Source organism: Limnoraphis robusta CS-951 (assembly GCF_000972705.2).
In genome coordinates this window covers 1-41,544 of the sequence record NZ_LATL02000204.1, presented here as the reverse complement: position 1 = coordinate 41,544, position 41,544 = coordinate 1, and the positions used below count along the sequence as shown (strand labels likewise).

The 41,544-nt window shown below is 40.1% G+C and carries 37 protein-coding genes and 1 pseudogene; 16 read left to right on the top strand and 22 right to left on the bottom strand.

Going from position 1 to position 41,544, the window contains the following annotated elements:
• Both WN50_RS32370 and WN50_RS17560 read left to right on the top strand, forming a co-directional pair.
• Positions 1-123, top strand: a 123-nt coding sequence (locus WN50_RS32370) for a transposase (RefSeq protein WP_200906305.1), incomplete at its 5' end; no start/stop codon positions are given.
• 482 nt (positions 124-605) lie between these two features.
• Positions 606-2,072: pseudogene (locus WN50_RS17560) on the top strand (DUF3987 domain-containing protein).
• 91 nt (positions 2,073-2,163) lie between these two features.
• Here WN50_RS17560 and WN50_RS17555 read toward each other — a convergent pair.
• A complete protein-coding gene (locus WN50_RS17555; protein WP_046277697.1) occupies positions 2,164-2,658 on the bottom strand; it encodes a DUF427 domain-containing protein in 495 nt (164 codons plus the stop codon).
• A gap of 226 nt (positions 2,659-2,884) precedes the next feature.
• Between WN50_RS17555 and WN50_RS17550 the strand changes: the two genes are divergently transcribed.
• The 4 genes from WN50_RS17550 to WN50_RS17530 all read left to right on the top strand — a co-directional run bounded on the left by WN50_RS17550 (position 2,885) and on the right by WN50_RS17530 (position 9,256).
• Positions 2,885-3,949, top strand: coding sequence for a branched-chain amino acid aminotransferase (locus WN50_RS17550; RefSeq protein ID WP_046277696.1), 1,065 nt, complete (start codon positions 2,885-2,887; stop codon positions 3,947-3,949).
• A gap of 19 nt (positions 3,950-3,968) precedes the next feature.
• Entirely contained in the window at positions 3,969-4,856 is an 888-nt protein-coding gene (locus tag WN50_RS17545) for an EI24 domain-containing protein (protein WP_046277695.1), read from the top strand.
• A gap of 507 nt (positions 4,857-5,363) precedes the next feature.
• Positions 5,364-7,466, top strand: a complete 2,103-nt coding sequence (locus WN50_RS17540) for a hypothetical protein (protein ID WP_046277694.1) — start codon at positions 5,364-5,366, stop codon at positions 7,464-7,466.
• A gap of 212 nt (positions 7,467-7,678) precedes the next feature.
• The gene (locus tag WN50_RS17530; protein ID WP_046277692.1) at positions 7,679-9,256 is read left to right on the top strand and encodes a VanZ family protein; all 1,578 of its coding nucleotides are present in this window, start codon (positions 7,679-7,681) and stop codon (positions 9,254-9,256) included.
• On the opposite strand, the gene WN50_RS17525 is transcribed toward WN50_RS17530, so the two are convergent.
• From WN50_RS17525 to WN50_RS17505, 5 genes are read right to left on the bottom strand one after another with little or no spacing between them, the layout of a single operon-like run.
• A complete protein-coding gene (locus WN50_RS17525; RefSeq protein WP_046277691.1) occupies positions 9,243-9,866 on the bottom strand; it encodes a Uma2 family endonuclease in 624 nt (207 codons plus the stop codon). The two genes, WN50_RS17530 and WN50_RS17525, sit on opposite strands and share 14 nt — an antisense overlap.
• Before the next feature lie 52 nt (positions 9,867-9,918).
• Positions 9,919-10,956 carry a 4-hydroxythreonine-4-phosphate dehydrogenase PdxA gene (gene pdxA / locus WN50_RS17520; protein ID WP_046277690.1) on the bottom strand — a complete coding sequence of 346 codons (1,038 nt, stop codon included), beginning with the start codon at positions 10,954-10,956 and terminating at the stop codon, positions 9,919-9,921.
• The gene (locus WN50_RS17515) at positions 10,946-12,826 is read right to left on the bottom strand and encodes a DUF3370 family protein (protein ID WP_053221538.1); all 1,881 of its coding nucleotides are present in this window, start codon (positions 12,824-12,826) and stop codon (positions 10,946-10,948) included. The genes pdxA and WN50_RS17515 overlap by 11 nt, the downstream gene beginning before the upstream one ends.
• A gap of 16 nt (positions 12,827-12,842) precedes the next feature.
• Positions 12,843-14,492, bottom strand: coding sequence for a WG repeat-containing protein (locus WN50_RS17510; protein WP_049560029.1), 1,650 nt, complete (start codon positions 14,490-14,492; stop codon positions 12,843-12,845).
• Positions 14,493-14,526: 34 nt separating this feature from the next.
• Positions 14,527-14,847 (bottom strand): nucleoside triphosphate pyrophosphohydrolase, encoded by a 321-nt coding sequence (locus WN50_RS17505; RefSeq protein ID WP_046277688.1) that lies wholly within the window; start codon positions 14,845-14,847, stop codon positions 14,527-14,529.
• A 58-nt stretch (positions 14,848-14,905) separates the two neighbouring features.
• On the opposite strand from WN50_RS17505, the gene WN50_RS17500 reads away from it, so the two are divergent.
• From WN50_RS17500 to WN50_RS17480, 5 genes are all read left to right on the top strand, one after another.
• A complete protein-coding gene (locus tag WN50_RS17500) occupies positions 14,906-15,673 on the top strand; it encodes a class I SAM-dependent methyltransferase (RefSeq protein WP_046277687.1) in 768 nt (255 codons plus the stop codon).
• 70 nt (positions 15,674-15,743) lie between these two features.
• Entirely contained in the window at positions 15,744-16,655 is a 912-nt protein-coding gene (locus WN50_RS17495; protein WP_200906304.1) for a putative selenate ABC transporter substrate-binding protein, read from the top strand.
• Between the two features lie 301 nt (positions 16,656-16,956).
• The gene (locus WN50_RS34140; RefSeq protein ID WP_152964850.1) at positions 16,957-17,157 is read left to right on the top strand and encodes a hypothetical protein; all 201 of its coding nucleotides are present in this window, start codon (positions 16,957-16,959) and stop codon (positions 17,155-17,157) included.
• A gap of 18 nt (positions 17,158-17,175) precedes the next feature.
• The gene (locus tag WN50_RS17485; protein ID WP_046277685.1) at positions 17,176-17,931 is read left to right on the top strand and encodes a phosphonate ABC transporter ATP-binding protein; all 756 of its coding nucleotides are present in this window, start codon (positions 17,176-17,178) and stop codon (positions 17,929-17,931) included.
• Between the two features lie 50 nt (positions 17,932-17,981).
• Positions 17,982-19,700 (top strand): PhnE/PtxC family ABC transporter permease, encoded by a 1,719-nt coding sequence (locus WN50_RS17480; RefSeq protein WP_046277684.1) that lies wholly within the window; start codon positions 17,982-17,984, stop codon positions 19,698-19,700.
• A gap of 29 nt (positions 19,701-19,729) precedes the next feature.
• Here the strand turns inward: WN50_RS17480 and WN50_RS17475 are convergent, their stop codons facing one another.
• The 5 genes from WN50_RS17475 to WN50_RS17455 all read right to left on the bottom strand — a co-directional run bounded on the left by WN50_RS17475 (position 19,730) and on the right by WN50_RS17455 (position 25,114).
• The gene (locus WN50_RS17475; RefSeq protein ID WP_046277683.1) at positions 19,730-20,803 is read right to left on the bottom strand and encodes an ABC transporter ATP-binding protein; all 1,074 of its coding nucleotides are present in this window, start codon (positions 20,801-20,803) and stop codon (positions 19,730-19,732) included.
• A gap of 36 nt (positions 20,804-20,839) precedes the next feature.
• A complete protein-coding gene (locus WN50_RS17470) occupies positions 20,840-21,712 on the bottom strand; it encodes a carbohydrate ABC transporter permease (RefSeq protein ID WP_046277682.1) in 873 nt (290 codons plus the stop codon).
• Between the two features lie 3 nt (positions 21,713-21,715).
• Positions 21,716-22,624 carry a carbohydrate ABC transporter permease gene (locus WN50_RS17465; RefSeq protein WP_046277681.1) on the bottom strand — a complete coding sequence of 303 codons (909 nt, stop codon included), beginning with the start codon at positions 22,622-22,624 and terminating at the stop codon, positions 21,716-21,718.
• A gap of 32 nt (positions 22,625-22,656) precedes the next feature.
• Positions 22,657-23,994, bottom strand: a complete 1,338-nt coding sequence (locus WN50_RS17460) for an ABC transporter substrate-binding protein (RefSeq protein ID WP_046277680.1) — start codon at positions 23,992-23,994, stop codon at positions 22,657-22,659.
• A gap of 151 nt (positions 23,995-24,145) precedes the next feature.
• Positions 24,146-25,114, bottom strand: coding sequence for a glutathione S-transferase family protein (locus tag WN50_RS17455; RefSeq protein ID WP_046277679.1), 969 nt, complete (start codon positions 25,112-25,114; stop codon positions 24,146-24,148).
• A gap of 272 nt (positions 25,115-25,386) precedes the next feature.
• Here WN50_RS17455 and WN50_RS32365 point away from each other — a divergent pair, with 272 nt between their 5' ends.
• Both WN50_RS32365 and WN50_RS17445 read left to right on the top strand, forming a co-directional pair.
• Positions 25,387-25,632 carry a hypothetical protein gene (locus WN50_RS32365; RefSeq protein ID WP_200906303.1) on the top strand — a complete coding sequence of 82 codons (246 nt, stop codon included), beginning with the start codon at positions 25,387-25,389 and terminating at the stop codon, positions 25,630-25,632.
• Between the two features lie 233 nt (positions 25,633-25,865).
• Positions 25,866-26,819: an Hpt domain-containing protein gene (locus WN50_RS17445; protein WP_235441007.1), complete on the top strand. Its 954-nt coding sequence runs from the start codon at positions 25,866-25,868 to the stop codon at positions 26,817-26,819.
• A 3-nt stretch (positions 26,820-26,822) separates the two neighbouring features.
• On the opposite strand, the gene WN50_RS17440 is transcribed toward WN50_RS17445, so the two are convergent.
• The 3 genes from WN50_RS17440 to WN50_RS17430 form a co-directional block, all read right to left on the bottom strand.
• The gene (locus WN50_RS17440) at positions 26,823-28,835 is read right to left on the bottom strand and encodes a DICT sensory domain-containing protein (RefSeq protein ID WP_049560022.1); all 2,013 of its coding nucleotides are present in this window, start codon (positions 28,833-28,835) and stop codon (positions 26,823-26,825) included.
• 251 nt (positions 28,836-29,086) lie between these two features.
• Positions 29,087-31,603 (bottom strand): alpha/beta hydrolase, encoded by a 2,517-nt coding sequence (locus WN50_RS17435; protein ID WP_049560019.1) that lies wholly within the window; start codon positions 31,601-31,603, stop codon positions 29,087-29,089.
• 67 nt (positions 31,604-31,670) lie between these two features.
• Complete coding sequence (locus WN50_RS17430) at positions 31,671-33,329, bottom strand: alpha/beta hydrolase (RefSeq protein WP_046280402.1); 1,659 nt, start codon at positions 33,327-33,329, stop codon at positions 31,671-31,673.
• Positions 33,330-33,580: 251 nt separating this feature from the next.
• Between WN50_RS17430 and WN50_RS17425 the strand changes: the two genes are divergently transcribed.
• Complete coding sequence (locus WN50_RS17425) at positions 33,581-34,078, top strand: ATP-dependent zinc protease family protein (protein ID WP_046280403.1); 498 nt, start codon at positions 33,581-33,583, stop codon at positions 34,076-34,078.
• Positions 34,079-34,102: 24 nt separating this feature from the next.
• Positions 34,103-34,741, top strand: a complete 639-nt coding sequence (locus WN50_RS17420) for a Uma2 family endonuclease (protein WP_046280404.1) — start codon at positions 34,103-34,105, stop codon at positions 34,739-34,741.
• On the opposite strand, the gene WN50_RS17415 is transcribed toward WN50_RS17420, so the two are convergent.
• The 5 genes from WN50_RS17415 to WN50_RS17395 all read right to left on the bottom strand — a co-directional run bounded on the left by WN50_RS17415 (position 34,738) and on the right by WN50_RS17395 (position 38,296).
• Positions 34,738-35,196 (bottom strand): hydrogenase maturation protease, encoded by a 459-nt coding sequence (locus WN50_RS17415; RefSeq protein ID WP_235441005.1) that lies wholly within the window; start codon positions 35,194-35,196, stop codon positions 34,738-34,740. The two genes, WN50_RS17420 and WN50_RS17415, sit on opposite strands and share 4 nt — an antisense overlap.
• 129 nt (positions 35,197-35,325) lie before the next feature.
• Positions 35,326-36,387 carry a PDDEXK family nuclease gene (locus WN50_RS17410; protein ID WP_049560016.1) on the bottom strand — a complete coding sequence of 354 codons (1,062 nt, stop codon included), beginning with the start codon at positions 36,385-36,387 and terminating at the stop codon, positions 35,326-35,328.
• A gap of 212 nt (positions 36,388-36,599) precedes the next feature.
• Positions 36,600-37,247: a hypothetical protein gene (locus WN50_RS17405; protein WP_049560013.1), complete on the bottom strand. Its 648-nt coding sequence runs from the start codon at positions 37,245-37,247 to the stop codon at positions 36,600-36,602.
• A gap of 297 nt (positions 37,248-37,544) precedes the next feature.
• The gene (locus WN50_RS17400) at positions 37,545-37,892 is read right to left on the bottom strand and encodes a XisI protein (protein ID WP_046278544.1); all 348 of its coding nucleotides are present in this window, start codon (positions 37,890-37,892) and stop codon (positions 37,545-37,547) included.
• Positions 37,868-38,296 (bottom strand): XisH family protein, encoded by a 429-nt coding sequence (locus WN50_RS17395; RefSeq protein ID WP_046278545.1) that lies wholly within the window; start codon positions 38,294-38,296, stop codon positions 37,868-37,870. Before WN50_RS17395 ends, WN50_RS17400 begins: the two co-directional genes overlap by 25 nt.
• A 67-nt stretch (positions 38,297-38,363) precedes the next feature.
• Here WN50_RS17395 and WN50_RS17390 point away from each other — a divergent pair, with 67 nt between their 5' ends.
• Positions 38,364-38,687, top strand: a complete 324-nt coding sequence (locus tag WN50_RS17390) for a DUF2834 domain-containing protein (protein WP_046278546.1) — start codon at positions 38,364-38,366, stop codon at positions 38,685-38,687.
• A gap of 87 nt (positions 38,688-38,774) precedes the next feature.
• Here WN50_RS17390 and WN50_RS17385 read toward each other — a convergent pair whose 3' ends face one another.
• The 3 genes from WN50_RS17385 to hoxU are packed head-to-tail and all read right to left on the bottom strand — an operon-like array spanning position 38,775 to position 41,475.
• On the bottom strand, positions 38,775-40,205 hold the full coding sequence (locus WN50_RS17385; RefSeq protein WP_046278547.1) for a Ni/Fe hydrogenase subunit alpha: 1,431 nt from the start codon (positions 40,203-40,205) through the stop codon (positions 38,775-38,777).
• Positions 40,206-40,222: 17 nt separating this feature from the next.
• The gene (locus WN50_RS17380) at positions 40,223-40,771 is read right to left on the bottom strand and encodes an NADH-quinone oxidoreductase subunit B family protein (RefSeq protein ID WP_046278548.1); all 549 of its coding nucleotides are present in this window, start codon (positions 40,769-40,771) and stop codon (positions 40,223-40,225) included.
• Positions 40,759-41,475: a bidirectional hydrogenase complex protein HoxU gene (gene hoxU, locus WN50_RS17375; RefSeq protein ID WP_046278549.1), complete on the bottom strand. Its 717-nt coding sequence runs from the start codon at positions 41,473-41,475 to the stop codon at positions 40,759-40,761. The genes WN50_RS17380 and hoxU overlap by 13 nt, the downstream gene beginning before the upstream one ends.
• Positions 41,476-41,544 lie beyond the last annotated feature (69 nt).

The following is a 41,544-nucleotide window of genomic DNA, read 5'->3' as shown; positions in this document are numbered from 1 at the left end:
GGGTTGAAAAAACCATATGGTAAAACAGCTTTGTGGAGTCCTAGTTATTTTGCTATCTCCGTTGGCGGCGCACCTATTGACGTACTGATTCAATACATTAAGAATCAAAAAAAGCCGTCCTAGAAGGACGGGGCTTGTATCCCATTATTTTCGGTCAAATTTGGAAATCAGCAGAGAAAGATAACCCAACTGCAACATTGTCAGATGATGCCTTAGAAAATTGTGTTAAAGCGTTTCACAATCAATCAAAAACGCCGAAAGCAAGCGCAAAATCAGATGTTAAAAACCCGTCTCAGAGCCAATCTCAACTGAGCCAAAAATCTACTATCCGTGAAGACTTAAAACGATTAATTGACTCCAATCTATCTGAGTCAGAACAAGAAGAACGCTTACAGGAGATAGCCAAGCAATATGACAAGACAGACGGGCAAGTTAATCGACTCTATAAACACATCCTCAAAGAATCAGAGAGTAATGAACAACTAGATCAACATAAAGCTGAGTTAGAACAGTTGTTAAAGATTGACAGTCAAACGATTAGATTGTCAGAGTTCCTACATCCTCATCTTGCTAAACCTCTAGCTCAAATCTCTCAATGGTTGGGGATGCCAGAGTCAGCAATGTTAACTGTTTTACTCCCTGTTGCTGCATCTTTAATGCCCATTGATACCCGATTAGAACTGGCTAAACCAACTGGGTTCTATGCTCATCCTATTTTGTACACGGGGTTAGTTGGAGAATCAGGAATTGGAAAGACACCCGTGCTTAAGAAGATTATTAGTCCTCTCTACTCTATGCAGAGTGAGGCACTTACAGAACACAATCAAGCGATGGAAGATTGGGAGCAAGCGTGCAGCCTTGCTGAGAAGAATAACGAACCTGAACCCCCTCAACCAAAACTGCATAATTACTTCACCTCAGATGCAACAACTGAGGCAATTGGTAAAATTCAAAACGACCAACCGACTAGAGGATTCGTAGGTTATTTTGATGAGTTAGAAGGATTGTTCAAAGGGGCTAATCAGTATCATAATTCAGGCAAAGGAAACGACATTTAAAAAATGTTATCCGGCAGAGATGGTACGGGTTTTAAAGTTGACCGCGCTAACGGAAAACAGCTTTTCGTAAAACAGTCTGGTTACAGCATTACGGGAGGAATTAAACCTGATGTTTTGAGGAAACGAAACGGAGACTTGAGTGATTCTAACGGACAATGGGCTAGGTTTATTTGGGATTATTTAGGTAAAGTTAAATCTACTCGTTACCCAAAATCAGATATCTGTTATGACTCTGATGAACTACTCAGGGAAATTTATCAGAGACTAGAGCGACAAAGTGCAATCACTCATATCCTTTCACCAGAAGCCAAGCAACAATACAAACAATGGTTCAACCATCTTGCAGATTTAGTTGATCAGGAAACAAGACAGGGAATGCGTTCTGTTTTGGCAAAAATGAAGGGGGTAACAGGCGAACTGGCTCTGATTCTGCACCGACTCAATGCAGCGATCGCCGATCAACCCCCCTCGGTTGAGGTTGACGGTTCAACCATGAGTCAGGCGATCGCACTGGCTCAATATTATCTCTATCAGGTCAAGCTCGTTCATGCTGACGCTGAAGGTGAAACTGTTAACGGCAATCTAGAGGAGTTACAAATCAAAGCCATAGAGCTTCTGGCTGAAGATTCCCAAAATGAGCAATTGATTGAACAGCTTTCACAAATTGAGGTTGTTTCTTCCAATCTCTCGCTAGTCAATCTCTACGAGCTGTTTATGGAGTATCAAAAACCCATCAGGAAGGAAAGCACTTACACCTACTATAAAAGGGTAATTTTGCCTTTGATTAAAGAATGCGGTATTTACTCTCCTTATCAGGCTTTAGCCGCTAGAGAATGGTTGATTACCAATAAAACAGAGAGCTTGACCAAGCGAGTTTTGCAAGCAATTAAAAAGGCATTTGACTGGGGGATTACACATGGTTTAGTCAACGGAAAGAACCCTTACATGGGCATGGCAAAAGAGTTTAAACACAACTATGAATCTAGCGATCCTCAACCCATCGTTTCTCAGTGATCACGAGATCGATAGTTTGACGCACCCTACAGCTCTTTCAGTTTTCCAGAAAATGAGTCAAATTCGGGTAAGATACTGGGGTAAAATCAACTTACCAACCCATTGTTCCCGGCTCTCCTTTAAACGGGCCTACAATATTTTTGGTGATCCAACCGCCATAGAAGTCACCTGCTTGGGGTTTAACTAATTCATCACCGACATAGCAAGCATCCATGACATTCGCATAGAAGCTATAGGAGTCTTTGATAGAAACAAAATTAGGGGTCGGATCAAAGTAACGCCAAGCGACCTGACTTGCGTGTTTATCGCCTAATTTAATATCGTAATAAACACAGCGGCCTTTCCATTCACACCAGGTTATACGAGGTGTTTCAATCAAATACTCTAGCTTAATGTCTTCTGCGGGTATATAGTAAGCAGGCGGATGACTGGTTTCTAAAACTCGTTTGGCTTGTTTAGTTTCGGCGATGACTTCTCCATTAAAGATGATTTTAATGGGTTGACTGACATCTTGCCAAATTGCCGGACGGGGATAATCCCAAACAGACTCTTGACCTGGTTGAGGAGGAATCGGTTGTGGTCTCATTTTAACGTGCTTTGATTGTAGGTTGTCTTGATGGTTATCTGAGTTAAATTATAACTTAAATACCCGATAAATGCAAGTTAAAACGCTCAAACTTATTCAGGCTAATATTCTCTAACATCACCTAAGTTTCCCCGGTAAAATAGAGTACAAAGAAGTCATTTTTGTATCTGATCGCATTTCCTGATAGAATAGATCACATTAAGCTTACTCAAGGATAGAACCCTTTATGTCAACATTCGCTCCTGATCTTTCGGTTGAAAAAGTTACCCATTCCCGCCTCAACGAACTCAACGGTGACAAGATTCCCTTTGGTAAGGTATTTAGTGATCATATGTTTGTCGCTTCCTATGATGAGGGAAATTGGCAGGAGGCAAAAATTGTTCCCTACGGACCCGTAGAAATGGCACCTTCTCTGTCTGCTTTACATTATGGTCAAGCGGTTTTTGAAGGAATGAAAGCCTATAAAAGTCCGGCGGGAGAACCGTTACTGTTTCGACCAGAAGCGAATTTTGAACGGATTAATTTATCAGCTCAACGATTATGTATGCCGGCAATTTCTAAGGATGTTTTTCTAGCGGGCTTAACTGAATTAATTCGACTTGATTCAAATTGGATTCCTGCGGGAGAAGGAAGTTTATATATCCGACCGATTTATTTTGCGACGGATGAGTTAATTGGTTTGAAACCGTCTGAAAGTTACAAATTTTTTATTATTACTTGTCCAGTGGGTGCCTATTATTCTCAACCCGTTAAATTGATAGTTACAGAGCAATATGTTCGCGCTTGTGAAGGGGGAACAGGTGCGGCGAAAGTTGCCGGGAATTATGCCGCGAGTTTATTAGCCGATAAAGAGGCGAAAGCTCAAGGTTATGATAATGTGATTTGGTTGGATGCGATTCATCGAAAATACATTGAAGAATGCGGTACGATGAATTTGGCGTTTGTAATCGATAACGTTGTTGTTACTCCAAAACTAACGGGAACGATTTTAAATGGAATTACCCGTAATACTGTGTTAACTTTGTTTAGAGATATGGGAGTTGCTGTTGAAGAACGACTGGTTTCTATTGATGAAATTGTCGAAGCTTATGATGGCGGTGTTTTGATGGAAGCCTTTGGAATGGGTACGGCGGCGACGATAGCTCCGATTTCAACGATTAACTATCAAGGAAGAGATTTGACTTTGCCTCCGGTTTCTGAATATAAGTATAGTCATGCTGTGGGTCAGAAATTGGAAGACATTAAAACAGCTAAATGTGAAGATCCTTACGGCTGGGTTGTCCGAGTTTAATTTTGATTTTTAATCCTGCATGAAACCTCTACAAATTAAACAACCTCCCTCGTTGATTCATGCCCCTTTGGGATTAATTTTGGGCTTCACTTACCCCTTTAGAGCCTTGGGTTTGTTTATCCGAACGCCTAATCTTTGGGGGTATGTGATTGTTCCCATTATCGTTAATATTATTGTCGGTATTCTCCTGTATGTGGGGTTACTGTTTCCGGGCTTGAATGGGATTGAGGTTCTCGTTTCTAACTTAGATCATCAGATTGATACTTGGGTGGCAAATTTACCAACCTGGTTGAGGTATTTAGATGTATCTGCGGTGATTTTGGGTTGGTTACTGCGAATGGTGTTAGTTGGGGCTTTACTGTTTGTGATTGGGTTTCTATTGCTGCAATTTGGGGGAATTTTGGGTGCGCCTTGGTATGGTCAACTTTCGGAAAAACTGGAAGAATTAAGAACAGGTAAACCAGCAGTTCTCCCCCCCAATAGTTTAACGAGTATTTTCCAAGATATCGGACGAGCGCTTTTATTTGAACTGAAAAAAATCGCCCTCCAATTGGGAATCGGAATACCGTTATTACTGCTCAATTTTTTACCCGTTTATGGATCTATTTTATTCACAATCGGCGGATTTTCACTGGCGGCGACGGTGACTTTTTTAGACTTTGTAGATGCTCCTTTAGAACGACGACGGTTAAAGTTTAGAGAGAAGTTGAAAATGTTCCGTTTAGCGTTACCCGCAAGTGGGAGTTTTGCTTTCGTTTGTTTGGGATTAATTATGATTCCGTTTGTGAATTTACTGGCTATTCCAGTCTGTGTCGGTTCAGGAACATTATTCTTTTGCGATCGCCTTTGGCCCTATTATTTTGCTTCCCAAGAACAGACGACTTCCGCAGAAGTTCCTCCAGTTTAGTTATTTGAGAGGAAGTTGATTCAGGCTATTTCTCTAACTGAAAAAGGTCTAGACCTATTGAAGCCTGAACTTTACATAACACCTGTCTTTGTAAAGTGAGTAGAAGATTAACCCCCTCTATTGTAAAGATTTGCTCAAGTTAGGATTGAATGATTGTCTTTTAAGAGGGGTTATATTAGGGTAAATATTAAGAGGTGTTCATGCAAGAGAAACTCATGCAAAAGGCACCCATAGAAAAGGCACCCATGCACTCATGCAAAAACGGTTAACTGGTAGGGGTAATTTATGAATTCCCCCTACGCTCTTGGTGACTGATAACTGTCTCTCTATCACCCCATCGATTATCTGTAGCAACCATTTAAGTATTTCATATAAGTTGAGGGTCGGTTCATCGCGGAGATAAAAAAGAGAATAGGGTTGATTTGAGAAATCGTAATTTTGCCAGCCATCAACAAAACAAAACCACAAAATCGAGCAATCTCGGAGTATAAAACATTGAATTCAACAATGAAAAATGTAGACCCACTGATAGCCGTTCAAAAGCTAACAACGGACTCCTACTCCGATGAACGTTTACCCGGTCAAACCCTTGGAACTCTCTCTGGGAGTGGCCTGCTGCGTCAGGGAAGCGACAGAGAAGGAGTGATCGCCATTGATAACGACGCTTTGCGTCTACCTTATTTGCTCAAACCGGGTTGGGGACGTCAGGGAATAGCCTATGGGCCTTATCGTCGCAGAAACGGCTTAACTTTGGCGGTGTTCATGCTGAATGGTCACAACACCTCACACAGAGCGGATCTTCAGCAGTCAATCCTGGGGCGATCGCTGCGTTGGGTCGCCGGGAGTGGTTCACGCGCCCCCCTACAGCAGTTCTTGGGTTTGGTCGCAAGTCCCTACAAACAGCGAATGTGGCGGCGATGGCAATTTTGGGCGAATAACACCCCGCAAGGGTTTCAGGAGTCGCGTCTGGATAAAAACTTGGCGGTGGGCTGGTTTGCGAATCCGGTTCCGGTTGATCCGCTTAACGAGGGAAATGCTTTTATTGTTCAGGGGACAGGCTCAGAAAACGGTGAACTTTGGACTCGTGTGGGTGAAAGGCTTCAGTCTGCTTTTCAAGGCTTGCAAAACCTGCAAGTTTATTATGTGGTGATTTTGCGAGAAAAAGGTGCCGTCTATTATGCGTCTTCTGTTCCCAACGTTTTGGGACTGACGGCTTATCCCGAGCTGCGTCCTCTAGCGATCGATCCCTTTAATACGGATAAAAGCGTTTATGGGGCTATCTATCAAAACGTTTTAGGACAAACTGGGTTTAGTATTGATACGCGAGTCTACGGTACGCAAATTGTCGAAATTCCCTCGTTTACGCAGTGGTATGGTACCGCTCACGGGGCCGATCGCTTAGTCGGTAAAGGTTCACTTAACAGTATGGTGGGGGAAGTTGGGGGAAAGTGGCAGGTTTTTCAAGGAAAATATCAACGGTCTGTTCAAGGTGCGATCGCGATCCAATCCAATAGTTTTGCTATTTTGAATCCCCGTCAAACGAGTGGACTTATTCATACTTTAATTGAGACTTCAGATATTATAACACCCGTTGCTATTTTGTGGCGAGTACAGGATCAGGAAAACTGCTGGTGTTTGTGGCTGAGTGAGAGTCAATGTCAGCTTCAGATTAAACAAAAAGGCCGGGGTAATAGTATCGCGGTTAGTAATGCTTTGTCTTTGCAGCCTAACAGCATTCATTCGGTGCAAATATTGGATGATGGCAACAGTTTTAACCTCTATCTCAACGGTAAGTTATTGTTTAATACATCTTTTAATGAAACCCGATTTCAACAAGCAACTGGGGCTGGTTTTGCGGCAAAAGAGGCTAATCATCAGCTTTATTTTCGCGAGTTTGAAGTTCATCCGCGTTCGATTTCTATTCCCCATGAAATAGACATGGGTTCGCCTTGGTTTGAAAATGGAAAGACGAGGGTTGTCGTCGAAAAATTTGAAGGTTCTGCTCAAGACTTATCGGGAAAAAGAACAACTCAAGGAAATAAAAGCTGGCACAAAGAATTTGGAAAAGGAGCGATTATAATTACGGGAAAAAATCGGGCAAAAGTCAAAGCAAGTTTGCCAAATCCTAATCCGGGTCGAACGGTTTATACCGTTGACTGGGATGATGCGTTGTTTGCCGATGTGCAAGTAGATATTACTCCCCCAAAACTCTATAAAAATAAGAAAACGGAAGGTCGAGGGGGATTAATTTTTTGGCAAGATGAAAGTAATTATATGATTGTGGCAAATTGTTTGAGTGCTAGTTATACGGGGGCTTCGATTTCATCATTTTTTTGTATTCATGGGTTTGAAGATGTTTATGATGCAGTTGGGGCGTCGGTGGGGCGTCGGATTAATTGGGGCGTCACTCATACGTTGCGGGTAGTATTTGATGGGATGAATTACACGGCTTTAATTAATGACGAACCTGTGTTGTATCGGGCTTTAACTGATGTTTATCCGAAGTTAAAACAACCGCTTCTGATTCGTCGGATTGGCTTGGTGGTCAATTGGGAGTGGGGAGGCGATGATATGGGTACAGTATTTAATAATTTTGTTGCTCGAGTCTAACTGTTAATTTTCCCCCTGTTATTCGTGATGTTTTGGGGTCTGGTTTCCGGATTATTTCCACAAATTTGCGACAACAATGGAGTCAACCTCAGTCTGTTTGGAGGCTTTGACGGTTGGGGAATTATAAATCGTGACGCTATAATTGATCAATGCGTGGGCGCAGGACTTCGACAGAACTGGCTCACTCTCAAATCAATAGTCGTTAATTACTTATGAAAAAAACTTTTTCAGACCAGAATTTGTTGATTCTGCTTGAAGCCGGATCTGGTGTGATTCTTCTGGTGAGCATCTTGCTAATTTTATTCACGACCCTTTTACCCTTTAACTTTGTTTTTCCTGAGAATCTATCTCTAGAGTTCATCATTGATCGCTTTACGAAGCATAGTAGCTGGACGGATTTATTTGCGAATTTGTTGCTTTTTATTCCCTTTGGCTTGAGTTTAGCTGCTTTGTTGAATAAAAATAAATTCAATCCCTCAGATACGATTATAATTGTTGGTATTTTTAGTCTTATTTTATCATCATCGGTTGAGTTATTACAAGTCTTTTTACCTTCCCGTGCGCCCACTTCAGTCGATCTATTTTCTAATAGTCTCAGTGGTTGTTTAGGAAGTTTGAGTTTTTACGTGATTAAAAACAAACTCGAACAAACACCTGCAACTTTTTTAAGTTCTCTGTATCGCTCGTTTCGATCCCTGCTTTCTCTCCCCAGTTTAACTTTTGTATTAATTGGGTATGTGATCACTGTGAGTTTGCTATTATGGAACTTACAAGCCGCAACTCAACTGAATGATTGGGATGATAATTTGCCTTTAATTATCGGTGATGAATTAACAAGATATCGCAGTTGGGAAGGTCAAATTTCTCAGCTTTGTATTTCCAATCAAGCCGCATCAGAAGCCGAAATTTCTCAACTTTTATCTGACAAAAAATCCTGTGCAGCGATTGCTGATTCGTTAATTGCTGATTACGAGTTTACGGAATTAAAAAATAACTATTCTGATAAAACGGGAAATTTACCGGATTTAGAGTGGATAGAAACCCCCTCAACAGAGGTGAATGATCTAGGTGTTTTTCTAGGTAAAAATCACGCTTTAATTAGTACAGAACCCGTCAAGTCATTAAGTGAAAAAATTCGACAAACTTCTAAATTTACTTTAAATACTCAAATTACAACTTCCAACTCAACCCAAGATGGCCCTGCTCGCATTTTATCGATTTCCAATGATGTAATGAATCGAAATTTTATGATCGGACAGTCCGGTTCAGAATTACGGATACGTTTGCGAAATCCGATAACTGGAAAGAATGGAATGGAACCAGAAGTTCAGATTTTTGATGTATTTTCAAAGCCGAAAACCTATCAGATGATTATCAGCTACACTGGCTCAGAATTGAAAATTTATCTAGACAGTATTGAGAACTTGTACAGCATAAAATTTACACCTGAAGCCGCTTTATTTTGGTCTGTTTTTTCATCCTTGTCCGAAAAAATGCCTCTGAATCCCGAAAATAATCAATTATATTATATCCTTTATCATGGACTTATTTTTATTCCTATCGGACTCATTTTAACGTTAATTTCTTGGGTTTATCGGGGTAATTTAATATTCTATCTGCTGTTAATTTTAGGCGGTGTAGTGGTTCCTGCTCTTTTAGTTGAAGGGGTTTTAGCAAGTAGTCTAAATGGAGTTTGGACTTGGAAATATGTCGGCTTAAATATGGTGATAACGGTGATCACTTGGCTTGTGCTGAGAGTCTCTGTGGGATGGGGGTTTAAGTCTCACTAATTCCTGAAAAAATTTTGTTTAAATCTAATACAAATCCCGACAACACTGGATCTCCACTAACGGTTGCAGGATTTTCTAAACATTCTATTTCTGTTTGTGGGCGGTAAATATAAACTTGTTTGTGGATTGGGTCAATTAACCATCCTAATATTGCGCCATTTTCAATGTATTCCTGCATCTTTTCTTGTAATAGTTTTAAACGATCAGAAGCTGATCGTAATTCAACCACAAAATCTGGACAAATGGGAGCAAATGTTTGACGTTGTTCTTGAGGAATTGCTTCCCAACGAGATTTTTTAATCCAAGCTGCATCCGGCGATCGCACGGCTCCATTTGGAAGCATAAAACCCCCGCTTGAACCAAACCCCACACCTGTTCCATCTTGTCTTGTCCACATCCATAATTGTCCAATGAGATCAAAATTACGTTCTTCTGTTTCTGATCCTGTGGGTGACATAATTATTAATTCTCCGTGAGCCGTTCGTTCAATGCGTAGCTCTCTATTAATTTGACAAAAGGCAAAAAATTGTTCATCTGTCATCTCAATCACTGGATGCAATTGTACAATGAGAGGTGAACTTTCTGTTTGATAAATTTGAGTAGTATTCATCACAATGACTGACTCTGTTTATATTAATGATACAGGATTGTTTGAGAAAAAATTAGCTTTGAGTTTCATGTAATCTTTGACGGGTTAATTCTATCGCAAACTGCAATGCAGCTTTCATGCTCGAAGCATCGGCTATCCCTTTTCCCACAATATCAAAAGCTGTACCATGATCAGGGGAAGTGCGAATAAAGGGTAAACCAATGGTTGTATTAACAGCCCGATCAAATGCCATTAATTTAACGGGAATTAAGCCTTGATCATGGTAAAGGGCGAGATAGGCATCGTGAGCATTTGTTGCAGAATTATACCAGGCTTGACCCGGTTTTACCCAAAGGGTATCCGGTGGAATAGGGCCGTCTAATTGCAGTTGGGGATAGCGATCGCTTTGCTGTTTTATCCAGTCAATCATCCAGTCTTTTTCTTCTGTCCCTAACTGCCCATTTTCTCCACTATGAGGGTTTAAACCTGCGACTGCAATTTTAGGATTTTTGATGCCAAAATCTTGTTCTAAACATTCAATTAATAAGTCTAATTTCAAGCTCAAAAGTTCAGGTGTTAAGGCTTTAGGAACTTCACATAACGGAATATGAGTCGTTGCTAATAGCGTTCGTAGAGTCCAGTTTGTGTGAGGAGATTTGGCGACAAATAGCATCCCAAAGCGTTGAATTTCTGCTTTTTCTGCGAGTAATTCGGTTTGACCTGGATAGTCATGTCCGGCGGCTTTCCAGTGGGTTTTAGCGATGGGTGCGGTGACAATGGCGTGAAATTTTCCGGCTAATGTTTGGGTGATCGCTGTTTCTAAGTAGGCAAAACTTGCCGCACCACTGGCAATATTTCCGATTCCGGGTGTTATTTTATGGCAGTTTTCATTGAGTTCAACTTCTAAAATATTTAAATCATCTGGAATAGCTAAAGATGAGGAAATTGAGTGTAAGTTTTCATAAGTTTGTTGTAAAATTTTGCGATGACCAATTAAGGTGATATGACATTCGGAAGTTAAACTTTTATCCGCTAAAGCTTTTAGAATAACTTCCGGCCCTATTCCGGCAGGATCGCCTAATGTGACTGCGAGATGAGGTTTAGAATACATAACTTTCAATTGTAATAACTTGGGGAGGTGTTGAGTCAGGTGGATAAAGAAAATTAATCTCAACCCGGTGACGTGAAGCGGGTGGAAGATCAACCCGCGAAAATATACTTTCACCCTGTTTTCCCCGGGGTTGGATCAGATGAAAATAACCCATGTTAAAACCACCTTGTAGATCATCATAACTTACTCGAACTGTGCCGCGAAAAAAGGTATCTTCTGGGGGATGCTGGAGAAAGATTAGCTGATTTTTCAGCGCATCGGTTTCATCATTTTTTAAAGGAGAGGAAAAACCAATCCGAACGGTTTGCTGTTGACTAAACTGATTATATAACGTGAAGCCTATTTTGTACTCAATTCCATAGTTAGCATGAGCAAAAAATGCGGTATCGGGATATCGAACTAACATTTTAGCACTCTGAACTTGTTGGGTGCCGAGTGTAATTTTATGAAGGGTTCCAATCACATAGGAAAAGGCTTTTCCAATTTGAGGAATACTGAGAACTTTAGATTCAGGATTATCAGTAATTTCGGCTTGCCATTCAGTTCCCTGAGATACTCCTGCAACTCGACTAAAAACAATAGGTAAAGTGACTTGGGGTTCGAGTGGTGTGGGAGTTCTATCACGAGGTTCAGCGAGTCCTTTATTATTTAACAGTTCAATCCATTCTGATAAGGTTGGGGGACGATAGGTTTTATCAGCATTTAACGAGGCTTTTCGGGCTAAATCTGCTACATAGATTTGACCTGTTGTAGAGAGACGGATCATCGTTGAACGACCATTTGAAGCGGGAAAACCCGGAACCGGAATCGGCAAATTCATCAGCATTTTATACTGTTTAGGTTCGAGGGTTAATTCTTCAGAAAAGATATCTTGACGATTGCCTCGCAGAACCTCATTCATCGTGCGACTTCCCGGGCCTGAATAAACAGTTCCTTGGGAATTTTCTTGTTTTTCAGGTAAATTAATATAGGGTGCATCGGGCGTACTCAGATAACTCGCTGCCGCTAATATTTTAACATTAATATTATTATCGGTTGGATTGTACAGAATAATTCCTTGATAAAAAGGATGGGTTTCTGACTTGGTTTCTGCCCGTGTAATATGATGGGAAAAAATATCAAATCTTCCGGTAAAGGGAAAGTTTAGATGAGCCTTTGGAAATTGTTTATTATTGGGTGGAAAGGTGGAGAGTAAAATACCTTCAGTACGTATTAGTTCTGGGCTGTTGCTGTTAAAGGTTGGTAAAGTATTGAGTTGACCGGGTAACGGGCGAATTTCCATCGGTTTGATATCTAAACCCACAACATATTCTAAGGGAACTCCAGCGAAATTTAAAACTCGACAAAATAGTGCTGCGACTTCTCCTCTGGTCGTATTTTCATTAGGTCTAAATTCTTGAATATCAGGATAATTTACAATAATTCCGGTTTGAATTGCTTTGGCTATATATTCTGTAGCATAGCCGGGAATGAGTGTAGAATCTAGAAAAAATCTGTCAAATGGATGTTCCTCAAACAAGAAAGAAGAGTATTGCAAATAAGCTGCTAAAACCGTAATAGCTTGGACACGAGTAATATTTTGTTCAGGTCGAAATCTTCCATCTGGATAACCTGCAAAAAATCCCTTTTCTGAAGCTGTTTTTATGGCGTTATACGCCCAATGTTTCTCGGTAACATCTTTGAATTTAATCGATTGACGTCTGACTTGCGCTTCAGGAAAGATAGCACACATCAACGTTGCAAATTCGGCGCGATTAATGTCTTTGTCTGGACGAAAGGTTCCATCAGGATAACCGCTAACGAGATTTCGTTTAGCAAGTTCTAGGATACAGTCTTTTGTCCAGTGTTTTTCTAGGTCTTTAAATGTCATTTTATTAATTTTAAATTTACTTTAAAGGATTTTTGATATATCCCCATTTTCCATCTTCTAAAACGGTTTCCCAATCAGTAGGTACTGCTGAACCATCATATGCTGTAGGACGAGAGATCCATTTTCCACCCCAATTCACCGATGCAACACCTTCTGAAAATGAATCTGCATCGCTAAATTTAGGTCGTATAACCCAATTTCCATTTTGATCAATAAACCCACAAATTGCACCTAATCTTACAGCCGCCAGTCCTTCTGAAAACCTTTTAACAATAGAAGGCTGGATATGGTTTATACCATAAAACTGAGGAGCAATTACAATTTTTCCCGTTTTATCAATAAATCCCCATTTATCATTCACTAAAATTGCGGCTAGTCCTTCTGAAAAAGATTCAACATGATTTGAGGTTTTAATAACAATTTTACCCGTTTTATCAATAAATCCATACTGATTTTCAAACTTCACACGAGCCAATCCATCAGAAAAAGATTCACAAGATTCAAACTGAGGTGAGATGACTAGATTTCCTTGAGGATTAATAAAACCAAATTTTCCTTCTATTTTAACTTTTGCGAGTCCTTCGGAGAAGTCTGAAGCAGATTCATACTCGATTGGAATGATGACTTTTCCCAGTTGGTTGATGTAGCCATATTTTTGATTTAAACTGACCATTGCCATACCATTTTTAAATTGACCCGCTTGATCAAATTGTGGAGGAATTCTCATCGTTCCACTGGGATCAATGTAACCGTATTTCCCATCAATATATACCGCAGCAAACACTTCAGAAAAATCCGATGCTGCTTCAAATTGAGGTGAGATGACCATATTTCCACTTGTTGTAATAAATCCTGCTTTTTCATTAACTGAAACTTGCAAAAGTCCATCAGAAAATTGTTGACTACTCCAATTATAGGATTGAAGATCGATAACAGGTTTCCCTTTTTGATCAATCACAATCTGTTGATAACCAAAACTAGGATATTCTAAGCGATTACTGACAACTGCTAACCCTTGAGAAAAAGGAAAGACAAAATTATATTGAGGAAATATAGCGAAAGGATTTTCTGTTGCAATATACTCAGCAGGAACAGAACCCCAAAACTTCAAAGCCTGACAAATTAACGCCGCCACTTCGCCTCGGGTTGAGGGTTTATTCGGGTTTAATTTCTTGGAATTTGGGTAGTTAACCACAAAATAATGATAAGCAGCAGCTAGCATTAAGGGTTTAGCATAGTTAGGAATATTAGCCGCATCTTCAAAATAGCTTTGCAAGAGTTTGTCTAAGCTAAAATCTCCATTGATTGTCGGAGATTGAGGATTTTCTAACTTCAGATAACCTGCATAAGCAATCATTGTTTGAACTCGGGGAATTTGTTGATCAGGTTTAAAGGTTTGATCAGGATAACCCACTAAAAAACCCCGAGAGTTTGCCTTTTTTATCGCATCATAAGCCCAATGACTTTTGGGAACATCTTTGAAGTTAATAAAATCCCGAATAATAGGAGATTTAGAAAAACAATTAAACATCAATACGGCAAATTCAGCCCGTGTAACTGGAGCATTTGGGCGAAAAGTTCCATCGGGATAACCGCTAACCAGGTTCCGTCCAGCCAGCTCAAGAATGGACGATTTCGCCCAATGGTTTTGAACGTCAGAAAACATTATTTACCTCAAGTTCAGTGATTGAATATAACCGTTACTCAGTCCATAATAATTTTACTTTCTGAGTGAATCCGCCCTTTTCCGCACGTTTTTGATCGCGAGTTAATAGAATTGATTCTTGAGAAATATGATGACTTTCTATTAAAGCATCAATCACATCCAGTAAGTCCGCCAACTCCTCAATTAAATCTTCTCCATTTGCAGTTGCTGCTTCTTGGGCTTCTTCTAGAAGTTTATCCCGCAATGCTTGACGATATTCGCTTTCAGAAAGGATAATGCTATCGCACTGACGACCCGCTTGGCGAATTATTTCGGGAATGAGATCACGCACGAGTTTATTATGTTCTTGACGCATGGATACTGATCCTCCTGTACAATAGATTAAGATTACCTCAATTCAGTTACTCGTTGTCATGCAAATTTTCAGTAAACTTTTTGAGAAAGTTACTCTCATTTTCCTGTTCATTATATTCGCAATCGGACTGAACGGTTGTACTTTTTTTGAGTCTGTTTCTGTTTCCCATTCTGATAGCATTTATCAGGAACGATTGGTTCATAGTCCCGATGGAATTGGTAAGTTTTATATGGGTCGAGAAATTGCTCAGGTTATGGGACATGAGGGGGCAGCGTGGTTAGAACGTCCCAGTCGCATGACTTCTGAACAACCCGAACAAGCAATTGATGTACTTGATTTTAAATCGACTGATATTGTGGCTGATATTGGTGCGGGGACGGGTTATTTTACCTTTAGAATTAGTCCGTTAGTTCCTCAAGGAAAGGTCTTGGCTGTGGATGTTCAACCGGAAATGTTAGAGTTAATCGAATTTGTGAAAAGGGAGGAAAAAATTAGCAATATTGAAACAATTTTAGGGGATATTGAAAACCCTAATTTACCGGAATCAACGGTTGATATCGCTTTGATGGTTGATGCTTATCACGAATTTGAATATCCCCGAGAAATGATGCAGGGAATTGTTCAAGGTCTCAAGCCTGGAGGACGGGTTGTTTTGCTAGAATACCGTAAGGAAAATCCCTGGGTTATGATCAAAGGCTTGCACAAAATGAGCGAAAAGCAAGTGAAAAAAGAAATGCAAGCAGTTGGTTTAGTTTGGCAAGAAACAAAAGACATTTTACCTCAACAACATCTGCTAATTTTTCAAAAACCAGAGATTTTTAATTAGAGTTGAAAACGCTTAAAATTATAGTATAATCTAAAAGATTTAGGATCACACAATTCAAGGGAATCAACTGATGATTAAAAAATTTTTGTTTTTTGGAATCTTGGTCTTTATGCTACCTTTAGCAGCCTGTTCTTCTCCTTCTTCTCAAACGTCAACGGGTGGCTCTGAAGAAGCGTTAATTGTGGGTGCAATTCCTGACCAAGATCCAGAAGAATTACAGCGAAAGTATCAACAATTAGCCACCTATTTAGAACAAAAACTAGGCGTTCCCGTTGAATACAAACCCGTCACAGATTATGCAGCAGCAGTAACAGCTTTTAAAGTCGGGGATTTAGATTTAGTTTGGTTTGGCGGTTTAACGGGAGTTCAAGCGCGTCTACAAGTTCCGGGAGCAGAAGCGATCGCTCAACGGGATGTTGATCAACAGTTTCATAGTTTATTCATTGCTCACAAATCTAGCGAACTTACCCCTTTAAATGATATTTCTGAACTGCAAAAACTTAAAGACAAAACCTTGACATTTGGAAGTGAATCTTCAACATCGGGGCGATTAATGCCGCAGTATTTTCTTCAACAAGCAGGTGTCACTCTAGAAGATTTTAAAGGCGAACCGGGTTTTTCTGGCGATCACGATAAGACTATTAAATTAGTAGAAGCCGGAACCTATCAGGTGGGTGCAGTCAATGAAAAAGTTTGGGAAAAACGAGTTCAAGAAAATGCGATAAACTTAGATCAGGTTGAGGTGATTTGGCGTACACCTGCCTATTATGATTACCATTGGGTCATTCACCCCCAAGTTAAGGAACAATACGGCGCAGACTTCGTTCAAAAGGTACAAGAGGCTTTTATGAGTCTTGATCCCAATGTGCCGGAGGAAAAGGAAATCCTAGATTTGTTCAGCGCAGGTCAGTTTATTACCACTCAAAACTCCAACTATTCTCAAATTGAGGAAGTCGGGCGAGAAATTGGCAAAATAAAGTAATAATTGAACCGTGTTTTGAGCCGATATAATTTGGGATTAACGGCCTCATTCTAAATGATTTAGAAATAGCTAGGGATCAATCTATTAAAACGATACTCTAAATCTTTGGGTAAATACTATGCTCAAAAATCTATTTCTGTCGCTGTTATTTTTTCTAGGGATTGGACTAGCCAATTCAGCGATCGCACAATCAACTGTATCCTGCCAGATTGATGAATCTGGGACTAATGATTCTAGTTTTCTACTGTTTAATTGTAATTACTCGCGCTCACAAATTGACACCGAAAGAATAGGTTTTCAATTGTCAACAAACTTAGGCACATTGATTATCTTAAAAGCTCAGTCCGGTGCAGAAGTGATTATGCCCAATCCCGACAAAGTAAATACTCTGATTCAGACTTCTTGGGTTGTGGAGAGAGCCGAACGGTTTGATAATGTGATGGAACTAACACTTTATAATAAAGACACTGGAAAAACGGTTAAAATAGATGTCAGTTTTTAAATTCAGTGTCTTTGTTCAATGATGCAAAATGTTCCAATTTTTGAACTCAAAAATGTAACACATCGGTTTGGAAAATTTCAGTCCTTGACTGATATTAACATCAAGATTACAGCAGGAGAACAAGTCGCATTAGTTGGATCTTCTGGTGCGGGAAAAAGTACCCTGCTGAGTTTACTAAATGGTACAATTATTCCAACTCAAGGTGAAGTTTACATACTGGGTCGAAATCTGAGAAACCTGCGTCCAAAATTACGTCGTCAAGTTCAACAACAAATCGGAACAATTTACCAACAATTTAATCTGGTGGATAATCTGCGAGTGATTCATAATATTAACGCAGGTCATTTAGGGCGTTGGTCATTTTTTAAAGCTGCAATTTCACTCATTTATCCTCTAGAAATTAAAACAGCAACCCAAGCCCTCCAACAAGTAGGAATTCCCGAAAAACTCTTTGAACGTACCGATCGCCTCTCAGGAGGTCAACAGCAACGGGTCGCGATCGCCAGGGTTTTAGTGCAGAATCCCACTGCAATTTTAGCCGATGAACCGATTTCTAGTCTTGATCCGCAACGCTCCTCGGAAATTATAGATTTACTGCGTCAATTAAGTCAAGAAACTAATAAAACTCTCGTGACCAGTCTGCACGCCATTGAATTTGCTCGCAGTCATTATCAGCGTATTATTGGTTTAAAAGCAGGGAAAATTTTCTTTGATCTTCCGGCTAACAGCTTAACAGATGATCGGATTGATCAATTATACGATACTCTATTTTAAACCAACTCTATTTTATCATAAAATTCTATCAATTAACGCTAATTTAAGGAATGAATTCAACCTTTAAAATCAAACGTCCCTCTCTAGTCAACTGGAAAACCGTTTGGCTGATTATTACAACTTTATCTCTAATTTGGTCATTCCAAATAGCCGGAATTTTTCAACAAGAATTAGTGAACTTTGGCGGGTTTAGCTTAGTTAAACCATTTCTCAAGGCTGCTTTTTCTCCCGAACTTAACCGAGAATTTATTCAACTGACCCTAGAAGCAAGTTTAAAAACCTTAAGCTTTGCAGTTTGTGGTACTGTTTTCAGTATTTTCATCGGTGTAATTGGCGGTTTATTGTCCTCAGAAATTTGGTGGCGATCGCTTTCTCCTGATTCTTTAGCAACCCCTTGGTTATTTGTGCGATCGCTTTTAGGCATTCCTCGTTCCATTCACGAAGCGATTTGGGGCTTATTTTTTATTAATATCTTTGGACTCGATCCGCTTGTCGCTATTTTCGCGATCGCCATTCCTTTTGGTAGCATTACCGCCAAAGTTTTTTCAGATATTTTAGATGAAACCCCACGCCAAGCTTTAACCGCCCTTTTGAGTAGTGGTATTTCCCCTCTCAACGCCTTTCTTTACACCCTATTTCCCCAAGCCTTTCTCAACCTTTTATCTTACACTTTTTATCGATTTGAATGCTCTATCCGTTCAGCGACTCTATTAGGAATAATCGGGGCGGGTGGCTTGGGTTATGAAATATTACTCAGCCTTCAATCCTTGCGTTATCATCAAGTTTGGACGCTATTAATTGCATTAGTTATTTTAACCGGATTGACCGATCTGTGGAGTTCAAGCTTGCGTCATCGTTTGGGTGCGCCCTCTCGCTTAGATCTTAATATTTTGCAGTTAAAAACCGACAAAAAATACAACGAAAATTCAGAAAATATAGCAGTAAAGAAATATTGTTTTCCTTCTTTTGTTACCCTATCTGGTTATTTTACCCTAATTTTAATTTGTTTTTCCTTTTGGGATATTAACGCTGATTTTTCTAAACTGTGGTCGCCTCGAACTTGGCAATTATTCGTCTCAATTTTACAAGAAGCGTTGCCGCCCGATTTTAGCGAACTTGAACAGCTTTTTACCCTAGCCCAACAAACTCTCGCCCTGTCTATTTTAGCGATAATTATAGCAGGTTTAGGTGGGATTTTACTCTCATTTCCGGCTGCAAATAACTTCTTATTACCCGGTGGAATCTTTGATTTTAGTCAAAATAAAAATCCTCCTTTGTTCAACTTTGGTATCGTCATTTGGGGTATAAGTCGGTTTATCTTACTCTTTGCTAGGTCTGTTCCTGAACCAATTTGGGCGTTAATTTTTCTGTTTATTTTATTTCCCGGAATTTTACCCGGAGCCATTGCTTTAGGGTTACATAATCTGGGGATTTTAGGACGATTAATGGCAGAAGTTACAGAAAATTTAGATCAGCGTCCCTTGCGATCGCTTTCGGGGTTAGGCGCCACGAGTCCTCAAGTGTTTATCTATGGCGTTTTACCCTTGACGCTTCCCCGGTTTATCGCCTATATTCTCTATCGTTGGGAAGTCTGTATTCGGGCGACTGTAATTGTGGGTTTAGTTGGTGCAGGTGGCTTAGGACGGTTACTCACAGAACAACTAAGTAGTTTTGATTATAACAGTGTTTTGGCGACCTTAATTGTTTTTGTTTTTCTCACCATTTTTGTCGATTTTATCAGTCATTTTATGCGAAAAACATTAAGATAAAAAAATGAATGGGTTAGATGATTCTTATTTTAAGTCGATGAATTGAGGCGATCGCCTGTTTCCACATCAAAGCAATGGAATTGTTTTTTGAACAGAGAAACGGTAATATTTTCTCCCTCCCAACTTCGATCAGAAGGAACCATCATTCTGACTGTATGATCCGAACCTGTTACTCGCAGACTCAGTAATTTTTCTTTGCCAAAATCTTCAACGAGAAAAATATAACCTGTGATTGTTTGACCCGTTTCTATTTCTCCTAAGCTAATATCTTCAGGACGAATTCCCAAAATAACTTGATGAGGTTGAGTTTTCAAGGGAGGTAAAATAATCTGATATTCTCCTAAAATTGCTGTATTTTTCTGGCAGTTAAGCTTGAGTAAATTCATTTGAGGACTTCCCACAAAACCCGCGATAAACTTATTGGCAGGTGCAGTGTAAATCTCACGAGGAGAAGCGAGTTGCTGTAAATATCCCTCACACAAAACCGCAATTTTATCCGATAAAGTCATCGCTTCGATTTGGTCATGGGTGACATAAACCACTGGCTTATTTTGGGATTCAAATAACTGTTTTAAATCAGCCCGAACCTGTTCTCGCAATAACGCATCTAAATTACTCAAAGGTTCATCTAATAAAAAGATATCAGGATTTCGCACTAACGAACGAGCCAACGCCACTCGCTGACGCTGACCTCCCGAAAGTTGACCGGGTTTGCGAGTTAGCAGATGTTCTAAACCGAGTCGTTGCGTCACATCTTGAACTCGTTTTTCGATTTCCTCTCGCGAAGTTTTACGCAGTTTTAAAGCGGCTGAAATATTTTCAAACACACTCATATGAGGATACAGTGCATAGCTTTGAAAAACCATTGAAATATTGCGTTTTCCGGGTGGAGTTGATGTCACATTTTTTCCGCCAATCAAGACTTTTCCTTGGGTGGGTTGTTCGAGTCCTGCTATTAATCGTAATAGGGTTGATTTCCCGCATCCAGAAGGGCCGAGTAAGGTGAGAAATTCACCATCTTTTACTTCTAAACTAATATCTTTAACGGGAACAACAGAGGGAGCGAATTGTTTACGGAGATTTTCAAGTTTGAGTTCAGCCATAGTTAATCGTTTTTAAATTGAGTTTTTAATGAAAAATTAACCCTTAACAGCGCCCGCCGTAATGCCTTGAACAATCCGTCTTTGAAACAGCAAAACTAATAGAATTAAGGGGAATGTTCCCGCAATTGTCGCCGCAGCAATTGGCCCGTAAGGAATTTCATAAACAGAAGCCCCTCCGAGTTGAGCAACAGCAACCGGAATCGTATACAAGTTTTCTCGGGTAATAAAAGTTAGGGCAAAAATAAACTCATTCCAGGCAAAGATAAACGTGAGAATTCCCGTTGTAATTAACGCTGGAGTGGTCATCGGCAGAACAATTTGTAATAACATAGAAATAGTATTATAACCGTCTATTTTAGCCGAGTCTTCTAAATCTTTAGGCAGTTGTTGGAAGAAACTTCTAAGAACTAAAATGGTTAAGGGTAAGTTGATCGCAGTGTAGGGAATAATCAAGGCCAGATAGTTATTTCCCAGTCCCAAAAATTTCACGACTTCTAGCAGTCCTAAAAATAATAACACATAGGGAAATAAAGTCACCAGTAATATAAAGCCTAAAATGATATTTTCACCCGGAATTCGCAACCGGGCTAGAGTATAAGCGGCTGGCGCACCGATTGCTAAACAAAAAAGTGTTGAAGTCAAAGAAACAAAAGCACTATTAAGAATATATCCAATAAAAGGTGAACCTAAATTGAGATAATGTTCAAGCGTAAGTTGATTGAATTTAGGGAAATAAATTGCAGGAATCGCAGCAATCGCTTCATTGGTTTTAAATGAGGTGAGAATTTGCCATAAAATCGGAGCTAAACAAAAGATAACGGTAAATATAACTCCAATAAATAGAAGAATATTTTTCCAATTGATGTCGGTTGGTGTTGCCGAGGTGTCAGATTTGGAAATATTCGCCATAACTTATTGTCCTCCAGTTAAATTAACACGACTTTTTGACAGTAAAAATGCGGCAATGGCTACAGCTATTACTAATAAGAAAAACGTCACCACAACTAACGCCGCCCCATATCCAAAATCCAAATAACGTCTAACGGTTGCATAGATATAGATAGAAACGGTTTCTGTAGACCCTGCTGGCCCTCCTCCCGTCATCACTTGAACTAAATCAAATACCCCAAAAGCTTGAGCAAATCTAAACAGTAAGGCGATAATAATTTGAGGCATTAAGAGCGGTAAAGTGATTTGACGAAAACTCTGAATAGGTGTTGCTCCATCAATCGAATGCGCTTCATATAAATCCATCGAAATCGATTGCAATCCCGCTAACAAAAGAATAGAAATAAAAGGGGTAGTTTTCCAAACTTCTGCGACAATTAAAGCAAACATGGCTCTTGTGGGATCACCTAACCAAGTGATGCTCGTTTCCATCAATCCTAAGCGTTGTAATAGGTCATTGACGACCCCATATTGACCATTAAAAATCCACGCCCAAGCTAACCCCATAACAGCCGTTGGTAACGCCCAAGGAATGAGCGCTGAGGTTCGCACAAATCCTCGTCCGCGAAAGCTTTGATTGAGAATAAGAGCAATTCCCATGCCCAAGATTAATTCTATTGTAATTGAAATCAGAGTAAAAACGCTGGTATTCCACAAACTTTGCCAAAAACGACTATCTCCCAGTAGGCGAGAATAATTGTACAGTCCTGAAAAAATCGGTTGTAACTGAGTGGCTAAATTTTCGGTAAAAAAACTCAACCAAAACGCCCGAGCAATCGGATAAATAAACACCAATGCTAAAATGAATAAGGCAGGCAAAATCAGTAACCATCCGGTGGTTTTTTCTCGTTGTTCAATATCTTTTTGTTTCATTCATCTTTAATATAAACGACAATCAACTATTTTTAACTGTTGATTTTTTGTTTTCCTCCTAATAATGTTCGGGTTTCTCGGGCTGCTGCTTGCATCGCAGCTTCGGGAGTTTGAGAACCTGTTAAGACGGCGCTCAGATAACGTTGCAAAATGTCAGAGGTTTGAGCATATTGGGCAATAGGCGGACGTAAAACGGAGTTATTAATCACCTCTAAAAGTTGAGGATAATGGGGATATTTCGTAACTAATGCTGCATCTAAAAACAGTGAGCGCCGCCCCGGAACAAACCCGGTTTTTAAAAAATACTCGCGCTGCACATCAACCGTATTAAAATATTCAATTACTTTCCAGGCTTCTTCTTGATGAGGTGAATTACTGGAAATACCAAATCCCCAACCCCCTAAACAAGCCCCACTATTTAAGCCGGGCGCATGAACCATTGGTTTAATGCTAAATTTGTTAGCTATTTGAGATTGATTTGCTAGGGGAACAACATAGGGCCAATTGCGTAAAAAAACGGTATTTCCACTTTGAAAGAGTAATCGACTTTCTTCTTCTGAATAAGTCGTTACATCTTCTGGAGAAATTCCTTCTGTAATCGTTTGACGCAAAAATTCAACGGCTGCAATCGCTTCAGGTTTATCGAGTCCAACTTCATTGGTTTCTGGATCAACCCAAAATCCTCCAAATCCTTCTAGAACTTCGGTAAACATAGCCGATAATCCTTCATATTGTTTTCCCTGCCAAACATATCCCCATTGGGCTAAACCTTTGTCTTGAATTTGTTTAGAAATCTTGAACAAATCTGCAAAAGTTGCTGGCGGTTCAACCCCAATTTCTTTCAACAAATCTGTGCGATAATACAGCATTCCACCATCAGCCCGCAGAGGCATTCTATACAGTTTATCTTGATAACGTCCTCCCTCTGTGACTCCTTCTAAATAGGGTGTTAATAAATTCGGATCAACCCAAGGCGATAAATCCGCTAACCATCCGGCTGCTGCAAATTTTTGCACCCAAACGATATCCATATACACAATATCATAGGGTGAATCTCCGAGTAAAAAGGCAGAGGTATAAAGATCTTCAACTAAGTTCGTATTATTCGGCCCTCGAACAATTTCTAGAGTAATATTAGGGTTTTTTTGGTTAAAATCTTCAGCAAAAGATGCGAATTGGGTTGCTTCTCCAGCTTGTACTAAAAATCGGACAGTAACAGATTCTTGAGAAAATGAGGGAAAATAACTGAATAGCCCAATACTGAAAAGCGTTGCGATCGCTAACCCGATTATCTGAATTACGCGCCGACTCCCCAGGAATGAAACCGAGAAAAAAATGAACTGATATTTTGATTTTTGACCCTCAAACATTATTTGTATTTAAAATAAAATAACTGCAAAAATAGCCCCTAAATTCATGTTGAATAAAAATGCTATAATGCCAAAATTTTAGGTCATTTTAACACGTTGAGGGGAAAAGTTCCCCTCTCCTAAGATAGAGATCTAATCAATTCCCTCCGACTCAATGACTCCATTTGTCGCGATCATGAGGTTCATCGAAGTTAATAATCGGCCCTTTCGGAACGACTCGGGTAGGATTAATTTGAGTATGGCTTTTGTAGTAATGGCGTTTGATGTGATCTAAATTGCAGGTTTCTTTAACTCCTGGTGTTTGATAGATATCTTTGACGTAGTTCCAGAGGTTAGGATAATCGACAATTCGCCGTAAATTACATTTAAAATGACCGTGATAAACGGCATCAAAGCGAAATAGTGTTGTGAACAGACAAACATCAGCTTCCGTGAGTTGATTTCCACACAAATAACGCTGATTTTCTAACACCTGCTCCCAGTGATCGAGATGATTGAATAATTCGGTCACAGCTTCTTCATAAGCGCTTTGAGTTGAAGCAAAACCCGAACGATAGACGCCATTATTAATCGGTTGATAAATCGCGTCAAGGGTCTGATCAATTTTCTCTTGAAGTTCCTCGGGATATAAGTTTAAATCCGATTGAGTATAAGCCGAAAATTCTAGATCCAACATCCGAATAATTTCCCGTGATTCATTATTAATCATCAGTTGATTGGGCTTATCCCACAAGACTGGAACTGTTACTCGTCCAGTATATTGAGGATGAGCTTTTACATAAAGATCGCGTAAATATTCACAGCTATTAACAAGATCAGGAATACAACCGGGTTCTTCGGAAAATTTCCAGCCCTCTTCCCCCATTTCAGGATCAACAATTGAAACCGTAATCACATCTTGTAGTCCTTTTAAATTTCGCATAATTAACGTCCGATGCGCCCAAGGACAAGCTAAACTGATATAAAGATGATAGCGATTAGATTCGGGCTGAAAAGGGGTTGAACCATCGCTTTTAATCCAGTTGCGAAACTGGGTTGGCATTCGGTTAAATTTGCCTTGATTATCTTGTTCTGTCCATTCCGTTGTCCATTTTCCCTCAACTAACATTCCGAGTGGCATGATTCCTCCTGTGGGTGTTCAGTTTCTTCAAACGTTCTATTTCTAAAGACTTGCCCTTTTTATTTTAATTCAGAATCAAAAAATAAAATGAGTCGCCGTAAAATTTCAACCCCCTTGATCTTTGAACTGTCGTTAAGCTATACTGATAAGTCTATTAATAAATATTAAATGATCTCTGATTCGGAATAAATTTTTCTCAATGTTCAAATCATACAGAGATTATCGCCGGAATTGATCACTATGTATTTTGGTTATTACCCTTATTTGCATTCATGCTCGATGGCTATTTCTTAGGATTAACAGAAGGGGTAATCTTGCGAAACGGTGCGATCGCCGCTATTGTTGGCTGTGTGGCGATGGCAATTAATGCTTGGCAGTTCCACAGTTCCCATCTGTTATGGTTCGCGTTATCATTATTCATGGCAACACGAGTGCTAACGTTAGGCTTAAAAGTCCCCTTAACCTTCAATCAAATCTCAAAAACCGACCCCACACTTTCCTCAAGCCTCACAAGCTAGTTAACTCGGGGAACGATTAACACTGGGCGAGCCATCCCTAAAAAAAATATTGCCTGAAAAGAATTGATTTAGATCTGGGCAACCTACAATGAATACGTTAGAGTTGTTTTGAATGATCAGTCCGTTGCCTCGTCGTGTCGGTTTTTCAGCCTGGACAGTTTCCCGAGAATCGAGACAATTTCGTTCAGACTCACACACTCGGCTGGGCATTTGAACAGATTAGGAGGATAGCCGTGCCGCCAGATCAACAGCAGTACCAAAAAATTTTCCTCGCCTTCATGGAAGAAGCCGGAGAACACCTGGAAATCATGGAACAGGGGCTAAAACGCTTGCCTGCTGTCATGGCAAACCCCGATCGCGAAGAGGCGATCGCCATCTACCGTGCTGCTCATACCATCAAGGGAGGTGCGGCGATGCTGATGAATCAAAGCCCCAGTTTAACCAGTATTAACAAAGTCGCGAAAAGTTTGGAAGACTGCTTTAAGCCCATCAAAGATGCTCCCTTTAAAGTAGACGCTACTGCTCAAACTCTCGCCAATAAAGCCTATGAAGTTCTGAAAAATCTGATTAGCCGTTGTCAAAGTCCAGGCGGGTTATCTCCTCAAGTGGGCGAAAAAATTGTCACGGCATCTGCTCCCCTGTTTGAGAAACTTGAAGCTCACTTGCAAGCCCTCGCCAGTGGCAAAGCCGCTCCTGCAACTCCTGCGGCTCAACCGACTGCGACAACCCCAGGCGTTCCGAAAGCCGCCGCTCAAGTGATGACGGTTCTCAAACCGATGTTGCAAGGCTTCAAACAAGCCGAGTCTGCCGCTTCTCGCAAACAAATCGCCGCTTTATGTGGTCGGCTGACGAAAGTTGGCCCTGCTGTAGCTCCTTGGCAAACCCTCGTTAAAACAGCTTACCAAGCGATCGGCAACCCCAGCAATTCCTACGCCGATTTAGCCAGCACGGTGATTAAGGAATTGAAGCAAGGCTCTGAGTTCCTCGAAGCCGGAAAAGCCAACGAAATTGCCCCCAGTCCCGCTTTACTGCAATTGGTGTCTGGAGCCGCTAAACCTGCGGCAGCCGCTCAAGAAATTACCATCCCGGCTGATCCGAAAGAAGTGGTGAAAGTGCTGCTGAAAACCTTTGATAAAAAGCAATTACAAGCGATCGCCCAATTGCTGATCAAGCACATCAAGACCTAAAATTTAGCCTGATCTGCCTGCATCTTCTCTCTGCCTTTCTAACAGCGACAACTCAATGGGAAGCGTAAAGTGAAACTGACTGCCCTGATCGCGCCCTGCTGACTCCGCCCAAATCTCTCCGCCCATTCCTTGGACGATCTGACGACAAATCGCCAAACCCAAACCCGTCCCACCCACCGAGCGTTTGAGAGAATCTTCCTCTTGATAGAAGCGATCAAAAATCGTTTCAAGCTGACTGGGTTCAATTCCGCGTCCGGTATCGGCGATCACGACTTCTAACATCGGAGTTCGGGGACGATAATTGTCTTGATGAGCTTCTGGCGGTTTGACTTGGGCTTGAATGGTTACTTGTCCGTCCCTTCCAGTAAACTTACAGGCATTATCCAACAATTTCGTTAAGACTTCTACCAATCCCTCGCCGTCTACCCGTACACAAGGCAATTGAGGAGATAATTCGATCGCGATGGTCGGCAAGTGATCCCTTCCCCAAATCCCCCTCAGACCACAAAGCGCAAACTCTAAAGCTTCTTGGAGTTGCATCGGTTCGGGACGGCGATAGGTTTTACCGCTTTCCAACTTATAAAGGGTGAGAATATCTTGAATCAGGCGGCGCAGTCGTTCGGCATCGATTAAGGCCATATCCAGCATCGTCTGACGAAATTCTATCGGCATATCGGGTTCGCTGGCAATACTTTCCAGGCAAATTTGGATCGTTGAAAGTGGGGTTCGTAATTCGTGAGCAACAATCGCAATTAAGTTATTTTGAATTCGTTCAATCGCTTCGAGTTGTTCATTGAGTGAGATTAAATTAGCGTAGGCTTGAGCTTGAGTCAGAGCAACGCCAATTTGAGTCGCGATCGCTTCGAGTAAGGCAATATCCTCAGCCTGCCAATGATAGGGTTGTGATCCTCCGCCATAATGCAACTCGATCATCCCTAAGAGGGTTCCCCGATAGCGAATCGGGACTAACAACCAAGCCTGAATATTGGCTTGTTCAATCTTGGCTTTCAGTTGCGGATGTTCTAATAAATAGGCATTTTGAGAGACATCATCAATCGCTAAGGCCCGATCTTGAGCCTGAACCGCCACAAACAAGGGATTATCTATTAAAGACCAAGATTGTCCTTTTAAGGCTGACATTCCCAAGGGTAAAAACTCATATTCAATTTCAGCCTCTCGGACTCGAGAACTCAAACGATACAGCAAACAACGACAATTTTCAAACGTTTCGCCAATCTCCTGCACCGCAATGGCGAAAATCTCATGGGAGTGCAGGGAACTGCGAATCGCCGTAGCAATCACGTTAATCAGACGTTCTCGACGTTCTTTATCTGCGATCGCACGGTAGGCTTTGAGGAGTTTATATTGATTGGTTTGCAAATAGGTGACTAAGCGCTGGGCGAAGATTTCCGCCTCAATAACCTGCGGGGTTGGTATTGCAACCGATTCCGATGGATTGATCGTCAGTTGGTATTGTTGGTAAGCACGTTCTACTTTGGTTCTCAGTTGTGGACAGTCCGCGACAATATATTCTAAAAGCCAGCCTGCCGCCGAACGACAGACTTGAGGATCAAAGGTCCATAATCCTTCAAATCGCCTGGCTTGATCGACGAAATTTCCATCTTCCGACTCTTCTCGACACACTAAACAAGCGCTGTACTGTTCGGCGACAATCACTAAATGCCATTCTTTGGCGAGGGCGTCATCCGGTTGTAGGGCAAGAATTTCATAGGGTTCCCTGTTGAGACTCCAGTCAGATTTCGCTTCCGGTACCGCTAAAACATAAACCTGATCACTATGTTGAGCAATTTGGCGATAGCGACGAATTTCTTGCCGATAAAAACGCTCTTGTTGAAAACTGGCAATCACCAAAGCGGCGTCTGATCGGGCTAACACTAAGTCTTCAATTGCGTGAGACAGAGCCGTTAGAGTCGATTTAAAATAAACCTGTGTCCGCAGGTTGGGAAAGTCGGAATTTTCCAGCAAATCGTGCAGTAAAGAATTAGGGTTGCTCATAGGAGTCTCAAGCAAGTTAGGGGAAGGATGCCGGAGCCTGCCTGTTTGTCGGAGACGTGCCGTAATCCATCGCAAAGACATTCAGACGATCGCTGATTAAGATAATCATAGTTGTGATCGTCCACAGGCGTGATCTCGTTTTCCGTTGTTCTCACCAGATACAAGCCTTTGAAGTCATCTCGGAAAAGCCACTTGCTCAAAATTAGACTTTTTCTGTATACGAGCAATTTTAACCCGAAAAAGCCCGAAAGTTAGCGATTCACACAATAATCTAGGTTTAATAAGACATAGGGAAACGCAAAGGTAAACCAGCTTCCCCAAACTTGTTCGGCGCGTTCACTATCAATAAAAGTATTAATCGTTCTTCGCCACTGGATATCATTATCGGGCAGAACTAAACCATAAAAATCACAAGTTAGGGGATCTTCAGGAACTAAGGTATAGTTTTCAAAGGGTAGTTTTTGTCTAAACAGTTCTCCCAGGGTGAGAATTCCGTCATTCGCAAAGGCATCAATTTGATCATTGGTTACAGCTTTAACGGCTTCTGAAATGGCGTTTTCTCCTCGAAAATAAATCCTTTGGGTTTGCGGATATTGCTGTCGCATGAATTGTTCAGTGGTTGAGTTTCTTAAGACTCCTGTTTTTATTCCGTTCAGATTACTGTTGGGTTTAATTTTATCTTCATTTTTGGTTTGAATTAAAAACTGAGTTCCGCTAATAAAGAAAGCTTTAGAAAAGGAAACACCGGAAATATTATTGCGGATTGAATTCGGGCCACATTCGAGATGAACCGTTCTATTGCTAACAATTTGAAAGCGATTATCTAAGTTTGAAGGAAATCTAATCAGTTCAACTTCAACGGGTGTATCTAGTGTTTCGGTTAAATGTTTAGCCAAAGATGTGACCAATTCTGAACAATAACCAGTCCAGTTTTGTTTATCATCAATATAGCCAAACGGCGCCGCATCCCGTCTCATGGCTATTTTTAAAACACCTGTGCGTTTAATTTCCTCTAAAACAGTTTCATTAGGCGGAGGAGGTGTAGCAACAATTGGAGATTTGGGTAAAAGGGGAGCAGGTGCTGGCGCTCCGTAGGCGGTTTCTAATTGTTCTAGAGTCAGTGATTGAATAAAGTTAATATCTAAGCCTTCCTGACTCAGAGATTTATTGTAAGAAGAACTGAGATAGGGTAAATCTTGTTGACGTTGTTTGAGATGGACATTAAAAAATGCCGTACTTAAACCAAAAAAATAAGGTCTTCCTAAGTCAAAATTTGTCCCGATAATAAATTTAGGAATACTGGAAACGCCTTTCGTATCGGAACGCAAAGTTGAAGAAAAATGAGTCCCCGGATTCAATAAAGCAAGATATTTATCCGGGGATTTTAACCATAAAAACGGATGAATTTGTTCTTGAACAACCGGAGTGACAATATCTGTTGAACCCGCAACCATTAAGGTGGGAACTTCCACTTTACTCATCCCTTCTGGCCCGTATAATGCACTGGTTAGGGGATGCGCCGCCACAACCGCTTTAATCCGAGAATCACGCAAGTCATAGTTATTTTGAGGCAGATAAACCGCTCGACATTGCAGTAAAAGAGACAGATTTAAGGTGAAGTTATCCGGGTTACATTCTTGGCTCAATCGATTAAAATTAATTTCTGCACCGCCTAATGCTAAAGCGGTTGTTCCTCCAAAGGAATTGCCAATCACTCCAATTTGATTAAAATCAATCAGTTTCTGCCAGAATGGATCGGTTTTTACTAATTTTTCAACTTCGTCTAATAGATAGATAATGTCTAAAGGACGGCTGATATATTCAATCGGACTCAGCAGTAAACCCACCTCACCTCGAATAAAGGCTTCCCGATATCCTAAACTGCTGCCAATGTGTTCGGGAGTCGCAACAATATAGCCATAAGATGCAATATGTCGGGCTAAACTATCGTGACCTTTATAGGAACCAAAACCATGACTCGAAATAATTAAAGGAACAGGTTTAGTCAGTCCTTCTGGAATTAAAAAATCTACATCGAGTCGATAGGAATCTGCTAAACCTGTCTCCGTTTGGCGAATATTCCGAACTTGAAAACTCACTTCTTTTTTCGTGAGTTTATAAGGCCCGGGTTCTCGGAAATCAATCAATTGAGAAAAATCAACTTTGGGTTCAGCCTCGGCTTCAATTTTTGCTTGTTGAATAATCGCTTGAGTTGCAGCTTCTCGATACCCAAAAAGAATCGGTAATTCATCGGCTAATTGCAAAATTAGATTAGCATTCACTCGAATTCTTTCAGCCGGAAATTTCCGAATGATATTTAATAACGTGAACCCTTCCGGATCAGCCGCCGCCGTGATAATTGCCAAGCGTAAAGCTTCTGAACCATTTGTGTTAGAATCAACTTGTAAAACCTGCCCAATTTGTCGAAATAAAGGATCAGCAAGCGGCATCTTAACCGCAAGCGCAACCAGATCAGGATTGACATTAAAACGCTGTCCTAAGACTTGACGAAAACTCCCTAATCTGTTTTTACCAATTAATCCTGCATAAAGACCAAAGTCACCCGTTATTTTCCCTTCATTAACAAAAGTTTCTAAGTTATCAACCGACATATAAACATCGATTGGCGGATAAGAGAAGGTAATCTGTTCGGCACCCAAAGCGACTTTCGGTTTAAATAAAGTCGGCAATATTCCACAGGCTAAGACTAAACCCGAAGACAGCAAACTCACTAGGCTGACTCGGGCTAACTTGACTCGCTTGTTCATCTTGCATCGGACTTGAGAAGTATCATATTAGTATAGATAATTCAGGTCACTTTTTAGAATTTCCGGGTTATTTGTTTGCACTTCCGATCATTTGAGTCAGAACTTCTGTTAACTGATGTGAATTCGATGAGGATAAGAAACTCAGGGTATGGGGTTCTTGACTGATCCAAGCCGCATAGGAGGAACGCAAATAGGGTTGATAGTTCGTCTGATTACTGACATAAACTTGAAAAAAGGCTAGACTCATCGCATTAACATAGGATTCGATCATCGGTAAGTTTTCACTGACTAATTCGGGTAAGGCTTCTTCTTCTAAAGATTCAAATTCTTTTAAAGCTTCAAAGTTTAGATTTAGGTGTTGTCCGCCTTTGATCAGTGCAAAATATTTATTGGCTGAGGATAACCAAGTGAAAGAATGCAGTTGTTCGAGCATCACAGGTGTGAGTTGATCATGGCTTCCCGCTCCCCAAAAAATGGGGATATTCACTTGACTTAAACTGGCTTCTCCATAAACACTACGACTCACCGGATCAACGAGAAAAGCAGCAGCAATTCGGTGATCTTTTAAGTTATAGTTTTGATTGGGCAGGCTGAGGGCTTGACATTGCAAAAGACGGGAAAGATTTAAGAGTTCAATGGGAGAACGACAATCTTTTTTAAGCTGATCAAAGTTGATTTTGGCTCCCGCTAAAGCCAGGGCTGTATACGCTCCAAAAGATTGACCCGCAATTCCCACTTTTTTGAGATTGAGTTTTCCTTGAAATTGAGATTGATTGAGGTTTTCTAATTCATTGAGAACTTGCGTTATATCGAGAGGACGATTAATGAATTCTTGGACATCAAACACATCCGATTTTTGCCCTTCAAAAAACCCTTGCAAATGGCTAAAATTACTTCCAGGATGATGCACCGTTGCGACGACATATCCATGAGAAACTAAGTGTTGAACAAGATGTTGCCAGGTTTCGGAAGTGGCACCCAAACCGGGAGAAATCACGATAACCGGGGTAGATTCTGGTTCTCCTGGTAATTGGGTGGGAAAATAAAGATTAACCAAAAATTCGCGATCGCGATTAGAATCTTTTAGGGTTAGCGTTTCTCGGGAAACCTGATATTTACCCATTTGGCGAATATCAGCTAACTGCGAAAAGTCTGTTTCTGGCTCCTGTTTTGCTTCTATTCCGGTCATTCCTTCTAAGGTTTTAACTAAAGATAAAGTATCTTGTTTTAAAAGAGAGAAGTTGTCAAATAATTCTTGAAGTTTAACCATATCGATCTGAATTTCACCGGGAAATTGACGGATAATATTGAGGGGCGTTAAACCTTCAGAATTGGCGGCTGCTTGTAAAACAGCATTTTGCAGAGCCTCCGCGCCATTTTGATCATCTTTTACTTGAATCATTTCTCCGATTGTTTCAAACAAAAGTTCTCCCATTTTAGCTTTAAAAGCTTGCTCAAGCTGTTGATAATTAAAGGATAACTGTATTTGTAAGAGTTGCCGCAGTTGTTCTTGTTCTTCTAAGCTTAAAAGATTAAGATAGGGAGAAAGTTCCGGCTCTATTTTATTTTCCTTGGCATAACGTTCTAAAGCGGTAACTGAAACGGAAGTTTCCATTGAGCCATAGTCAATATAAATGCGTTCAGCCGCTTGAACTGAAAATGAATTCAAGACAAACGATAAAATCCCCAAGGGAAACCATCGGAAAGCTTTAAAGAATTTCTTCATTGTTTTAAATAAAATTAATCTAGAGTTTGTTTGTTCAATGACCGCTCCTCATGGTAATAAAATTACGAGAAGATTGACTAAGTAGAGGCATCCTTGATAGATTTTAAACCTTATTTCAAAAAACGTGTTGCCTCAAACTGAACACCATCCTATTTTTGTGCATAAATTTTTTCAATCCCGTGACTTTAGATACCATTTGAGATAAAATCTAAAATTAGAGTCCTAATGAAAAAGTTTAAATAAAGTTGAAATTGTCAAAACAAAAACAATTATCAATCATCGGTTGGCGAGAGTGGATTGCGCTACCTGAACTCGGCGTGACTGCAATCAAAGCAAAAATTGATACAGGCGCTCGTTCTTCCGCCATTCATGCTTTTCATGTCGAAACGTTTTCGAGAAATGGAAAGCACAGAGTTCGTTTTCAAATGCACCCTTTTCAACGCAGTGCATCGAAAACAATCACCGCAGAAGCTGAAATTTTAGATGAACGAGAAGTTCGTAACTCTGGGGGTCATGCTGAAAAAAGAATTGCGATTTTAACAACAGTTGAATTGCAGCAACAACGATGGCCTATTGAACTGACTTTAACCAATCGAGATGTGATGGGGTTTCGGATGTTACTCGGACGGGCTGCGGTACGAGGAAATTTTTTAGTGCATCCGGGTCGCTCTTATTTACTCAGTCAAAAACCCACCGATTTAGAATTATCTGAACCAGAAGACGACGATGAATTAGATTTTAAGTTTTAATTTTATTTAGGAGTTTGAGGAAGGATGAAAATTGATCTTCAAAAGATTATTGTACCACCTGGTCATCAAATCTTACTGAAAGATATTTCTTGGCATGAATTTGAACAAATTTTAGAGGAATTAGGAGAAAGCCGTGCTTCTCGGTTGTCTTATAGTGATGGAGTGTTAGAAATGATCACACCTTCATTGGAACATGAAAAGGATAAAGAAATAATTGGTGATTTATTTAAAATCTTATTAGATGCGCTGAATATTGATTTTGAAGCCTTGGGTTCAACGACGTTTAAAAGTGAACAAATGACCCAAGCCCTAGAAGCAGATACCTGTTTTTATATTCGAAATCATCAAGCAGTGATTGGTAAAAATCGGATTAATTTAACCGTTTATCCGCCTCCTGATCTCGCGATTGAAATTGATATTACCTCTCGGACAAAGTTTGATAATTATCGTCTGTTAGGGGTTCCTGAACTTTGGCGTTACAGTCAAAAAGGTTTGGAAATTAATTTACTCCAATTCGGTGAATATGTCAAGTCTGAAACCAGCCCTAATTTTCCGGGGATTCCAATCATTGAGTTGATGAATACAGTTGTGGAGAAAGCGTTAACTCAAGGAAGAAGTCAAGCTGTACGGGAGTTCCGACAATGGATAAAAGACAATATTTAAGTGATTAACTGTTTGATTTTTTCTAACGCAATTGTTACACCTTGTTTTGCTGTTTCAGAGAGATTTTCACCTAATTCAAAATCAACACCCGGAACCGAAATTAACCAAGCTTCAGGCGTTTTGTGATAAAGAGTTTTTGCTAAAGTTAATAAAGATTGAGGATTGAGATGATGTCCCCAGTTAAGTTCAGTTGTTTCTAAAGGTTTTAGAGGTAAAAGTTCAACGGTTTCTCCTGTTATCGACGCATCCACAAAAATAGCAAGATCGACTAGAGATAAAGTTTCTGCAACTTCAGGAAGCAACTGATGGAGTGCTAAACATTTCACATTGGGAATATTCCAGTTTTCAACTTCCGTTGCTACAATTTGTCCAATTCCATCATCTCGCCGAATGGGATTACCATATCCCAACACTAAGACAGTTTTTTGAGTATTTTTTGGGTTTGAATTCATCATATTGATTTTAGGATTTCTAAAAATTTTAGAGTATAAAATACGAGTTTAGCAGATCTGTTGTCAGATTTGGAAGTATAAATACAAGCAGTTTTAAAAGAGGAACAAAATAATTTATAGGCTCAAAAAATCCTACTCAGATATAATTTTATTAAGCCATCCTTTTTCCAATTGAAACGTAATAACACGAGGTATATTATCCAACGTTACTATTGCCTGAATTCCAGACGGATAATCGGCTTCATGGTTAAAGTCTGAAGTTTCTGAAAAAAGACCTTGACTTGCGTAAAGTTTGAATAATTCTTGAGGTAAATCAAAAGAAAAAAGACTTTTTTTCGTAACACTGTCTCGTAGATACCCTCCTTCCTCATTGTAGTCAATTTCTACATTATAACGGAACTTCCGTTTCTCTAAGTCGTTAATTCTTGGGTTATTATCAGGGTTAGGTACTAAAAACAAGGGAAATTGCCTTGATATCATCGCTAGTAATGCTCCGTTTAATTGATGACAGGTTCGGCAAAATTTTTGGATTGATTTGTAAACTTTTACAGCTAATAGGTAGGGGTAGGATAATTCACTATATGGAATTATATCACATAACCAGCCAAGATTAATTTCTTCATGTCTAAGACTATTTCTAATAGTGCTTCGGAGTCGAGTTAAAAACTGTTTGGGTACAGCTTGAGTATCAAAATCAGGATCAAATTCATGGATAGCATTAAGAATTGGTTGAAAAAACGTTGATTTATATAAAGGAATTAAATAAATATCTTGAGCATAGGCATATTTTTGAGCCGGAGAAGTGTAGCCTGAAGTCGAAAAAATAGCATATTGATAATGATATCGGGCTTTGGGTGGTACTTTATTTCTTGAAACCCAATATTCACTGACATCTTTCAAAACACCAACAGAATTGCGTACTACTTCAATACCAGTTTTATTTTTATTGTTGTTATGAAATTTTGCTTCAAGCAGTAGCCTCTGAGGATGAGAAAATGGGTGTGCAATAGTATAATTGGCTATTGCATCAATTTGATGTTTTCCCCCACGTCCCAGAACTTCTAAACCTGAATTTCCTTTATATAGTGTTTCATCACGACTAGCTTCTTCAATGGTCTGATAACCAGACAGCCGAAGTAAATACAGCAAGGCTTCTTCCAACAACATTCCCCGCACTTGTGAAATTGTAACCATTTACCTATTTTAATATGATTGTTCGGGCTTATTCTATGGGTTTCGACATGAAACGAGAAACTTGAAAACAGTTTAGATACTTCCTTGCTTCAACTTGTCGTATTCTTGAATCATTGACTGTAACATTTCATAGTCTTCTTTGAAGTATTTATATTTTTCTATCCAACTAAGCTCTTGAGTTTTACCCTTTAAAAAACTGGGTTCTATATCATTCAAAGCAGTGAAAATAAAAAGAATATGAGAATAAGAGGGGCAAGCATTGCAGCAATCCATAAAATATGGTATATAATGATTAGAAGAACAGGGGCAAGCATTGCAGCAACCCATAAAATATGGCATATAATGATTATAGGAGAAATTATAATGATTATAGGAGAAATTATAATGTAAAAACACTCTTTCAAGCTAATCCTACCATTCTTGGATTGAGCTTTAACTGTTTTTTGTGAGTTATAAGGATTATCAATCTTAGCGGTTTGACGGAATTGATAGTTTTTTTGGATAGAACTTGATGATTGAGATTGATTTATTGTTGCCGTTGGTTGACTATCTAATTTTGATTCACTCTTGATACTAATTTTTTCGTACCAGGTTGTTTCACTACTACCTTTCCTTCGATTTAAAATTTTGATCTCTTTGATAGACTTGACCGAAAGTTCAGTCATCTTGGTTTGTATAAAATTGACAATTTTATCTTTATCTTTAATCTTCTCACTTTCTAGCAATAGCTGCAAGCATTCATCTTTAATAGCTGATTTACAAATCCGAATTCCTTGGGGTTGCAAAGTAGAATTCATTAAGTCCGCTATTGCTTTGGGATTTCCTTGTTTTGCTAATTCATCAAGATTAAGTGTATTCATTTCTGTTGTTTCTCCTACATAAAAATTAAATCGACTAATGCTGAAACCGATGGAAAAACAGCTTCAACACCCATCACGGTCTATGCCTGTTCACATAAGCCCTTAAGATCAAGATTAAACCGAAAAGCTTAAATAAGCCATAGTAATAATACGGAACTTTTAAAAGTTTTTTGTTTAGGATAGCGTTAAAAATCTCAGTAATTTTACGGATTTGATGTAATAGTCATTAATTTACTTACAAAATTCACTCCCCTCGCCTCGCAGGAGAGGGGCTGGGGGAGAGGTTAATAACAGAAACTACGCGATCGCATATCCCGTATATTGTCGAACTTCGGGAGGATGAAAAGCAAGAACAATATGATCTTTAGGGACTCCAGCAGCAACGAGTTCATCTGTAATTCCGTCTTCAATTCCATCATAATGAATCCAGATTTTATCATTGCGAATTTCTGCATGAACAATACAGCCATGAACTCTAAGGTTATTTTCCCAACCTTCATGGATGAGTAGAAAATGGTTGCAATCGCGACTAACAATCAAAGATGTAACGACATCACCATAACGATAGGGAAGATCTGCATAATATTGAAGAATTTTCTCCAATTGATTACGCCATTCATCTAAGAATTTATTTGAGGTTTCCATAAGATTATTTCCTCAGCAATTGGATTGAAAACAATAATACGAAAATCAGGTTCTTCTAACAGAAGTTTTCCAGCTTCCTCTTGAAATATAGTGTTAAAGGTATTGTTACTAACAGCAAGATAAAGATAACGGTCTGGTTCCATTTTTTGCAGTGTTCTAGCATACAAGAAGAATTGTCCCCAGGCACTTTCAAGGTCATTGATTAGAGAAGGACTCAGAAAGCTTTTGATTTCAACAGCAATTTTTTCAGAATCTCGTTCAGCTGCAATGAGTTTTTCCGCCCCCAAATCTACAAACGTGGAACGTCCCCCTATCTTGAGGATAAGCGGATCGTCTGTAATTGTCCAACCCTCTTTAATCAAAGCAGTGCGGACAGTATCGTGATAGAGGTCTCTAGCGGGCATGAAGGTAGCTTTATTTAGACTCGATCTGTCTCTATAATAATCTTATCAGTAAAGAGAAACAAAAATTATGAACATCAAAAAAATAATTTATCTGATCCTGGCTATTGCGGGTTTAATTTTTCCCTGGTATTACAATATTCAGTTTTTTCTCACGGGAAGTTTAGCGGAATTTGTGGCGGCTTCTTCGGGTAACTTAGCGACGCAATCGATTAGTTTTGACCTGTTTATTGCAACAGTTGTTGGGTCAATTTGGATATATTTTGAGTCTAAACGTTTAAATATGAAGTTCGGGTTTATTTATATTTTGATTGGCTTTTTAATAGCTTATTCCTTTGCCCTTCCCCTCTTTTTGTATGTTCGGGAAACCAAACTAGAAGAACAGAAAGAATAAAAAACACGAAGACACAGAGAACACTAAGAGAAAAAATCTTCGTGACTTTGTGTCTTTGTGGTTCAATTTTCTTTGAGGTAGTTAGAATTAATTGCGGAAAACCTCATTAGCAATACTACCATCAGGGCGAATTAATTGCACCTGTAAAGGCATTTGACCGACGGCATGAGTGGAACAACTTAAACAGGGATCGTAGGCGCGAATTCCCGCTTCTACCCGGTTTAATAAGCCTTCTGGAATCTCGTTTCCATGAATATAATGTTTAGCAATTTGCGTGACTGTTTTATTCATGGCGAGGTTATTTTGTCCGGTGGCAATAATCAAATTTACCTTCTCAATTAACCCATTTTCATCGACATTGTAGTGATGAAATAACGTTCCGCGTGGGGCTTCACTGACGCCAATTGCTTCTAAATTATTAATCCCGGCAGTCGCCCGAACCCGTGAAGAAACGACATCTGGATCATTCACTAAATGTTCGATTTCTTCTAGACAAGCGATAATTTCAATCAGTCTTGCATAGTGATAAAAGAAGGAAGAAGTGGCAACTCGTCCACCTGCGCGATCGCGGAATTCTTGTAATTCTCGGTTGGCTTCTGGGGTACCAATGCGATCGCAAGTATTCAACCGGGCTAACGGCCCAACCCGATAAATTCCATTAGGATATCCTAACGGTTTGTAATAGGGAAACTTGAGATAAGACCAATTTTCAACCGCTTCTCCCAAGAATTCTTGGTAATGATCTTCACTCAAATGATCGGCAACAATATTGCCATCACTATCAATAAATCGCAGATGACCGCCATAATGTTCCCAGTTGCCATTTTCTGCAACTAAACTCATAAATAATGAGGGGAATTTTCCAAAGGCATCTACTTCATCGGTAAAGTGAGAATCCAGCAAGTCTTTAAACAAAACCAGGGCATTTTCTGCGGTGGTTTTTGACTCGGGAAGACGGTCTTTTATCCAAGTTCGACCTTCTTCTGATAAGGGCGATCGCACGCCTCCTGGCACCGCCCAAGCCGCATGAATTTTCTTCGCGCCTAATATTTCAATAATTGTTTGACCAAACTGACGCAGGCGAATTCCACTCCGGGCTAAATCTGGGTCAGATTCAATTAATCCAAACACATTTCGTTTAGCCGGATCGCTATCCCAACCGATGAGAAAATCAGGACTACTGAGGTGGAAAAATGATAGCGCATGGGATTGAGTTAACTGGGCTAAATTCATCATGCGCCGCAGTTTTTCACCCGCAGGCGGAACTTGTACGGCTAAGATTTTATCGCCTGTTTTTGCAGAAGCGAGTAGGTGACTAACGGGACAAATTCCACAAATTCTAGCGGTAATTCCCGCCATTTCAAACATTGGGCGACCTTCGCAAAATTTCTCAAAGCCGCGAAATTCGACCACATGAAACCGAGCATTTTCAACTTCGCCCGCATCATCTAAATAGACTGAAATTTTAGCATGACCCTCTATTCGGGTCACGGGGTCAATGACAACTGTTTTAGACATAAAAAATTATCCTTTTTTTATCCGAATTTGATCATTTCTCGCCCGGTCATTTCGGGTTTTTCCCCTTCTAATAAGGGTGCGATCGCGGCTTTAATGCGATCGGCAGAGGGCGGACACCCCGGTAAAAACAAATCGACATCCACGACTTCATGGATGGGGCGAACCCGATCAAGTAGTTCCGGGACGATACCGGGGTCTTTCGGAATTTGCGGCGTGACATCACCTAACTCTAAGTAACAACGTTTTAAAACAGGTTCAGAACCCCCTAACATATTTCGCATGGCGGGAACGTTGGCTGTTACTGCACAGTCTCCAAAAGAAATGAGCAATTTTGACCGTTCTCTAGCTTTTTTTAACAATTCAAAATTTTCTTCATTGGCAACCGCCCCTTCGACCAAACAAACATCAACATTTTCGGGAAATTCTTTGATATCACTGCCCACTGGACTGAACACAACATCAACTTTTTCTGCTAAGTCAATTAGCCATTCATCTAAGTCTAGAAATGACATATGACAACCGGAACAACCCGCTAACCAAATCGTTGCAAATCTTATCTTAGCCATTCTTTTTTCTCCCGTGCAGTTACTAGAAAATCAAGCTTAGAATGATCGTGAATCATTTCTGCTGCTGTCGATCCTTTACGGAATATTGAACCTGTTGGACAAGCATCAACACATTTCCCACAAGAGGTACAAGCACTCACTTGACCCCAAGGTTGATTTAATCCCGTAATTACTTTAGCATCAGCACCTCGTCCAGCAACATCCCAAACGTGGGCGCCTTCAATTTCATCACAGACTCGAACACAACGAGTACAGAGAATACAACGGTTATGATCGATGCCAAATTGTGTATGAGAAATATCAACTTCTCGCTTAGGAAATATGTAGGGAAAACGAGTATGATCCATCCCCACTTCTATTGCTACATCTTGCAGTTCACAGTTGCCATTTGACACACAAACAGCACAGAAATGATTCCCTTCTGAGAATAACAATTCTACCACCATTTTACGATAGTCTTGCAGTTGGGGAGTGTGGGTTGTCACTTCCATTCCTTCTGCAACTTCGGTGACACAAGCGGGAAGTAATCGGTTAATTCCTTTGATTTCAACTAAACATAATCGACAAGCCCCCACATCAGAAATTCCTTCTAAATGACAGAGGACGGGAATATGAACCCCGGCTTCTTTGGCGGCTTCTAAGATGGTTGAACCTTCTTCTACGGCAACGTCAATGTCGTTAATTTTTAGCGTTTTTACAGACATAAATGTGTTCTCCTTTTTGAGTTTTATCCCCCCTCGCCCCCCTTAAAAAAGGGGGAATTAGCTTTCTTC

What these genes read in the sequence shown, in the direction of transcription:
- WN50_RS17555 (WP_046277697.1), bottom strand. Translation starts at nt 2,658, where the DNA reads ATGAGACCACAACCGATTCCTCCTCAACCAGGTCAAGAGTCTGTTTGG.
- WN50_RS17550 (WP_046277696.1), top strand. Translation starts at nt 2,885, where the DNA reads ATGTCAACATTCGCTCCTGATCTTTCGGTTGAAAAAGTTACCCATTCC.
- WN50_RS17545 (WP_046277695.1), top strand. Translation starts at nt 3,969, where the DNA reads ATGAAACCTCTACAAATTAAACAACCTCCCTCGTTGATTCATGCCCCT.
- WN50_RS17540 (WP_046277694.1), top strand. Translation starts at nt 5,364, where the DNA reads ATGAAAAATGTAGACCCACTGATAGCCGTTCAAAAGCTAACAACGGAC.
- WN50_RS17530 (WP_046277692.1), top strand. Translation starts at nt 7,679, where the DNA reads ATGAAAAAAACTTTTTCAGACCAGAATTTGTTGATTCTGCTTGAAGCC.
- WN50_RS17525 (WP_046277691.1), bottom strand. Translation starts at nt 9,866, where the DNA reads ATGAATACTACTCAAATTTATCAAACAGAAAGTTCACCTCTCATTGTA.
- pdxA (WP_046277690.1), bottom strand. Translation starts at nt 10,956, where the DNA reads ATGTATTCTAAACCTCATCTCGCAGTCACATTAGGCGATCCTGCCGGA.
- WN50_RS17515 (WP_053221538.1), bottom strand. Translation starts at nt 12,826, where the DNA reads ATGACATTTAAAGACCTAGAAAAACACTGGACAAAAGACTGTATCCTA.
- WN50_RS17510 (WP_049560029.1), bottom strand. Translation starts at nt 14,492, where the DNA reads ATGTTTTCTGACGTTCAAAACCATTGGGCGAAATCGTCCATTCTTGAG.
- WN50_RS17505 (WP_046277688.1), bottom strand. Translation starts at nt 14,847, where the DNA reads ATGCGTCAAGAACATAATAAACTCGTGCGTGATCTCATTCCCGAAATA.
- WN50_RS17500 (WP_046277687.1), top strand. Translation starts at nt 14,906, where the DNA reads ATGCAAATTTTCAGTAAACTTTTTGAGAAAGTTACTCTCATTTTCCTG.
- WN50_RS17495 (WP_200906304.1), top strand. Translation starts at nt 15,744, where the DNA reads ATGATTAAAAAATTTTTGTTTTTTGGAATCTTGGTCTTTATGCTACCT.
- WN50_RS17485 (WP_046277685.1), top strand. Translation starts at nt 17,176, where the DNA reads ATGATGCAAAATGTTCCAATTTTTGAACTCAAAAATGTAACACATCGG.
- WN50_RS17480 (WP_046277684.1), top strand. Translation starts at nt 17,982, where the DNA reads ATGAATTCAACCTTTAAAATCAAACGTCCCTCTCTAGTCAACTGGAAA.
- WN50_RS17475 (WP_046277683.1), bottom strand. Translation starts at nt 20,803, where the DNA reads ATGGCTGAACTCAAACTTGAAAATCTCCGTAAACAATTCGCTCCCTCT.
- WN50_RS17470 (WP_046277682.1), bottom strand. Translation starts at nt 21,712, where the DNA reads ATGGCGAATATTTCCAAATCTGACACCTCGGCAACACCAACCGACATC.
- WN50_RS17465 (WP_046277681.1), bottom strand. Translation starts at nt 22,624, where the DNA reads ATGAAACAAAAAGATATTGAACAACGAGAAAAAACCACCGGATGGTTA.
- WN50_RS17460 (WP_046277680.1), bottom strand. Translation starts at nt 23,994, where the DNA reads ATGTTTGAGGGTCAAAAATCAAAATATCAGTTCATTTTTTTCTCGGTT.
- WN50_RS17455 (WP_046277679.1), bottom strand. Translation starts at nt 25,114, where the DNA reads ATGCCACTCGGAATGTTAGTTGAGGGAAAATGGACAACGGAATGGACA.
- WN50_RS32365 (WP_200906303.1), top strand. Translation starts at nt 25,387, where the DNA reads ATGCTCGATGGCTATTTCTTAGGATTAACAGAAGGGGTAATCTTGCGA.
- WN50_RS17440 (WP_049560022.1), bottom strand. Translation starts at nt 28,835, where the DNA reads ATGAGCAACCCTAATTCTTTACTGCACGATTTGCTGGAAAATTCCGAC.
- WN50_RS17435 (WP_049560019.1), bottom strand. Translation starts at nt 31,603, where the DNA reads ATGAACAAGCGAGTCAAGTTAGCCCGAGTCAGCCTAGTGAGTTTGCTG.
- WN50_RS17430 (WP_046280402.1), bottom strand. Translation starts at nt 33,329, where the DNA reads ATGAAGAAATTCTTTAAAGCTTTCCGATGGTTTCCCTTGGGGATTTTA.
- WN50_RS17420 (WP_046280404.1), top strand. Translation starts at nt 34,103, where the DNA reads ATGAAAATTGATCTTCAAAAGATTATTGTACCACCTGGTCATCAAATC.
- WN50_RS17415 (WP_235441005.1), bottom strand. Translation starts at nt 35,196, where the DNA reads ATGATGAATTCAAACCCAAAAAATACTCAAAAAACTGTCTTAGTGTTG.
- WN50_RS17410 (WP_049560016.1), bottom strand. Translation starts at nt 36,387, where the DNA reads ATGGTTACAATTTCACAAGTGCGGGGAATGTTGTTGGAAGAAGCCTTG.
- WN50_RS17405 (WP_049560013.1), bottom strand. Translation starts at nt 37,247, where the DNA reads ATGAATACACTTAATCTTGATGAATTAGCAAAACAAGGAAATCCCAAA.
- WN50_RS17400 (WP_046278544.1), bottom strand. Translation starts at nt 37,892, where the DNA reads ATGGAAACCTCAAATAAATTCTTAGATGAATGGCGTAATCAATTGGAG.
- WN50_RS17395 (WP_046278545.1), bottom strand. Translation starts at nt 38,296, where the DNA reads ATGCCCGCTAGAGACCTCTATCACGATACTGTCCGCACTGCTTTGATT.
- WN50_RS17390 (WP_046278546.1), top strand. Translation starts at nt 38,364, where the DNA reads ATGAACATCAAAAAAATAATTTATCTGATCCTGGCTATTGCGGGTTTA.
- WN50_RS17385 (WP_046278547.1), bottom strand. Translation starts at nt 40,205, where the DNA reads ATGTCTAAAACAGTTGTCATTGACCCCGTGACCCGAATAGAGGGTCAT.
- WN50_RS17380 (WP_046278548.1), bottom strand. Translation starts at nt 40,771, where the DNA reads ATGGCTAAGATAAGATTTGCAACGATTTGGTTAGCGGGTTGTTCCGGT.
- hoxU (WP_046278549.1), bottom strand. Translation starts at nt 41,475, where the DNA reads ATGTCTGTAAAAACGCTAAAAATTAACGACATTGACGTTGCCGTAGAA.